Annotated in this window: 51 protein-coding genes; 17 read left to right on the plus strand and 34 right to left on the minus strand. The window is 68.7% G+C overall.

Features of this window, described 5'->3' with window-relative positions; all coding sequences use genetic code 11:
* Positions 1 to 35: 35 nt before the first annotated feature.
* Positions 36 to 2,165, minus strand: coding sequence for a 3-hydroxyacyl-CoA dehydrogenase NAD-binding domain-containing protein (locus DTS01S_RS00045; RefSeq protein ID WP_026062616.1), 2,130 nt, complete (start codon positions 2,163 to 2,165; stop codon positions 36 to 38).
* A gap of 278 nt (positions 2,166 to 2,443) precedes the next feature.
* Between DTS01S_RS00045 and DTS01S_RS00050 the strand changes: the two genes are divergently transcribed.
* Positions 2,444 to 3,355, plus strand: coding sequence for a LysR family transcriptional regulator (locus DTS01S_RS00050; RefSeq protein ID WP_017405809.1), 912 nt, complete (start codon positions 2,444 to 2,446; stop codon positions 3,353 to 3,355).
* 1 nt (position 3,356) lies between these two features.
* On the opposite strand, the gene DTS01S_RS00055 is transcribed toward DTS01S_RS00050, so the two are convergent.
* The 8 genes from DTS01S_RS00055 to DTS01S_RS00090 form a co-directional block, all read right to left on the minus strand.
* Positions 3,357 to 3,716, minus strand: a complete 360-nt coding sequence (locus DTS01S_RS00055) for a YXWGXW repeat-containing protein (protein ID WP_061287121.1) — start codon at positions 3,714 to 3,716, stop codon at positions 3,357 to 3,359.
* Between the two features lie 128 nt (positions 3,717 to 3,844).
* Positions 3,845 to 4,270: a type II toxin-antitoxin system VapC family toxin gene (locus DTS01S_RS00060; protein ID WP_017405811.1), complete on the minus strand. Its 426-nt coding sequence runs from the start codon at positions 4,268 to 4,270 to the stop codon at positions 3,845 to 3,847.
* The gene (locus DTS01S_RS00065) at positions 4,270 to 4,527 is read right to left on the minus strand and encodes a type II toxin-antitoxin system Phd/YefM family antitoxin (RefSeq protein WP_016450294.1); all 258 of its coding nucleotides are present in this window, start codon (positions 4,525 to 4,527) and stop codon (positions 4,270 to 4,272) included. Before DTS01S_RS00065 ends, DTS01S_RS00060 begins: the two co-directional genes overlap by 1 nt.
* 153 nt (positions 4,528 to 4,680) lie before the next feature.
* Positions 4,681 to 5,559 (minus strand): protease HtpX, encoded by an 879-nt coding sequence (htpX, locus tag DTS01S_RS00070; RefSeq protein WP_013804154.1) that lies wholly within the window; start codon positions 5,557 to 5,559, stop codon positions 4,681 to 4,683.
* Between the two features lie 82 nt (positions 5,560 to 5,641).
* Positions 5,642 to 6,451 (minus strand): DUF3025 domain-containing protein, encoded by an 810-nt coding sequence (locus DTS01S_RS00075; protein WP_016451780.1) that lies wholly within the window; start codon positions 6,449 to 6,451, stop codon positions 5,642 to 5,644.
* Positions 6,448 to 7,302, minus strand: coding sequence for an NYN domain-containing protein (locus DTS01S_RS00080; RefSeq protein WP_017405813.1), 855 nt, complete (start codon positions 7,300 to 7,302; stop codon positions 6,448 to 6,450). Before DTS01S_RS00080 ends, DTS01S_RS00075 begins: the two co-directional genes overlap by 4 nt.
* A gap of 33 nt (positions 7,303 to 7,335) precedes the next feature.
* Complete coding sequence (gene pyrC / locus DTS01S_RS00085; protein WP_016450291.1) at positions 7,336 to 8,376, minus strand: dihydroorotase; 1,041 nt, start codon at positions 8,374 to 8,376, stop codon at positions 7,336 to 7,338.
* 6 nt (positions 8,377 to 8,382) lie between these two features.
* Complete coding sequence (locus DTS01S_RS00090; RefSeq protein ID WP_016451782.1) at positions 8,383 to 9,120, minus strand: Crp/Fnr family transcriptional regulator; 738 nt, start codon at positions 9,118 to 9,120, stop codon at positions 8,383 to 8,385.
* Positions 9,121 to 9,273: 153 nt separating this feature from the next.
* Between DTS01S_RS00090 and DTS01S_RS00095 the strand changes: the two genes are divergently transcribed.
* The 7 genes from DTS01S_RS00095 to DTS01S_RS00125 are packed head-to-tail and all read left to right on the plus strand — an operon-like array spanning position 9,274 to position 18,538.
* Entirely contained in the window at positions 9,274 to 10,338 is a 1,065-nt protein-coding gene (locus DTS01S_RS00095; RefSeq protein WP_017405814.1) for a porin, read from the plus strand.
* A 9-nt stretch (positions 10,339 to 10,347) separates the two neighbouring features.
* Complete coding sequence (locus DTS01S_RS00100; protein WP_017405815.1) at positions 10,348 to 12,465, plus strand: acetate--CoA ligase family protein; 2,118 nt, start codon at positions 10,348 to 10,350, stop codon at positions 12,463 to 12,465.
* Positions 12,462 to 13,484 carry a Bug family tripartite tricarboxylate transporter substrate binding protein gene (locus tag DTS01S_RS00105; protein ID WP_061287122.1) on the plus strand — a complete coding sequence of 341 codons (1,023 nt, stop codon included), beginning with the start codon at positions 12,462 to 12,464 and terminating at the stop codon, positions 13,482 to 13,484. The genes DTS01S_RS00100 and DTS01S_RS00105 overlap by 4 nt, the downstream gene beginning before the upstream one ends.
* 25 nt (positions 13,485 to 13,509) lie before the next feature.
* Entirely contained in the window at positions 13,510 to 14,895 is a 1,386-nt protein-coding gene (locus DTS01S_RS00110) for a DUF1254 domain-containing protein (RefSeq protein WP_017405817.1), read from the plus strand.
* Positions 14,896 to 14,903: 8 nt separating this feature from the next.
* Positions 14,904 to 16,247, plus strand: coding sequence for a DUF1254 domain-containing protein (locus DTS01S_RS00115; protein ID WP_017405818.1), 1,344 nt, complete (start codon positions 14,904 to 14,906; stop codon positions 16,245 to 16,247).
* Entirely contained in the window at positions 16,244 to 17,497 is a 1,254-nt protein-coding gene (locus tag DTS01S_RS00120) for an alkyl sulfatase dimerization domain-containing protein (RefSeq protein ID WP_017405819.1), read from the plus strand. The genes DTS01S_RS00115 and DTS01S_RS00120 overlap by 4 nt, the downstream gene beginning before the upstream one ends.
* 51 nt (positions 17,498 to 17,548) lie before the next feature.
* The gene (locus tag DTS01S_RS00125; protein ID WP_026062498.1) at positions 17,549 to 18,538 is read left to right on the plus strand and encodes a Bug family tripartite tricarboxylate transporter substrate binding protein; all 990 of its coding nucleotides are present in this window, start codon (positions 17,549 to 17,551) and stop codon (positions 18,536 to 18,538) included.
* 4 nt (positions 18,539 to 18,542) lie between these two features.
* Here the strand turns inward: DTS01S_RS00125 and DTS01S_RS00130 are convergent, their stop codons facing one another.
* The 3 genes from DTS01S_RS00130 to DTS01S_RS00140 all read right to left on the minus strand — a co-directional run bounded on the left by DTS01S_RS00130 (position 18,543) and on the right by DTS01S_RS00140 (position 21,848).
* On the minus strand, positions 18,543 to 19,571 hold the full coding sequence (locus DTS01S_RS00130) for a Bug family tripartite tricarboxylate transporter substrate binding protein (protein ID WP_017405821.1): 1,029 nt from the start codon (positions 19,569 to 19,571) through the stop codon (positions 18,543 to 18,545).
* A 76-nt stretch (positions 19,572 to 19,647) separates the two neighbouring features.
* Positions 19,648 to 20,664, minus strand: coding sequence for a Bug family tripartite tricarboxylate transporter substrate binding protein (locus tag DTS01S_RS00135; protein ID WP_016450281.1), 1,017 nt, complete (start codon positions 20,662 to 20,664; stop codon positions 19,648 to 19,650).
* 14 nt (positions 20,665 to 20,678) lie between these two features.
* Entirely contained in the window at positions 20,679 to 21,848 is a 1,170-nt protein-coding gene (locus DTS01S_RS00140; protein WP_016451791.1) for a M20 family metallopeptidase, read from the minus strand.
* A 77-nt stretch (positions 21,849 to 21,925) separates the two neighbouring features.
* On the opposite strand from DTS01S_RS00140, the gene DTS01S_RS00145 reads away from it, so the two are divergent.
* Positions 21,926 to 22,873 (plus strand): MurR/RpiR family transcriptional regulator, encoded by a 948-nt coding sequence (locus DTS01S_RS00145; protein WP_016450279.1) that lies wholly within the window; start codon positions 21,926 to 21,928, stop codon positions 22,871 to 22,873.
* Here the strand turns inward: DTS01S_RS00145 and DTS01S_RS00150 are convergent.
* The 8 genes from DTS01S_RS00150 to DTS01S_RS00185 all read right to left on the minus strand — a co-directional run bounded on the left by DTS01S_RS00150 (position 22,866) and on the right by DTS01S_RS00185 (position 32,188).
* Positions 22,866 to 25,280: a TonB-dependent siderophore receptor gene (locus DTS01S_RS00150; RefSeq protein ID WP_016450278.1), complete on the minus strand. Its 2,415-nt coding sequence runs from the start codon at positions 25,278 to 25,280 to the stop codon at positions 22,866 to 22,868. The genes DTS01S_RS00145 and DTS01S_RS00150 overlap by 8 nt on opposite strands.
* 360 nt (positions 25,281 to 25,640) lie before the next feature.
* Positions 25,641 to 26,687 (minus strand): FecR family protein, encoded by a 1,047-nt coding sequence (locus DTS01S_RS00155; protein ID WP_017405266.1) that lies wholly within the window; start codon positions 26,685 to 26,687, stop codon positions 25,641 to 25,643.
* Complete coding sequence (locus DTS01S_RS00160) at positions 26,684 to 27,295, minus strand: RNA polymerase sigma factor (protein WP_224986090.1); 612 nt, start codon at positions 27,293 to 27,295, stop codon at positions 26,684 to 26,686. The genes DTS01S_RS00155 and DTS01S_RS00160 overlap by 4 nt, the downstream gene beginning before the upstream one ends.
* A 189-nt stretch (positions 27,296 to 27,484) precedes the next feature.
* Positions 27,485 to 28,222 (minus strand): amino acid ABC transporter ATP-binding protein, encoded by a 738-nt coding sequence (locus DTS01S_RS00165; protein ID WP_016450275.1) that lies wholly within the window; start codon positions 28,220 to 28,222, stop codon positions 27,485 to 27,487.
* A gap of 150 nt (positions 28,223 to 28,372) precedes the next feature.
* Entirely contained in the window at positions 28,373 to 29,044 is a 672-nt protein-coding gene (locus tag DTS01S_RS00170; protein ID WP_016450274.1) for an amino acid ABC transporter permease, read from the minus strand.
* A 1-nt stretch (position 29,045) separates the two neighbouring features.
* Entirely contained in the window at positions 29,046 to 29,798 is a 753-nt protein-coding gene (locus DTS01S_RS00175) for an amino acid ABC transporter permease (RefSeq protein ID WP_016450273.1), read from the minus strand.
* A 113-nt stretch (positions 29,799 to 29,911) separates the two neighbouring features.
* Positions 29,912 to 30,811: a transporter substrate-binding domain-containing protein gene (locus DTS01S_RS00180; protein ID WP_016450272.1), complete on the minus strand. Its 900-nt coding sequence runs from the start codon at positions 30,809 to 30,811 to the stop codon at positions 29,912 to 29,914.
* 441 nt (positions 30,812 to 31,252) lie between these two features.
* A complete protein-coding gene (locus tag DTS01S_RS00185; protein ID WP_016450271.1) occupies positions 31,253 to 32,188 on the minus strand; it encodes a LysR substrate-binding domain-containing protein in 936 nt (311 codons plus the stop codon).
* A gap of 326 nt (positions 32,189 to 32,514) precedes the next feature.
* Between DTS01S_RS00185 and DTS01S_RS00190 the strand changes: the two genes are divergently transcribed.
* Genes DTS01S_RS00190 through DTS01S_RS00200 form a run of 3 tightly spaced genes read left to right on the plus strand, consistent with a single transcriptional unit; the run spans position 32,515 to position 35,425 of the window.
* Positions 32,515 to 33,054: a TRAP transporter small permease gene (locus DTS01S_RS00190; RefSeq protein ID WP_016450270.1), complete on the plus strand. Its 540-nt coding sequence runs from the start codon at positions 32,515 to 32,517 to the stop codon at positions 33,052 to 33,054.
* Positions 33,051 to 34,349 (plus strand): TRAP transporter large permease, encoded by a 1,299-nt coding sequence (locus DTS01S_RS00195; RefSeq protein WP_016451794.1) that lies wholly within the window; start codon positions 33,051 to 33,053, stop codon positions 34,347 to 34,349. Before DTS01S_RS00190 ends, DTS01S_RS00195 begins: the two co-directional genes overlap by 4 nt.
* 32 nt (positions 34,350 to 34,381) lie before the next feature.
* Positions 34,382 to 35,425: a DctP family TRAP transporter solute-binding subunit gene (locus DTS01S_RS00200; RefSeq protein ID WP_016451795.1), complete on the plus strand. Its 1,044-nt coding sequence runs from the start codon at positions 34,382 to 34,384 to the stop codon at positions 35,423 to 35,425.
* 170 nt (positions 35,426 to 35,595) lie between these two features.
* Here DTS01S_RS00200 and DTS01S_RS00205 read toward each other — a convergent pair whose 3' ends face one another.
* Positions 35,596 to 36,264 carry a TetR/AcrR family transcriptional regulator gene (locus tag DTS01S_RS00205; RefSeq protein ID WP_026062164.1) on the minus strand — a complete coding sequence of 223 codons (669 nt, stop codon included), beginning with the start codon at positions 36,262 to 36,264 and terminating at the stop codon, positions 35,596 to 35,598.
* Between the two features lie 116 nt (positions 36,265 to 36,380).
* Between DTS01S_RS00205 and DTS01S_RS00210 the strand changes: the two genes are divergently transcribed.
* Positions 36,381 to 36,821, plus strand: coding sequence for a hypothetical protein (locus DTS01S_RS00210; protein WP_227469585.1), 441 nt, complete (start codon positions 36,381 to 36,383; stop codon positions 36,819 to 36,821).
* An 8-nt stretch (positions 36,822 to 36,829) separates the two neighbouring features.
* On the opposite strand, the gene DTS01S_RS00215 is transcribed toward DTS01S_RS00210, so the two are convergent.
* The 7 genes from DTS01S_RS00215 to DTS01S_RS00245 form a co-directional block, all read right to left on the minus strand.
* On the minus strand, positions 36,830 to 37,777 hold the full coding sequence (locus tag DTS01S_RS00215; RefSeq protein WP_017404541.1) for a 2-hydroxyacid dehydrogenase: 948 nt from the start codon (positions 37,775 to 37,777) through the stop codon (positions 36,830 to 36,832).
* 79 nt (positions 37,778 to 37,856) lie between these two features.
* On the minus strand, positions 37,857 to 38,819 hold the full coding sequence (locus DTS01S_RS00220) for a PDR/VanB family oxidoreductase (protein ID WP_016451799.1): 963 nt from the start codon (positions 38,817 to 38,819) through the stop codon (positions 37,857 to 37,859).
* Between the two features lie 34 nt (positions 38,820 to 38,853).
* Positions 38,854 to 39,930 carry an aromatic ring-hydroxylating dioxygenase subunit alpha gene (locus DTS01S_RS00225; RefSeq protein ID WP_034365056.1) on the minus strand — a complete coding sequence of 359 codons (1,077 nt, stop codon included), beginning with the start codon at positions 39,928 to 39,930 and terminating at the stop codon, positions 38,854 to 38,856.
* A 26-nt stretch (positions 39,931 to 39,956) separates the two neighbouring features.
* Positions 39,957 to 41,309, minus strand: coding sequence for an MFS transporter (locus tag DTS01S_RS00230; protein WP_016451801.1), 1,353 nt, complete (start codon positions 41,307 to 41,309; stop codon positions 39,957 to 39,959).
* Positions 41,310 to 41,563: 254 nt separating this feature from the next.
* Positions 41,564 to 42,037 carry a MarR family winged helix-turn-helix transcriptional regulator gene (locus tag DTS01S_RS00235; RefSeq protein ID WP_016446419.1) on the minus strand — a complete coding sequence of 158 codons (474 nt, stop codon included), beginning with the start codon at positions 42,035 to 42,037 and terminating at the stop codon, positions 41,564 to 41,566.
* Positions 42,038 to 42,133: 96 nt separating this feature from the next.
* Complete coding sequence (locus tag DTS01S_RS00240) at positions 42,134 to 43,225, minus strand: aromatic ring-hydroxylating oxygenase subunit alpha (protein WP_017405906.1); 1,092 nt, start codon at positions 43,223 to 43,225, stop codon at positions 42,134 to 42,136.
* Between the two features lie 127 nt (positions 43,226 to 43,352).
* Positions 43,353 to 44,111 carry a GntR family transcriptional regulator gene (locus tag DTS01S_RS00245; RefSeq protein ID WP_017405907.1) on the minus strand — a complete coding sequence of 253 codons (759 nt, stop codon included), beginning with the start codon at positions 44,109 to 44,111 and terminating at the stop codon, positions 43,353 to 43,355.
* 231 nt (positions 44,112 to 44,342) lie between these two features.
* Here DTS01S_RS00245 and DTS01S_RS00250 point away from each other — a divergent pair, with 231 nt between their 5' ends.
* Positions 44,343 to 46,235 carry a S9 family peptidase gene (locus tag DTS01S_RS00250; protein ID WP_017405908.1) on the plus strand — a complete coding sequence of 631 codons (1,893 nt, stop codon included), beginning with the start codon at positions 44,343 to 44,345 and terminating at the stop codon, positions 46,233 to 46,235.
* 44 nt (positions 46,236 to 46,279) lie between these two features.
* Here DTS01S_RS00250 and DTS01S_RS00255 read toward each other — a convergent pair whose 3' ends face one another.
* Positions 46,280 to 48,106 carry an ABCB family ABC transporter ATP-binding protein/permease gene (locus DTS01S_RS00255; RefSeq protein WP_016446422.1) on the minus strand — a complete coding sequence of 609 codons (1,827 nt, stop codon included), beginning with the start codon at positions 48,104 to 48,106 and terminating at the stop codon, positions 46,280 to 46,282.
* 41 nt (positions 48,107 to 48,147) lie between these two features.
* Between DTS01S_RS00255 and DTS01S_RS00260 the strand changes: the two genes are divergently transcribed.
* Positions 48,148 to 48,624, plus strand: coding sequence for an acyl-CoA thioesterase (locus tag DTS01S_RS00260; protein ID WP_012203278.1), 477 nt, complete (start codon positions 48,148 to 48,150; stop codon positions 48,622 to 48,624).
* A 71-nt stretch (positions 48,625 to 48,695) separates the two neighbouring features.
* Here the strand turns inward: DTS01S_RS00260 and DTS01S_RS00265 are convergent, their stop codons facing one another.
* On the minus strand, positions 48,696 to 49,361 hold the full coding sequence (locus DTS01S_RS00265; RefSeq protein WP_016446423.1) for a bactofilin family protein: 666 nt from the start codon (positions 49,359 to 49,361) through the stop codon (positions 48,696 to 48,698).
* A gap of 218 nt (positions 49,362 to 49,579) precedes the next feature.
* Here DTS01S_RS00265 and DTS01S_RS00270 point away from each other — a divergent pair, with 218 nt between their 5' ends.
* Positions 49,580 to 50,047: a MarR family winged helix-turn-helix transcriptional regulator gene (locus DTS01S_RS00270; protein ID WP_013804191.1), complete on the plus strand. Its 468-nt coding sequence runs from the start codon at positions 49,580 to 49,582 to the stop codon at positions 50,045 to 50,047.
* Positions 50,044 to 51,423 (plus strand): MATE family efflux transporter, encoded by a 1,380-nt coding sequence (locus DTS01S_RS00275; protein WP_061287123.1) that lies wholly within the window; start codon positions 50,044 to 50,046, stop codon positions 51,421 to 51,423. Before DTS01S_RS00270 ends, DTS01S_RS00275 begins: the two co-directional genes overlap by 4 nt.
* Positions 51,424 to 51,464: 41 nt before the next feature.
* On the opposite strand, the gene DTS01S_RS00280 is transcribed toward DTS01S_RS00275, so the two are convergent.
* Genes DTS01S_RS00280 through DTS01S_RS00295 form a run of 4 tightly spaced genes read right to left on the minus strand, consistent with a single transcriptional unit; the run spans position 51,465 to position 54,540 of the window.
* Complete coding sequence (locus DTS01S_RS00280) at positions 51,465 to 51,965, minus strand: thioesterase family protein (RefSeq protein WP_016446425.1); 501 nt, start codon at positions 51,963 to 51,965, stop codon at positions 51,465 to 51,467.
* Positions 51,959 to 52,753: an enoyl-CoA hydratase gene (locus DTS01S_RS00285; RefSeq protein WP_016446426.1), complete on the minus strand. Its 795-nt coding sequence runs from the start codon at positions 52,751 to 52,753 to the stop codon at positions 51,959 to 51,961. The genes DTS01S_RS00280 and DTS01S_RS00285 overlap by 7 nt, the downstream gene beginning before the upstream one ends.
* 16 nt (positions 52,754 to 52,769) lie before the next feature.
* Positions 52,770 to 53,600 carry an acyl-CoA thioesterase gene (locus DTS01S_RS00290; RefSeq protein ID WP_016446427.1) on the minus strand — a complete coding sequence of 277 codons (831 nt, stop codon included), beginning with the start codon at positions 53,598 to 53,600 and terminating at the stop codon, positions 52,770 to 52,772.
* 37 nt (positions 53,601 to 53,637) lie between these two features.
* Positions 53,638 to 54,540 carry an alpha/beta hydrolase family protein gene (locus DTS01S_RS00295; RefSeq protein ID WP_061287124.1) on the minus strand — a complete coding sequence of 301 codons (903 nt, stop codon included), beginning with the start codon at positions 54,538 to 54,540 and terminating at the stop codon, positions 53,638 to 53,640.
* Positions 54,541 to 54,646: the final 106 nt, after the last annotated feature.

The following is a 54,646-nucleotide window of genomic DNA, read 5'->3' on the forward strand; positions in this document are numbered from 1 at the left end:
GGGGGAAGCCGCGCAGCGGCTCAGGGGGTGATCAGTTACGCTGCCTTGTTCAGGCTTTCGAAATCGCGGCCTTCTGCCACGAGCTTTTCGAGCAGGGGAGCGGGCTTCCAGAACAGCGCGTCTTCCTTGGCGAATTCGCGGATGTCGGCCAGCACCTTGTCCAGACCTTGCATGTCGGCCCACTTCATGGGGCCGCCACGAAAGCGCGGGAAGCCGTAGCCGGACAGGAAGGTCACGTCCACATCCAGCGGGCGCAGGGCAATGCCCTCCTCCACCACCTTGGCGCCTTCGTTGACCATGGCGGCCATGTAGCGGCGCATGATTTCCTCAGGGGTGAATTGGCGCGGCGTCACGCCCTTCTTGGCGCGCTCGGCATCGACGATGGCCAGCACTTCGGGGTCGGGCTGGCCGACGCGTGCGCCCTGCGGGTAGAGGTAGAAGCCACGGCCCGTCTTCTGGCCGAACCAGCCGCGCTCGCAGACGCGGTCGGCCACTTCGACGTAGCGGGCCTTGGGATCGCCCGATTCCAGTGCCGCCGCGCGCCGCCGCTTGCGCGTGGCCCAGCCGATGTCGCCGCCGGCCAGGTCGGTGACCTGGAACGGGCCCATCGGGTAGCCGAAGCCGCGCACGGCCTCGTCGATCTCGTAGGGGCTGGCGCCGTCTTCCATGATGTAGTCGGCAGCCTGCTTGTAGACGGCCAGGATGCGGTTGCCGATGAAGCCGTCGCAGACGCCGGCGCGCACGGGCACCTTCTTCATGCGCTTGGCCAGCTCGAAGGCCGTGGTCACCACGTCGGGCGCCACCTTGGCGGGCACCACGATCTCCAGCAGCTTCATGATGTTGGCGGGGCTGAAGAAGTGCAGGCCGATCACGTCCTGCGGGCGCGAGGTGGCGGCGGCAATGGCGTCGATGTCCAGGTATGAGGTGTTGGTGGCCAGCACGGCGCCGGGCTTGCAGACGCGGTCCAGTTCCTTGAACACGGCCTTCTTGACTTCGAGGTCCTCGAACACGGCCTCGATCACCAGGTCCACATCCTTGATGTCGTCATAGGAGGTGCTGGGCGTGTAGCGCGCCATGACGGCGGCCTTGGCCTCCTCGGTCATGCGGCCCTTGGCGATCAGGCCGTTGTAGACCTTCTCCACATTGGCCTGGCCGCGCGCGATGGACTCGGCGTCGCGCTCGATCATGGTCACCGTGAGGCCCGCGTCCAGCGCGGACACCGTGATGCCGGCGCCCATGGTGCCGCCGCCGATGACGGCGATCTTGGCAAAGTGGCGCGGCGCAGCGGCCTTGGCTTCGGGAATCTTGGCGGTTTCGCGCTCGGCGAAGAAGGCGTGGATCAGGCCGGCGCGCTGCGGGCTGTTCAGGCATTCCACGAACAGGGCACGCTCCTTGGCGATGCCTTCGTCGAAGGGCAGCTCCACGGCGGCGCGCACGCATTCCACGATCTTCAGCGGCGAGAACAGGCCGCGGCTCTTCTTGGCGGTGTCGGCGGCCAGTGCGTCGAGTTCGGCCAGGGCAGCAGCCTTGTCGGCGATTTCAATGTCACGCGTGCGGCGCGGCGCGGTATTGGTTGCCAGCAGTTCGTTGGTGTATGCCAGGCCTGCGGCCGTGGCATCCGTGCCGTCCACCAGCTTGTCCACCAGGCCGGCGGCCAGCGCGGCCTTGGCCGACAGGTGCTTGCCGCTGAGCATGAGGTCGGCGGCCGCCTTCACGCCCATCAGGCGCGGTGCGCGCTGCGTGCCGCCAGCGCCGGGCAGCAGGCCCAGGTTGACTTCGGGCAGGCCGAGCTTGGCAGCCGGCAAAGCCAGGCGGTAGTGGGCCGACATGGCCACTTCCAGGCCGCCGCCCAGGGCCGGGCCATGGATGGCGGCGACCACGATCTTGTCGGAGGCTTCGAGACGATTGAGCACCTCGGGCAGCGAGGGCGGCATGGCGGGCTTGCCGAATTCGCGGATGTCTGCTCCGGCGATAAAGGCCTTGCCCTCACCCACGATGAGCACGGCCTTGACGGCGGCATCCGATTCGGCCTTCTCCACGGCGGCCAGCAGGCCGGCGCGCACGGCCTGGCCCAGGGCATTCACGGGGGGGTTGTTGATGCTGACCACCAGCACGGCGCCGTCAAGGCGGGTCTGGACCACGGAAGCCTGGGCTTGTTCGCTCATCTGCATGTCTCCGAACTTGGGTTTTCCACTCAAAACATCCATTCTTGCCACGACAATGGTTCTTTACAATCCCATGAATGATTGACAGACTGTAAAAACGTATTTGACAACCCCCTGAGCGGCTTACGCCGCTTCCCCCTCTCTACCCGCTTCGCGGGGGAGGGGGACGACACCCTCGGTGCGGGGCGGCCCTTCCTCGGTGTCCCTCGCTTTGGGTTGCGCCAGTTTTATGCCCTCTGCTCTTGCGCTCGATCTCGCTGTTTTGCTTGGTGAACTGAATGGATCTGAACTCGCTGACCCTGCTGGTGGAAATCATCGATAGCGGCAATCTGAGCCAGGCGGCGCGCAAGCTGAAGATGACGCGGGCCAATGTGAGCTATCACCTGACGCAGCTCGAAAAATCGGTGGGGGTGCAGCTGGTGCGGCGCACCACGCGGCGCGTGGAGCCGACCGAGGTGGGGATGCGGATGTACGAGCATGGCCGCGCGATCCAGAACGAGATGATGTCGGCGCGCGAGACGATCACGTCGCTGGGCCAGGGGATGGCAGGGCGCGTGGGGCTGAGCGTGCCCAGCGGCTATGGACAGATCGTGATGAGCGACTGGCTGATCGAGTTCAAGCGGCTGTATCCGGCCATCGTGCTGGATGTGCTGTTCGAGAACCGGGCCGACCATTTGCGCGACGAGGTGGACATCGCCATCCGCGTGATCCAGGAGCCGCCGCTGTCGGTGATTGCGCGCAGCCTGGGCAATGTGCACTACGTGGCCTGCGCCTCACGCGAGTATGCGCAGCAGCACGGCCTGCCCAGCACGCTGTACGAGCTGCGCAACAGCCCGCTGATCACGGCCGGCGTGATGGGCCGCCAGCTGCGCCTGTCGGCCTACCAGGGAACGGACCGCCAGGAGGTGCTGCTGGCGCCGACCATGATCTCCGAGCACTTCCCCTTCCTGCGCCAGGGCATTCTGGCGGGCCTGGGCGTGGGCCTGGTGCCCGACTACGTGGTGCAGGACAAGGTGGCCAGCGGCGAGGTGGTACTGACCCTGCAGGAGTACCGCCTGAGCATCTTCGGCACCCACATGTACCTGCTGTACCTGCCCGACCGCCACCAGACGCGGGCCGTGCGCACCTGCATCGACTTCCTGCTGGCCAAGGCCGGCCAGGGTGGCAGCGCCGACGCCGCCGCCACCTGACTCAGCGGCGATACCAGCCGCCGGGACGCTGGTACCAGCCGCGCGCCCCATGGTCCCAGCGGTGCGGGCGCCAGGCATAGCCGGGATGCGGCGGCGCCGCCCAATAACCAGGACGCCAGGCATAACGGCCGCCACCCCAGCCCCAGGAGCCGCCGATCCAGACATGGACCGGCGAGGGAGCGACCGGAATGACCTCGGTCTGCACCGGCGGCGGCGCCATGGGCGCATAGACCACCTCGCCCGAAGGACCTACGGGATAGGCAGGCGCCACCACGCAGCCGGTCAACGCCACCGCGGCGGCAGCCAGGACCAGGGCCGGAACCAGGCGACGGCCCGGCGTTTGAATGAATACAGGCTTCACGATGCACTCCTGGCCGCGCTTAGTACGGCCATGCAGATACAACGAAAAAGCCCCTGTCGGTTGTTGACAGGGGCTTGTGAAGCCTGGGTAAAGATCAAGTCTGGCTGTACGTGGGGTTGAGACGGGCCCTACATCCAAGGGTTCAAGACGCGCACTCCATGAACTTGGAACGGCTCGAAGTCCTTGATGTTGCGGGTGACCACGCACAAGCCATGCACCTTCGCCGTGGCCGCGATCAGGCTGTCGGCCAGCGGCCGCGGCGCAGGCACGTGGTAGGCCGCGTTTTCCATGGCCACCATCGCATCCACTGGCAGTACACGCCCCTGAAAGGCCGTGAACACGCGCTCCACCAGCCAGCGGCGCAGCACCTGCCCGGCAATCGGGTCTTGCCGGGCTTTCAACTGCAAGCCTTTCTCCAGCTCCATCAGCGTGATCGCGCTGATGAAAAGGGACTCGGCCGCGACCGATTGCGCCCAGGCCACAACGCCATCGTTCGCGCGGCCCGACGATGCCTTGCGCAGTTCGGAAACGACGTTGGAGTCCACCAGATACATCAGGACAGGTCCACGGCGCGCGGCAAATCCTTCGCGCGCTCAATGTCGAAATCGATATCGGCGGCCTCGGGCATGGCCAGCAATTGAAGAATGTTCCGGGTCTGCCCCGACAGTTCACGGAATTTCTCAATGCTCATCAGCACGTGGGCAGGTTGCCCCCGGTCCAGGATGTAGACCACGTCATCACCACTGGCCGCTTTCTTGGCAGCGGAAACATGCTGGTTGAATTCACGGCTGCTGAAGGTCGAAATCTGCATGACGCACCTCCGTCAAAGAAAATGCTTGTACGTTACTACATTCGCAAAAATGGAGTACCGGACAAGCATTTCTGATGGGGCTTCGGGAAGCGGAGCCCAGTCAATGACCGGGCCCCACTGGACAGGCTCCAGCGTGTCGAACCTGATCCTGAATCAGAGGTTCTGCGCGTTTTGCAGCGCGGCAATGCGCTCTTCGATCGGCGGGTGGGTCGAGAACAGCTTGCCGATGCCACCGGCAATGCCCATGGCGGCCACGCTCTTGGGCAGCTCGCCGGGGTGCATGCCGCCCAGGCGGGCCAGGGCGTTCATCATGGGCTGCTTGCGGCCCATGAGCTGGGCGGCACCCGCGTCGGCGCGGAATTCGCGCTGGCGCGAGAACCAGGCCACGATGATGGCGGCCAGGAAGCCCAGCACGATGTCCAGCACGATGGTGGTCACGTAGTAGCCGATGCCGGGGCCCGAGCTGCTTTCGTCGTTCTTGCGCAGGAAGCTGTCCACGGCATAGCCGATGACGCGCGACAGGAAGACCACGAAGGTGTTCATCACGCCCTGGATCAGGGTCATGGTCACCATGTCGCCATTGGCGATGTGGGCGACCTCGTGGCCGATCACGGCCTCCACCTCTTCGCGCGTCATGCCTTCCAGCAGGCCCGTGGACACGGCCACCAGGGCCGAGTTCTTGAAGGCGCCGGTGGCGAAGGCATTGGGCTCGCCCTCGTAGATGCCGACTTCGGGCATGCCGATGCCAGCACGGTCGGCGAAGCCGCGCACGGTGTTGACGATCCAGGCCTCATCGGCGTTGCGCGGCTCGTTGATCACGTGCACGCCCGAGCTCCACTTGGCCAGCGGCTTGGAGATCAGCAGCGAGATGATGGCGCCGCCAAAGCCCATGATGAAGGCGAAGCCCAGCAGGGCCCCGAGGTTCAGGCCATTGGAGGTAAGGAAGCGGTTGACGCCCAGCAGGCTGGCGACGATGCCCAGCACCACCACGACGGCGACGTTGGTCAATAGAAAAAGTGCGATGCGTTTCATCAGTGGGTTCTCCACAAAGTGGGGAAAGGGGGAAGGATCTGGGCCCTGCAGCGTTGAAAAGTGAGGGCCGCACCGGCTGTTTTCAAGCCGGGTCCTGCGCCGTTGTCATTCCTTGTTGTGATGCTTGTACGGAACGGGGCGCCCGGAACACGAGAGAGTCATCATAGAAGGAAAAGTTCTCGTTTTCGCGCCACCAGCCGGGCACGCCCAGCACCGGCAAGGGCGCAAAAGGCTTGGCCGCCAGCGTGTCCGGCTCCAGCCAGGCGCTGGCGGCCAGCCAGGCGTCGATATCCGCTGCGCCAGAAGCCGGCGTGACGCCTGCACCATCCGTGTGCACGCACAGCACATGGGCCGTGATGGGCTTGCGCGGCTGCACCAGCTTTTCCAGCAGCGCATGGCCTATGGGCAGCAGCCTGGCCTGGCGCCATAGTGCGCGCTGCTCCACGAAGAGCTGGTGCCAGCGCCGGTGGCGCAGCGCCTCGCACAGCGCGGCCGGCGCCAGCAGCAGGGCGCCGTTCTCGTCCAGCACGGTGACGGCATCGCGCAGCGGCCCGCGCTGCGCGCCCACGCCCGCCTGGGCAATGGCGCCGGCCTGCAGGGCATTGCAGCGCTGCTTGAGCGCGGGCCAGCGCAGCCAGATCAGGCCGTTGAAGAAGTCATGCAGGTTGTCGCGCGTGGGAATGCAGCGCGTCTCGAAGATGAATTGCTCGTAGGCCATGCCTTCGGGCAGGTCGTGCTGGGGCACAAAGCGCCAGGGCAGCGCCTGTGCGTCGGCCAGTGACTGCAGGGCCTGCCAGACCGGCCGGCCCTGCGCCACCCGCTGGCAGGCCGCCCTGCCCTGCGTTTGCAGCCCCTGCAGCCAGGGCGCATTCCAGTCGATGGGAAACGTCAATTGCCGGACGGCCTGGACTGCGCCTTGGCCAGGCGCTTGTCACGCACGGCCACGCGCGAGGTGCCCTCGTCGCGCATCTCGAAGGCCTGCGTGGCCGCCAGCAGCTTGGTGAGCGTGGCATAGCCGTAGTTGCGCGCATCGAACGAGGCCTTGTTGCCGATCTGCGCGCCCACGGCGCCCACATGGGCCCAGCCGCTTTCGTCCTGCGTGGCGTTGACGGCGCTGCGCAGCATGTTCAGCAGGCGCGTGTCCTGGCGCAGCTCCTGCGAAGGAACGCGCAGGCAGGGGCGCTGCGGCTCGGGAACGGACAAGGAGGCAGGTGCCTGCTCGGCCTGGGCCGGCGCGCGTTCCTTGCCGGCACCGTTGGGCGGCTGGGGCGCGGCGTCCTGGCCATTGCCGTTGGCGGGCGCCGCCTCGCCCAGCGCTTCCAGGTACAGGAAGCGCGAGCAGGCATTGACGAAGGGTTGGGGTGTCTGCGCCATGCCGAAGCCGTAGACGGCCGCGCCCTTGGAGCGCAGGTGCATCACCAGCGGGGTGAAGTCGGCGTCGGAGGAGACGATGCCGAAGGCGTCGGGCCGCTCGGTGTAGAGCAGCTCCATGGCGTCCACGGTCATCGCCATGTCGGTGGCGTTCTTGTGCTTGGAGTAGTCGAACTGCTGCATGGGCCGCAGTGCGAAATCGAGCAGCTTGCGCTGCCAGCCGCTGAGCGAATGCTTGGTCCAGTTGCCGTAGGCGCGGCGGATGTCGATGACGCCGAAGGTCGACAGCTCGGTCAGGATCTCGTCGATCATCTCGGCCGGCGCGTTGTCGGCGTCGATCAGCAGGGCGATGCGCGGTTGCGGCTCAGGCATGGCAATCCTCTGGCGGGTGGCAGTCCCGCCAGCTTAAACCAGCTTCCAGGGCAGGGCTTCGCCGGAGCGCAGCGGCTTCAGTTGCGCCTCGCCGAAGGCGAAGCTGTCCGGCGGCGTCCAGCTTTCGCGCACCAGGGTGATCTTGCCGGTGTTGCGCGGCAGGCTGTAGAAGTCCGGGCCGTTGAAGCTGGCGAAGGCTTCGAGCTTGTCCAGCGCGCCGGCATTGTCGAAGGCCTCGGCATACATCTCGATGGCGGCATGGGCGCTGTAGCAGCCCGCGCAGCCCGTGGCGTGTTCCTTGAGATGGGCCGCGTGCGGCGCGCTGTCCGTGCCCAGGAAGAACTTGGGCAGGCCGCTGGTGGCCGCCTCCACCAGGGCCAGGCGGTGCGTCTCGCGCTTGAGCACGGGCAGGCAGTAGTAGTGCGGACGGATGCCGCCCGTGAAGATGGCGTTGCGGTTGAACAGCAGATGCTGGGGCGTGATGGTGGCGCCCACGAAGCGGTCGGCCTCGGTCACGTACTGGGCGGCTTCGCGCGTGGTGATGTGCTCGAAGACGATCTTGAGTTCGGGGAAGTCGCGGCGCAGCGGGATCAGGTGCTGGTCGATGAAGGCGGCCTCGCGGTCGAACAGGTCGATGTCGCTGCTGGTGACTTCGCCGTGCACCAGCAGCAGCAGGCCTTCGCGCTGCATGGCTTCCAAAGTGGGGTAGATCTTGCGCAGGTCGGTGACGCCGTGGTCGCTGTTGGTGGTGGCGCCAGCCGGGTAGAGCTTGCAGGCCACGACGCCGGCCGCCTTGGCGCGCACGATTTCCTCGGGCGGCAGGTTGTCGGTGAGGTACAGCGTCATCAGCGGCTCGAAGGCCATGCCCTCGGGCACGGCCGAGAGGATGCGCTGCTTGTACTCCAGCGCCTGCTCGGCGGTGGTCACCGGCGGCTTGAGGTTGGGCATGATGATGGCGCGCGCAAACTGCGCGGCCGTATGCGGCACCACGCTGCGCATGGCTTCGCCATCGCGCACGTGCAGGTGCCAGTCATCGGGACGGGTGATCGTGAGGGTGTCGGTGGAGGCGGTCATGGTGCGCTATTGTCCCATTGCCGGGCCGGCTGCGGCCGCGCGCCCCAGGCCGGCAAGATCGACCAGCGTCAGCCGCCCATAGGCGGCCTGCAGCAGGCCGCGCTGCTCCAGCAGGCGCAGCTCCTTGTTGATGGTCTGGCGCGAGACCGACAGCATGGCGGCCAGGTCGCTCTGCGAGATGCGCAGCACCACGCCCTGCCCGTCGGGCGCGGGCTGGCCATGCGTGGGGGCCAGCCGCGCCAGCAGCTCGGCCACGCGGTTGTCGATGTTGCTGAAGGCGTGGCGCTGCTGGACGACGATCAGCTCGTGCATGCGTGCCAGCACCAGCAGGCAGATGTCCTTCCACAGCAGCGGATGGGCATCGAGCAGGGCCAGGAAGGACTCGCCGGGGATCTCCACCAGCACGGTGGGCTGGTGCGCGTGGTAGTCGTAGACGAATTGCGTGTGCTCCAGCAGCCGCGCCAGGCCCACGATGTCGCCCGCGCTGTGCATGGACAGCACGAAGCGCGAGCCCGTGGCGTCCACGCCGCCCACTTCCACGCAGCCCGAAGCCACCACCAGCACCTCGCGCCGCTTGGGGTCGGCGGCGCGCACCTGCTGGTGGCGCTCGTAGCGGCCCAGGCGGGACAGCGCCGTCAGCTCATCGAGCACCTCGGGCGGCCAGTTGCGCAGCATGCGGCACAGGCCCAGGGCGCGGCGGATCAGCGCCGAAGGGTCGGCCACGGGAGCAGGCTTGGAGCGCATGGTTCTCTCACGATGTCGAAGGCCCCGGGTTAGTCCGGTGCCCATGTACCGCCATTTGTCAATGGCTTGACAGAGTGCATCCCCTGTCGCTCGGGATAGTAGCAAGCAAGCCACCGGGCAAAGCATCCGGGGCGCTACCAAGGAGACAAGTTCGTGAAGCACAAGCATTGGCTGGCCGCCGGCGGCATGGCGGCCCTGGGCACGTCCGCGTGCGCCCAGGGCAGCGTGGAGATGTTCGGCATCGTCGACGTCCACATCAACAGCGCAAGGTCGGGCGCCACGCGCCTGAGCCGGCTGGAGGACGGGGGCAGCGCGGCATCGCGCATCGGCTTTCGCGGCAGCGAAGACCTGGGCGGCGGCCTGCGCGCCCAGTTCATGCTGGAGGCCGGCGTGGCGCCGGACACGGGCCAGGGCACCATTCCCGGCCCGGGCCTGGCCTTCACGCGCCAGGCCTGGGTGGGGCTGAACAGCGGCTGGGGCGCGGTGGAGATGGGCCGCATGTACACGCCCATGTTCGGCGCGCTGTTCCGCGCCGATCCGCTGGGCATGAACGCGCTGTTTTCCTCGCTGAACCTGGTGTCGGCCACCGATGCCCAGGCAGGCCTGCGGCCGTTTGCGGCACGGGCCAACAACCTGGTGCGCTACCGCACGCCGGCAGGCCAGCCCTGGCTGGCGGACCTGGCCTATTCCTTCGGCGAAGCGGCTTCACCGAACAGCAGCAACGGCCGCCTCTACGGCGCCACGCTGGGCTGGAACCAGAAGCCCTGGTTCCTGGCCTACAGCTTCCAGAAGTCCGTGGAAGGCAGCGCCGCCGCACCCGTGGCCGCGCCCGCCACCAGCCAGTACCAGGCGTTGTCGGCCAGCTGGGAAGCCCTGGACGGGCTGCGCCTGACGGGCAACTACGTCATCAACCGCGTGGACCGCGCCGGCACACCCAAGGCGAGGCTGGCCCAGCTGGGCGCCGATTGGAGCGTGGATGCGCGCTCCAAGCTGCTGGTCTCGGTGGCGCGGCGCGAGGTGGGCGGCACGGACCGCGCCCAGAACACCTGGACGCTGGGCTACGACTACGCGCTGAGCAAGCGCACCGTGCTCTACGCGCGCTGGCTGCAACTGGGCAACGCGGCCAATGCCTCGGCCGCCATCGCCAACGTGCCGGTGGCCGCCAACAGCGGCGACGGCGTGCGGTCCCTGGCGCTGGGCGTGCGCCACAACTTCTGAGGGACACACATGACCGACAGCCATTGCTTCGACACTTCCCGGCTCGACGCGCTGTTCGCGCCGCGCTCCATCGCCGTGGTCGGCGCCTCGGACCAGGCCAGCAAGATCGGCGGCATTCCGCTGGACTACCTGCTGCGCTTCGGCTACGGCGGCGCGCTGTATGCGGTGAACCCGCGCGCCAGCCGCGTGCAGGGCCTGCCCGCGCACGAGCGGCTGGCCGCCATCGGCGCGCCGGTGGACCTGGCCATCGTCGCGGTGCCGCAGTCGCAGGTGGCCGGCGTGCTGGAGGATGCGGCCGCTGCGCGCGTGCAGTCCATGGTGCTGTTTTCCTCGGGCTATGCCGAGACCGGCTCCGACGGCACGGCCGCCCAGCAGGCGCTGGCGCGGCGCGCGCAGGAGGCGGGCATACGCCTCATCGGCCCGAACTGCCTGGGCTTCATGCGCCCCGGCCACCAGGTCTACGCCACGTTCTCGCCCGCGCCGGGCGGCGGGCTGGTGCGGCCCGGGCGCATCGGCATGGTCAGCCAGTCGGGCGCCTTCGGTGCCTATGCCTACAGCCTGGCGCGCGAGCGCGGGCTGGGCCTGTCGCTGTGGGCCACCACGGGCAACGAGGCCGATGTGCAGCTGGCCGATGGCCTGGCCTGGCTGGCCCAGGACCCCGAGACCGACGTGATCATGGCCTACATGGAGGGCTGCCGCGACGGCCCCCGGCTGCGCGCGGCCCTGGCCCTGGCGCAGGAGCGCGGCAAGCCCGTGGTCATGTGCAAGGTGGGCACCAGCGCCCTGGGCGCGGCCGCCGCCGCATCGCACACGGCCTCGCTGGCGGGCAACGATGCCGTCTATGACGCGGTGTTCCGCCGCTACGGCGTGCTGCGCGCGCATTCCATCACGGACTTCTTCGCGCTGGCGGCCAGTGCCTCCATCGCGCGGGCCCCCAAGGGGCGGTCCATCGGACTGTTCACGGTCTCGGGCGGCGTGGGCGCCATGATGGCCGACGACGCCAGCGCAGCCGGCCTGGACGTGGCACCGCTGTCCGACGCGGCCCAGCGCCAGTTGCGCGAATGGGTGCCGTTTGCCGCGCCGCGCAACCCCGTGGACATCACGGGCCAGGTCACCAACGACATGACGCTGCTGGAGCGCAGCGCCCGCCTGATGCTGGCCGACCGGCAGTTCGACAGCTGGCTGGGCTTCTTCGCGGCAGGCGGCCTGTCCGACGCCTTCTGGCCCGTGCTGCAAAGCCTGGTGCAGACGCTGCGCACCCACCATCCCGATACCCTGCTGGCCGTCAGCACGCTGTGCCCGCCCGAGCGCCGCGATGCGCTGGAGGCGCTGGGCTGCCTGGTGTTCGCCGACCCGGGCGCGGCCATACGCTGCATTGGCGCGCTGGCCCGCCTGCATGAAACACCGCAGGCGCTGCCCGCGATGGCAGATGCAGGCAGCGCGCTGCACCTGGCGGCGGGCACGCTGTCGGAGCAGCGCAGCATGGCCCTGCTGGCCGAGGCCGGCGTGCCCGTGGTGCCGCACCGGCTGGTGCGCACGGCGGCAGAGGCAGCGCAGGCCATGCAGGAGATGGGCGGACGCATTGCCCTCAAGGTCTGCAGCGATGCCATCGCCCACAAGTCCGACGTGGGCGGCGTGGCACTGAACCTGGCGGATGCGGCCGGGGCCCAGGCCGCCTTCGACCGCATCCTGGCCAATGCGCGCCAGGCCCGGCCCGATGCGCACATCGACGGCGCGCTGGCCGCCCCCATGGTGCAGGGCGGCGTGGAGTGCATCGCCGGCGTGCACCGCGACCCGGTGTTCGGCCCGGTGCTGATGTTCGGGCTGGGCGGCATCCATGCCGAGATCCTGCGCGATGTCTCGCTGCGCCTGCTGCCCATCGCGCGCGACGACGCGCTGGCCATGGTGCGCGAGCTGCGGGCCTTTGCCGTGCTGGACGGCGCGCGCGGCCGCCCCCGCGTGGACCTGGACAGCATTGCCGACACGCTGTGCGCCCTGGCCGGCTTTGCGCAGCGCGCAGGCGCCACGCTGGAAAGCGCCGAGATCAACCCCCTGATCGCCCGCCCGCGCGAGGACGGCGGCTGCGTGGCCGTCGATGCGCTGGTCATCGGCAGGGAGGCTGCATGAAAGCCAATGCCCATTCCATCTCCCGCCCGGAGGCCACCATGAACACACCCCTGCTGCGCACCGCCGCGCTGACCTGCCTTGCCCTGGCCTGCAGCGCCGCGCCGGCCCAGGACGGCTATCCTGCCCGGCCCGTGCGCATCGTCGTGCAATACCAGGCCGGCGGCTCCACCGACACCGTGGCGCGCATCCTGGCCGAGGGCCTGGCCAAGCGCCTGGGCCAGCCCGTGGTGGTGGACAACCGCAGCGGCGCGGGCGGCATCATCGGCACCGAGCATGTGGCCAAGAGCGCGCCCGACGGCCACACCCTGCTGCTGACCGTGCCCGGGCCCATCACGGCCAACCTGGTGCTCTACAAGAAGCTGCCCTACGACCCGCGCACCGAGCTGCGCATGGTCTCGGACGTGGTCTCGCCCTCCATGGTGATGGCCGTCAACCCGGCCGTGCCGGCCAAGGACTTCAAGGGACTGGTCGAGGCCGTGCGCCAGTCGCCGGGCAAGTACGCCATGGGTTCCTGGGGGGCGGGCACGCAGCCGCACCAGGTCCAGGTCTTCATGGACAAGGCCTACGGCCTGCAGTCGCTGCACGTGGCCTACAAGGGCGAGGGGCCCATGTCCCTCGACCTGATCAGCGGCGTGATCCAGATGACGCTGGGCTCGGCCGCCACGCTCAAGCCCTTCATCGACGCCGGCAAGCTGCGCGCCCTGGCCGTGGCCGGACCGCGCCGCAGCAAGGCCCTGCCCGATGTGCCCACCTTTGCCGAGCAGGGCTACCGCGAGCCCGTGTATGCCATCACGGGATCGATCTCGCTGATGGCGCCCGCGCGCACGCCCGACGCCATCGTCGAACGCCTGGGCCGCGAGGTCGCCGCCGTGATGCGCGAGCCCCAGGTGCGCCAGCGTGTCGAGGCGCTGGGCCTGGAGGCCCAGGGCAACAGCCCGGCCGAGGCCAGCGCCGCCTACGCCGCCTTCTTGCCCGTGGCGCTGGACCTGGCGCGCTCCACGGGCGTGACCCTCGACTGACCCCCCTCCTGCCCTGAAGAAAACAATGGACATGAACCCGACCCCTCCCTCCCTGCCCGAAGTCCGCCGCGCCCTGGCGCGCTCCATCGGCCTGGCCGCCTTTGTCTACGGCTATCCGCTGATAGAGACCTACCGCACCTGCCGCCTGCAGACCGATGCCGGCGCCGCACGTGCCACCGGCCTGGGCCTGGACATGCGCGGCGACTTCGACACGCTGCACCACAGCCAGCGCCCCTCCACCCATGAGGACCGCGACGTGGTCACGCCCGCCAACGACCTGCTGTACTCGCTGGCCTGGATCCACCTGGCCGACGGCCCGCGCCTGCTGACCGTGCCCTCCAGCGCTGCGCATCCGGGCCGCTATTTCGTGCTGGCCCTGTACGACGCCTATACCGAGAATTTCGAGAACCTGGGACCGCGCAACTGCGCGCCCGAAGGCGAGACCGTGGTCCTGGTCGGGCCGGGCGGCCAGGTGCCGGAACACCTGGCCGGCCACCGTCTGGTGCACTGCCCCAGCAACCTGGTCTGGCTCATCGGCCGCACCGTGGTGGGCGATGCGCCCGACTGGCCTGCAGCCCGCGCACTGCAGGCCGACATCCGGCTGGATCCCGCGCCGGGCGTGCCGAAAGGAGGCCGCCCGGCCGCCGTCGCGAACTGGGTCGGCCCGCCCGTGGACGCCATGGCGGCCGCCTTCGAGAACCAGGAGCCTGCGGCCGAGGTTGCGCCGCGCTTTTTCACCAACCTCTGCCATGCGCTGGCCGAGGCGCCCGGACGCAAGGAGGACCAGGGGCTGCTGGCCTGGTTCGGCCAGGCCGGCCTGGTGGCCAGCGCCCACATGGCGTGGGAGCAGCTGGAGGAGCCCGTGCGCGAAGGCCTGACCGAGGGCTTTGCCGACGGCGTGCGCACCGTGGCCGCCATGGGGCGCAACCGCCGTCCCCGGCCCTGGACCATGACGCCGTCCACCGGCCGCTACGGCAGCGAGTACCTGGGCCGCGCACGCACCGCCTACCTGGGCCTGGGCGCGCTGGCCACCAGCGAGGCCATCTACGCGGCCGCCCACCACGACGCAGGCCTGCAGCCGCTGGACGGCAGCCAGCGCTATGTGCTGCGCTTCAATGCCGCCGACATGCCGCCGGCCGACGCCTTCTGGTCCGTCACGCTGTACGACGCCGACCGCTTTCTCTACGGCAACGAGATCGGCCGCCACTCCATCGGCGACCGCACGCCGGGATTGCTGCGCGAGGCCGACGGCAGCCTGCAGATCGACCTGGGCCATGCCCGGCCGGCACAGGGCGCCGCCAACTGGCTGCCCACGCCGCACGGGCGCTTCTACCTCATCCTGCGCATGTACCACCCGCAGGCAGGCGCGCACCAATGGCCTGTTCCGCCCCTGCAGCCCGTGGCCGCATGAGACACGCCATGGACCTGAGCACCCTGGCCGAGGAGGCCGTCATCCACACCTGCCCGCTGTACGAGATGCGCCGCATGCGCGCGGCCACCTCGCCCCGGCGCAATGCGGCCGGCGAGGCTGCGCCCGCACCGCTGCGCTGGTGCAACCAGTTCGTGCATGCGCGCCAGCTGCTGCGCGCCGGCACCAGCCGCGTGGTCACGCCCAACAACGACACGCTCTACACCAACGCCTGGCTGGACCTGGGCGCCGGGCCGCTGGTGATCGAGGTGCCCGACACGGCGGGCCGCTACTACGTGCTGGGCCTGCTGGACTTCTTCACCAACCCCTTCGCCCACCTGGGCCAGCGCCTGACGGGCACGGCTGCGCGCTCCTTCCTGGTCACGCCGCCGGGCTGGCAGGGGGCGCTGCCGCCACCGTTCGATGCGCCCGGCGCACACATTGCCGCGCCCACGCCCTGGCTGTGGGTGATAGGCCGCATCCTGGTCGATGGCGAGCACGACCTGCCCGCCGTGCACGCGCTGCAGGACGGCTTTGCGGTGCGCCCGCTGGCCGACTGGCAGGCGGGCACTCCCTCGCAGGCCCGCGCCTTCGACCCGGACTGCGATCCCCAGGCCCCGCCAAATGCCGAGCACTATGCAGCCCAGGTGAATGCCGCCTTGCGCGACAACCCGCCGCTGGCGGGGCATGCCGCACGGGTCGCGCGCTTTGCGGCCGTGGGCCTGGGCGCCGGGCTGGGCGCACCCGATGCGCAACAGCAAGCCGCACTGCAGCGCGCACTGGACAGCGTGCTGCCCCGGCTGCGCGCGGCCAGCACGGGCCGGCGCCTGGACTCGGGCTGGGAACTCCCCGCCCTGGTCGAAGGCGGTTTTGGCGACGACTTCCAGGCCCGCGCCGAAATTGCACTCAAGTACATCGGCATGCTGGAAAGCCGCGAGGCCATCTACCCGCTGGCCTGGCATGACGCCCGGGGCCAGCCCCTGCACGGCAGCCGCCGCTACCGGCTGCGCTTTGCCCCAGGCGCGCTGCCGCCCGTGCAGGCCTTCTGGTCCCTGACCCTCTACGGCGCCCACGACTGCATGCTGGTGGACAACCCCATCGACCGCCATGCCATCGGCGACCGCACGCCGGGCCTGCGCCCCGACGCTGATGGCGATGGCGATGGCGATGGCGATGGCGGGTTGACTATCCACATCAGCCACGCGCCGCCGGCCAGCGAAGACCACCGCGCCAACTGGCTGCCCGCGCCGCGCGAAGGCTTTTACCTGTGCCTGCGCGCCTACATGCCACGGCCCGAACTGCTGGACGGCCGCTACGCCCTGCCCCCCATCGAACCAGACCCGGAGACCCCATGAACGCCAGAGACGACGACAAGCCCTTCTTGCTGGTGGGCACCGGCAGCGAAACCGTGGCGCAGGGCCTGCACATACTGCGCGGCCAGGGCCAGTCCTTCGTGGCCGAGACCGACGCGGGCCTGGTGGTGATCGACGCCGGCCCCGGCGGCAAGGTCAGCCAGGACATGATCGCCAGCCTGCGCCAGCTCAGCGACGCGCCCGTGCATGCGCTGTGCTACAGCCACGGCCACATCGGCTACAACGCGGGCGTGCCCGCCTGGCTGGAGCATGCGGCCGCGCGCGGAGAGCCTGTGCCGCGCCTCATCGCGCACCGCAACCTGCCGCGCCGCCAGGCACGCTACCGCGAGACCCGGGCGCTGCAGCACCGCATGGCCGAGATCCAGTTCAACCGCAGCGCGGGCTTTTTCGAGCACCGGCTGGACATGCACGAGCCCACCGAAACCTTCGACACGCGGCTGGAGATAGGCAGCGGGGACAGCCGCATCGAGCTGTTCTGGGCGCCGTCCGAGACCGACGACGCCATCGCGCTGTGGAGCCCCGGCCAGCGCGTGCTGTACGGCGGCGCGGCGCTGCTGGACTCCATCCCCAACATCGGCACGCCCTTTCGCACGCTGCGCGACACCGTGCGCTGGGCCGACACGCTGCAGGCCATGGCCGCGCTGCGCCCGCTCAAGGCCGTGCGCGAGTTCGGTCCCGTGATCGAGGGCGAGCAGGCCGTGCAGCAGGTGCTGCTGCACACCGCACAGGCGCTGCGCTGGCTGCGCGCCGAAGTCGTGCGCCTGATGAACGAGGGCCTGAACGAGCAGCAGGTGCTCGCGGCCATGGACTATCCGCAGGAGCTGTTCGGCGTGGAGTGGATGAAGCCCACCTATGGCGACCCCAGCTACATCGTGCGCGACATCTACCGTTCGGAAAACGGCTGGTGGGACCGCAACCCGACCACGCTGCACCCGGCCCCGCCCGAGGCCGCAGGCGCCGCCATCGCCGATGCCATCACCGACAAGCCCGGCCTGGTGGCCAGCGCCCAGGCGCTGGCGGACGCGGGCCAGTGGCAGCTGGCCCTGCATGTGATCGACGTGCTGGCCACCGCGGCCGGCGACGCGCCCGAGATCGGCCAGGCCCGCAGCCTCAAGGCCGCCTGGCTGCGCGAGCGTGCGCGCGAGGTGGACAGCTATGTCTCGCGCAACCTCTACCGCGTGGGGGCCGACATGATCGAGCAGGGCCGGCAGGCGCGCCTGGGGCTGCGCTGACGGGGCCGCGCACAGGCAAGGCGACTCAAGGCGACACAAGGAGACAAGTGCATGAAGACGATGAAGAAGCACGGCATGGCCCTGGCACTGCTGCTGGCCATGGCCTGCACGGGCCACGCCCAGCCGGCGCAGGATGCCGGCAACTACCCCGCCCGCCCCGTCACGCTGATCGTGCCTACGGCCGCCGCCGGCGGCACGGACACCATCGCGCGGGTGTTTGCCGAAGGCCTGACCAGGCTGCTCAGGCAGCCCTTCGTGGTGGACAACCGGCCCGGCGCCAACGGCCTGGTCGGCGTGGAGCAGGCCGCGCGCGGCGCGCCGGACGGCTACCGGCTGCTGTTCACCTACACGGCGTCCATGGCCGTGAACCCCAGCCTCTACCGCAAGGTGCCCTATGACCCGGTGAAGGACTTCACGCCCATTGCGCAGATAGGGCGCGCCGGCAATCTGCTGCTGGTCTCGCGCGATCTGCCCGTGCATTCGCTCAAGGAGTTCGTGGCCTATGCAAGCGCACGGCCCGGCCAGCTCAGCTACTGTTCCTGGGGCCAGGGCTCGGGCGGGCACCTGACCATGGAATTCCTGCTCAAGCAGGCCGGCCTGCAGATGCAGCATGTGCCCTACAAGGGCAGCAGCCCCTGTGTGCAGGGCCTGCTGGGCGGGCAGGTGCAAGCGGCGTTTGCGGACACCTCGTCCACCGTGGAGCTGGTGCGTGCGGGCCGCGTGCGCGCCATCGCGCACAGCGGCGACAAGCGCATTCCCAGCCAGCCGGACCTGCCCAGCCTGACCGAGGCGGGCTACCCGTTCCACAACTATTCCTGGTACGGCGTCTTCGCGCCCGCCAAAACGCCGCAGCCCATCGTGGACAAGCTCAACGCCGCCATCAACCAGTTGCTGCAGGACCCGGCCACGGCCAAAAAGCTGGGCGAGCTCAACCTGACCGACCTGCCCCGGACCACGCCCGCGCAATTCGCCGACACGCTGCGCCAGGACCTGGCGGACTGGGGGCGGCTGGTGCGCGAGGTGGGTGTGCAGTTGGACTAGCAGCTCACTCGGCGACGATGCCCGTCCTGCGCACCACCTCGCCAAAGCGCTTGAGGCGGTCGGACATCATGGCCTCGAAGGCGGCGGGGCTCATTTCCTCGGGCGGGGTCACGCCCCGGTCCTGCAGGCTGGACACCATGGCCGGCGCCGTGGCGGCCTGGCGCACGGCCTTGAAGAGGGCATGCACCACGGGCGCGGGCGTGCCGGCCGGCGCGGCCAGGCCGGTCCATGAGCTCATGTTCAGCTGCGGATAGCCCACCTCGGCCAGCGTGGGCACATCGGGCAGCTGCGCCACGCGCTGCTCGGAGGCCACGGCCAGGGCGCGCACCTTGCCTGCCTGGATGTGGGGCAGCATGGAGATGAGGTTGTCCAGGAACACCTGCACCTCGCCCGCCAGCACCGAGGTGACCAGCAGCGTGCCGCCCCGGTAGGGAACATGGGTGATGTCCAGGCCCGCATCGGCCTTGAACATCTCCATGTTGAGCTGGCCCATGCTGCCCGTGCCGCCGCTGCCGTAGTTGAGCTGGCCAGGGTGCTTTTTGGCATAGGCGATGAACTCCGCAAAGCTGCGGATGGGCAGGCTCGCGGGCACGACCAGCACATTGGGCAGGCGGCCCAGGATGGCGATGTTCTCGAAATCCTTGATGGGGTCGTAGCCCACCTTGGGCTGGGTCAGAGGATTGGCCAGGTGGCTGCTCTGCGAGGACACGACCAGGGTGTAGCCGTCCGGCTTGGCGCGCGCCACGGCCAGCGCGGCCACCGAGCCGCCCGCGCCGGGCCGGTTCTCCACGACGATGGGCACGCCCAGGATGCGTGCCATGGGCTCGGCGTACTGGCGTGCCATGGCATCCACCGAACCGCCCGGAGGGAACGGCACGATGAAGCTGATCTGGCGCGAGGGGTAGCCAGCGGCCTTGCCTTCGGCGGCCAGCGCCGCAAGCGGCGCCAGCATCCCCAGGCCCAGCCCCGCGCCAAGCACACGGCGGCGGGAAGGGTGGCTGGCAGCCTGGCGGGCGATAGGGGTCATGCTCATGTCTCCTCCTTATGGAAATACGTCGGCTGCGTCCGGCCATCCGGGGCGCCCTGGGGGCGCCCTGGGCGTGCCCTGCTTACTCGGCCACGATATGGGCCTTGCGCACCACCTCGCCGAAGAGCTTCAGGCGCTCGGCCATCATCTTCTCGAACGCGGCAGGGCTCATCTCCTCGGGCGCGACCACGCCGCGCTCCTTGAGGCTGGCCACCATGGCAGGCGCGGTGGCGGCCTGGCGCACGGCCTTGTGCAGCGTCTGCACGATGGCGTCGGGCGTGCCCGCAGGCGCCGCGATGCCGGTCCAGGAGCTCATGTTGAGCTGGGGATAGCCGACCTCGGCCATGGTGGGCACGTCGGGCAGCATGGGCAGGCGCTGCTCCGAGGCCACGACCAGGGCGCGCACCTTGCCCGACTGCACATGGGGCAGCATGAAGACCAGGTTGTCGAGGATGAACTGCACCTCGTTGCCGATGGCCGCCGTGACCAGCGGCGAGCCGCCGCGGTAGGGAATGTGGGTGGCGAAGATGCCCGTGGCGGCCTTGAGCATTTCCACGTTGAGCTGGCCCATGCTGCCGATGCCGGCGCTGCCGTAGTTGACCTGGCCGGGGCGCTTTTTCACGTACTCGATGAACTCCTGGAAGTTCTTCACGGGCAGGCTGGAATGCACCATCAGCGCATTGGGCTGGCGGCCCAGGATGGCGATGTTCTCGAAGTCCTTGATGGGGTCGTAGCCGATCTTGGGCTGGGTCAGCGGATTGGCCAGGTGGCTGCTTTGCGAGGACACGACCAGGGTGTAGCCGTCCGGCTTGGCGCGCGACACGTACTGCGTGGCGACCGAGCCGCCCGCGCCGGGACGGTTCTCCACCACGATGGGCACGCCCAGGATGCGCGACAGGGGCTCGGCGTACTGGCGGCCCATGATGTCCACCGAGCCGCCGGGCGGAAACGGCACGACCAGCGTGATCGGGCGCGAGGGGTACTTGTCATCGGCGCGTGCGGCCAGCGGCGCCAGCGCGGACAGGCCCGCCAGGCCAAGGCCTGCGCCCAGCAGCTTGCGGCGGGTGGGGAAGGATGCATTCACGGACAGGTTTTTCATGGGTATCAGCGGAGTCAAGGATGGTCGAAGATGGCGAGGGCCACGGCCTGGGCGCGCGGCACGAAGGTGGCCAGCTCGCAGTACTCGCGCTCGGTATGGGGATGGCCGCCCACGGGGCCGGTGGCGCACAGCGTGGGCACGCCCACCGAGGCCGTGAGGCCGCTGTCGGCCGCGCCGCCCGTGAACTCGCCCTGCACGTCGAAGCCCAGCGACTGCGCGCCGCGACGGTACAGCTGCAGCAGCGCATCGGGCGTGGGCGCCATGGGCAGGGTGCGGCGCACGGCGGTGACGCGGCCCTGGGTGCGGGGCACGGATTCTTCCTCCACGATGGCGCGGATGCGCTCCATCAGCGCATCGGGATCGGTCTGGGCCGTGTAGCGCACATCGAGCTCGGCCTTGGCATGGGGCGCCACCATGTTCGGCACGATGCCGCCCTGCAGCACGCCCACATTGGTGGTCGTGCCCGTGGCGGGATCGGTCAGCGCATGCAGGGCCAGCAGCTTGCGCGCCATGGCTTCCAGCGCGCTGGCGCCGGCCGCGTGGTTGATGCCGGCGTGGGCGGCCACGCCCTGCACCTCGAACTCCACGGCCATCGATCCCTTGCGGCTGGTCACCAGGTTGCCGCTGACGCGGCCCGGCTCGGCGTTGAAGACGGCGCGCGCACCGCGCACCGTATCCATGATGGTCTGGCGCGTGGCGGGCGAGCCGATCTCCTCGTCGCACGAGAAGAACAGCTTGAGCGGCGCGCCCAGGCCGCCGCAGCGCGCAAAGGCCTCGGCCACGAAGACGTTGAGCACCAGGCCCGACTTCATGTCGGCCACGCCGGGACCGTAGGCCCGGCCTTCTTCCACGCGGAAGGGGCGGCGCGCCACGGTGCCGGCCGGAAAGACCGTGTCCATGTGGCCCATCAGATAGATGGGCGCGCCCTCGCCGGGCCCGGGCACGTCGGCATGCAGCAGCACGCCGTAGCCGGGAACGTCCTCGAAGCGCACGGCCACGCCGGCCGCCTCCAGCCGCTCGCGCAGGGCCTGGGCCACGGCCAGGATGCCGGCTTCATCGCGGCTGCCGCTGTCGATATCGACAATCCTGTGCAACAGATCTTGCATGGCCTGCTGCTGGCCGCCCAGCCAGTCCAGCAGTCTCGCGCGCTGCTGCACGCGGCTTTGTTCGAGGGTATCGTGCATGGTGGAATCTCCAGAGTGCATGCAGTGTTGCACGCGACCCCCTATTTTGCAACACACGTTGCATATACAAGAAAAACATGAAATCACCATTGCAAAAAGCCGCGCTGCTGCTGCCGCAGCGCCTGGCGCAGCAGGGCGCGGAACTGACGGCCAGCGAGCAGACGCTGGCCCAGACCCTGGGCAGCGACTATCCGCATGCGCTGCTGGAATCGGCCACCGCCCTGGCAGCGCGCACAGGCACCAGCGCCTCGACCGTGGTGCGCCTGTTCGCCAAGCTCGGCTATGCCAGCTATGCCGAGGCCCAGCGCGAGGCGCGCGGCGAGGTGACGGCGCTGCTGCAGACGGCTGCCCAGCGCGCGCCCGTGCTGCTGGGCGCGCAGCGCAGCCTGAGCGAGTGCGTGGACGATGCACTGCTGCACGACCAGCACAACATCCAATCCACGCGCGAAGGGCTGGACATGGCGGCCTTCGAGGCCATGGCCCGGCAGCTCGCGCAGGACGAGGGCCGGGTGTTCGTGCTGGCCCAGCTCAACAGCTCGCCGGTCTCCGCCTGGCTGGCCCTGCACCTGAACATGTGCCGCCCCGGCGTGCAGCAGCTGGATGCAGGCGCCATCGCCCCGGCCGACCAGCTGCTGTGGGTAGGCCCCACCGACACGCTGCTGGCCTTCAGCGTCAGCCAGTATTCACGCGGCACCTACGAGGTGGCGCAGCGATTTTCGGAAGCCGGCGCCCGGGTGCTGGCCATCACCGACAGCCCCACGGCCCCCCTGGCCACCGTGGCCCACCACTGGCTGCAGGTGCGCACGGCCAATGCCTCGCCCTTTCACTCCTACACGGCCGCCTTCTACCTGTGCAATGCCCTGGTCTCGGCCGTGGCCCAGTTGCGCCATGCCGATGTGTCCGAGGCGCTGGCCCGGCGCGACGCGCTGTGGAGGGAGTTCAACCACCAGCTGATCAGGACGCCCGAGCCGCGCGGGCCGGCTCGCGCCGCGCGCAAGCCACCCGCGCGCAGGTCTTCTACATAGACCAGTAGTACTTGAAGCTCAGCGTGGCCTCGCGATCCACGCCGCGGAAGATGCCTGCGAAGTACTTGCGGTTGAACAGGTTGTTGATGTTTAGCGCGATGCGGTACTGCGGCGTCTCGTAGGCCAGCGCCAGGTCGGCCAGCGTGGCGGAGTCGTTGATGTTCAGCGTGCCGTCCGCCGCCACGTTGTAGGGAGAGCGACCCTTGTAGCGCAGGCCGCCGGCCACCATCAGGCCCGGCACCGCGCGCGGGCGGTAGTCCAGCCACAGGCTGGCCATGTGGCGTGTGGTCTGTATGGTCTGGCGGCCGATTTCGGCGGGCCGGTTGCTCTGCGTGGTGCGCGGGTCCAGGTAGGTGTAGCTGGCCAGCGCGTTCAGCTCGCGCGTGAGCGCGAAGCGGCCTTCCAGCTCCAGCCCCGTGGAGCGCACCTCGCCCGTCTGGATGCTGAAGCGCGGGTGGTCGGGGTCCAGCGTGGTGACGTTGGTCTGGCGCAGGTCGAAGACCGAGGCCGTGATCAGCGAGGTGCTTCCCGGAGGCTGGTACTTCACGCCCGCCTCGTACTGCTTGCCGCGCCGGGGCTCGAACGGATTGCCGTCGTACTGCAGGCCCGTGACCGGATCGAAGGAGGTCGCATAGCTCGCATAGGGCGCCCAGCCGCTGTCGAACAGGTAGAGCAGGCCCGCGCTGCCGGTGGTGGCGCTGTCGCTCATGCGCGGCTGGGTGCTGCTGTTCTGCGTGGTGCGCGCCTGGTCATGGCGCAGGCTGAGATTGGCCACCCAGCGGTCCCACTTGAACTGGTTGAGGGTGTAGATGCCGGTCTGGCGCAGGTCCGTGCGGCTGTCCTCCAGCTCTGGATAGGCGATGGACTGGCCATAGGCAGGGTCGAGCATGTCCAGGTCGGGCACATCCCAGCCAAAGCCCAGGCCGCCGCGCTCCCTGTACTTCACATGGTCCATGCCAAAGGCCAGCCGGTGCTGCAGCCCGCCCCATCGCAGGTCCTTGTGCAGGCGGGTGTCCAGCGCCAGCGTGCGGCCCTTGGTGCGCTGGGCCAGGCTGGCGCGCGAGACGCTTCGGCCGTCGGCCAGCACGTCCATGGCGTAGATATGGCGGTAATCGATGTCGATGGTGGAGTAGCGCAGGTTCTGCGTGAGCTGCCAGCCGCTGTCGGTCTGGTGCGAGAACTCGTAGCCCAGCGATCGCGTGTCTCGGTCGAAGCGGTCGAAGGACGGGTCGCCGGCGGTCAGGTGCGCAGGCAGGTCCTTGATCTGCGGGTAGGTGAACAGGCTGGGCCACCAGGACTTGGGCGTGCCGCGCTCGCGCGAGTAGCTGCCCAGCACGGTCAGGTGGGTGCGGCCGGAGAGGTTCCAGCGCAGCGAGGGCGCGATGGAGATGCGGTCATCGCGCGAGCCCACGGTGCGTCCGTCGCTGTCACGCGCCTTGAGGTTGAGCCGGTACAGCAGGTCGCCCGAGGCATCCAGCGCGCCGCCCAGATCGGCCGTGGCCTGGGCGCGCTGGTAGCGGCCATAGGACAGGCCCACGCTGTTCACATGGTCGGCCTCGGGTTTCTTGGAGACCACGTTGATCACGCCGCCCGGCCGCCCCTGGCCAAAGAGCACGGAGGCCGGGCCCTTGATGACCTCGATGCTGTCCAGCTCGTCGATCTCGTCGTTCCACGAACCATAGGTGCCGGCCGAGAACTGCCGCAGCCCGTCCTTGTAGTAGGAGCTGCCATCGCTGAACCCCCGGATGATGGCGCCCGTCATGCGCAGGTCCGCGCCCGTGACTTCGGTGGACACGCCGGCCGTGTACGACAGGGCCTGCTCGATGCTCTTGGGCGCCTGGTTCTGCAGCTGCTCCTGGGTGACGATGGAGATGGAGCGCGGCGTCTCGATCAGCGGCGTGTCCAGCTTGGTGCTGGCGCTCCTGCCGCTGCCCACGTAGCTGCCCGGCGCGGCCATGCGCTGCGAGGTCACGTTGACCGTGGACAGCGTGGTGCCCGCCGACGCCTGCGGCGCAGGCTCAGGCGCAGGCGCCTTTCGCAGCGTGAACGTGCCCTGCTCGGTGCTGTGCGCGGTCACGCCGGTGCCGGCCAACAGCCGGTCCATGGCCTCCTGCGGCGTGAAGCTGCCCCGGAGGGCCGGCGCCTGGCGGCCGCCCAGCACGGCTTCGTCGTACAGCACCTGGAACTGGGTCTGGCGGCCAAAGGCGCGCAGCGCGTTGATCAGCGGCTGGGCCGGCTGGTCAAAGGCCAGCCGCTGTCCGGATGACGGCATCGGTGAAGAGGCGGCCGGCTGCTGAAGCTGTTGCGCACGGGCGGACGGCGCGGCGCCCATGCCGGCCACGGCACCGGCCACCAGCCACGCCAGCAGGCGCGGACTGGCCTGCGGGCCGGCGCCCTGCTCCTTCATGTTCCTGCGTCGGGCATGTGTGCCCCTGCCTGCGAATTCCCTGCCTGCTGCTTCTTGCGCTCTCATTGCCACTCCGTTGCTGTGCCGTTGCACGGGCACGCGACGGGCAGGCCGCAGGCAGCCGTCGCGGGCGATCAGGAACCGCGCCGGACAAGCCATGCCAGCCCACCCGCGCATGCGCGTCAGGTGTTGCGGCCGTTGGCTGGGGCGTGAGGGACGAGCGCCCTCGGTGGTCCTTGGCTGGCAGCCGTGCGGGCCTGGAAAATCCACGCCCCTGCCCCTATAGAAGCCAAAACCGGTGCAAAGCTGGAACCTGGGGTTGGCCGTCAGTTTGAAACAAATTGTTTCCCGTCCTTCGATTCATCCCCGCACGATCAGCCAACCTCCGCCGCTGCGCGGCTGCACGCGCACCGCAATCAAGGCCGGCAGCGCGCGCACAAAGCGCTCGGGCGCGGCCGTGGCCAGCAGGCCCGAGACACGCAGGCGGCCCAGCGACTCGTCGCCCAGCTCCACGGGCGCACCCAGATAGCGCGACAGCTCCTGCGCCACCTCCGCCAGCGGCGTGCCGCTGAAGCGCACCTGGCCCGTGCGCCAGTCGCCCACGCTGTCCGCATCGGCCACCACGGTGCTGTGCCGGCCGGCGCCGTCCACAGCCACGCCCGCGCCTGCCGCCAGCAGCAGGACATCGCCCCCGGCCCGGTCTCGCTCGGGCCGCAGTTGCACCTTGCCCTCCAGCACCTTCACCACCAGCCGCGGCGGCCCGGCGCGCACATTGAACGCGGTGCCCACCACCCGGACGCGGCTGGCGCCGGAGTCCACGGTGAAGGGCCTGTCCGGGCCGGGCGTGACCTCGAAGAAGGCCTCGCCCCGATCCAGCACCACCTCGCGGCGGCGCGGGTAGTAGCGCACCTGGAGTTCGCTGTCCACGTTGAGGGCCACGCGCGAGCCATCGGGCAGCTCGATGCTCTGCGTCTGCCCGGGCGCCGTGCGGGCCTGCAGCGTATAGCCTGGCGTGTGGTCCCAGCGGTACCAGCCACCCCAGGCCAGCAGCGAGACCACCGCCAGCACGGACAGGGCCGCCGCAGGGCGGCCGGGCCAGCGGGCAAGAACGCGCTGGCGCGGCGGCACGGCCGCTGGTGCCGCGCAGACGGCAGGCGCGGCGGGCGGCACCGCTGCGCCGAACTCATCGGGAAACAATTCCCTGAGCTGTGGCGCGCCATGCCAGTGGCGCGACATGCCTTCGAAGATGCTGCGGTGCAGCGGGTGGGCGCCCAGCCACGCATCCAGCGCACGCTCATCGGCGCCCGTCCAGTCCGGCTGCTGGCGGCGCACGAACCAGTCGGCCGCCCTGTCATGCAGCCCCACCAGCTCCTGCGGCGAAACGCCCGGGGGAAGTTCGTTGCTCATCGTGTGTTCTCTGCGGCGCCCGGCCGCTGCTCGTCTGCGCGCAGCAGGGCACGCATTTGCTCGGCGCTGGCGTAGCGTACGCGGATCTCGCAATAGGACAGTGCCCGGCTCAGGTGGCGAGAGACCATGCGCACGGTGATGTCCATGCGCTCGGCCGTCTGCTCCAGCGTCAGTTCCTGCACGCGGTGCAGCACGAAGGCCTGGCGCTGGCGCTCGGGCAGCTCGTTCAGGGCATCGCGCAGCCGGGCCAGGCGCTGGCGGCGCTCATCGTCCAGCGCATGGTCGGCTCCGTCGCGGGCCGGCAGGGCCTCGACCTCGTCGCGGCAATCCTCCACGGACACCAGCCGCACACCGGCCTGCTGCGGCGCCGTGCGGTGCGCGAAGGCCGCCACGCTGCGCACGACCTGATGCAGATAGGGCCGCTCTTCGTCCACAGGCAGGCGCTTGTCGGCCGACAGCATGCGCACGAAGACTTCCTGGGAGGCATCCTCGATATCGGCCGGGCTCTTGAAGTACCGCGCCAGCATGCGCTGCAGCGGCTTGCGCCAGCGGGTGTAGAGACTGCGGGAATGGCCACCGGGCTCTCCCGGGGCGTCGTCGCGCTTCATGGCAGGCATGGCACGGCGGACGTGGAAATTGTCCGGTGGCGGGGAAATGGGGGCAGGATCTGGAGCACGGTGCAAACAGCTGAGCCGGCGATTGTATCGAGAACGATTCTCATCATCGTCTCTCCGCGGCCACAAAAAAGGGGCGCCGAAGCGCCCCTTGATTGCCGTGCCCGCAAGGGCCGCACCGGTTCAGTGCTGCAGGATCTTGTTGAGGAATTCCTTGGTCCGGGGCTGGCGCGCTTCCGGGTTGCCGAAGAATTCGTCCTTGGAGCAGTCCTCCAGGATCTTGCCGCCCACGTCCATGAAGATCACGCGGCTGGCCACCTTGCGCGCAAAGCCCATTTCGTGGGTCACGCACATCATGGTCATGCCTTCGTTGGCCAGGCCGATCATCACGTCCAGCACTTCGCCGACCATTTCGGGGTCCAGCGCGGAGGTGGGTTCGTCGAACAGCATCACGATGGGGTCCATGGACAGCGCGCGCGCAATGGCCACGCGCTGCTGCTGGCCGCCCGACAGCTGGCCCGGGAACTTGTCCTTGTGCGCCGTCAGGCCCACGCGGTCCAGCATCTTGAGGCCGCGCTTCCTGGCGTCGTCCGCGCTGCGGCCCAGCACCTTGACCTGGGCAATGGTCAGGTTCTCGGTCACCGACAGGTGCGGGAACAGCTCGAAGTGCTGGAACACCATGCCCACGCGGCTGCGCAGCTTGGGCAGGTTGGTCTTGGGATCGTGCACGGCCACGCCGTCCACGAAGATCTCGCCCTTCTGGAAGGGCTCCAGCGCGTTGATGGTCTTGATCAGCGTGGACTTGCCCGAGCCCGACGGGCCGCAGACCACCACGACCTCACCCTTCTGGATGTTGGTGGAGCAGTCGGTCAGCACTTGAAAGCTGCCGTACCACTTGGAAACGTTCTTGAGTTCAATCATTGGTTCACTCCGACTCGTGTCAGTTGTCCATCGCCGCGCCGACAAGGGGCGCGGTCATGGGGGCGGGACGGCCAGCAAGGGCCGCCCCGCAGCCAAGGCCGTCGTCCCCCTTCAAGGGGGAAGGCGCGAAGCGACTCAGGGGGTGGTGTGTCATCGAATGATGGCAATCTTTTTGTGCAGGCGCTTCACTGCCCAGGACAGCGAATAGCACAGCACGAAGTAGGTCACGCCAGCGGCCAGATAGGATTCGATGGGACGGCCGTAGTTCTTGCCGGCCACTTCGAAGCCCTTGAGCATGTCGTAGGCACCGATGGCATAGACCAGCGAGGTGTCCTGGAACAGGATGATGGTCTGCGTCAGCAGCACGGGCAGCATGTTGCGGAAGGCCTGGGGCAGCACCACGAGGCGCATGTTCTGCCCATAGGTCATGCCCATGGCCTGGCCCGCGAAGACCTGGCCGCGCGGGATGGACTGGATGCCCGCGCGCATGATCTCGCTGAAGTAGGCCGCCTCGAAGGCGATGAAGGTGATGATGGCCGAGACCTCGGCGCCGATGGGCCGCCCGATGATCAGCGGCATCAGCAGGAAGAACCACAGGATCACCATCACCAGCGGCACGGAGCGCATGCCGTTGACGTAGAGCGTGGCGGGCACATCGAGCCATTTCTTGCCCGACAGGCGCATCAGCGCCAGCAGCGTGCCGAAGAGCACACCGCCGATGGTGGCGATGACGGTCAGCGTCAGGCTGAAGTACAGGCCCTTCAGCACGAAGTTGCTGAACAGGTCCCAGGTGAAGAACGACCAGTCGATTTGCAGGTTCATGTCAGTGTCCTCCGCCGCTGGCAGCGATCAGGCCCGGGACGCGCGAGCGCTTCTCGATGAAGGCCATGATGCGGTTGATGGCAAAGGCGGAGACCACGTACAGGCCGGTGACGGCCAGGTAGATCTCGATGCCGCGCGAAGTCTCTTCCTGCGCCTGCATGGCGAACATGGTCAGTTCGGCCACGGACACGGCAAACGCCACGGACGAGTTCTTGAACACGTTCATGGTCTCGCTGGTCAGCGGCGGAATGATGATGCGAAACGCCATGGGCAGCAGCACGTAGCGGTAGTACTGGAACGTGGTGAAACCCAGCGCCATGCCCGCGTACCGCTGGCCGCGCGGCAGCGCCTGGATGCCGGAACGCACCTGCTCGGCGATACGCGCCGAGGTGAAGAAGCCCAGCGCCAGCACCACGAGCACGAAGCCCGGCAGGGACTTCAGCGCAGGGAAGATGGACGGCACCACGTGGTACCACATGAAGATGTGGACCAGCAGCGGAATATTGCGGAACAGTTCGACCCAGGCATTGCCCAGCCGCACGATCCACGGCCGGTCGGGCAGCGTGCGCAGCGTGCCGATCAGCGAGCCGACGATCAATGCGATCAACAGCGACAGCAGCGACACGGAAATGGTCCAGCCCCAGGCCGACAGCATCCAGTCGAGGTAGGTGATGTCGCCGTTCTTGCCGAAGCAGCTTTGACCGACCTCTTGGGTAATGGTGTCCTGGCAGAACACCTGCCAATCCCAACTCATAGGAGCACCTCTTTATTCAGATTCTTGAAAAATGCACTACCGGCAAAAACGGCGCCGCAACAAAAAACGCCCCTTCCAACCGCATGGCAGAAGGGGCGGCATTCAGCTGGTGCTTACTTGACTTCGTACGACTCCATGGGCTTGTCGTTGGGGTTGGCCCATGCGTCCTTGGTGGCGTCGGACAGCGGCAGGCCGACCTTCACGTTGGCCGGGGGAATCGGCTGCATGAACCACTTGTCATAGAGCTTGGCCAGCGAGCCGTCGGCGATCTGGCGCTTGATGGAGTCGTCCACGGCCTTCTTGAAGGCGGGGTCGTCCTTGCGCAGCATGCAGGCGATGGGCTCGACCGACAGGGTTTCGCCGACGATCTTGTAGTCGGCAGGTGCCTTGGACTTGGAGATGTTGGCGGCCAGGATGGAGCCGTCCATGATGAAGGCGTCGGCACGGCCGGTTTCCAGCATCAGGAAGCTGTCGGCGTGGTCCTTGCCCATGACTTCCTTGAAGGTCAGGCCGTCGGCGCGCTTGTTCTTGCGCAGGGTCTGCACCGAGGTGGTGCCCGTCGTCGTGACGATGGTCTTGCCGTTCAGGTCCTTGATGCCGGTGATGCCGGAGTTGCCCTTGACGGCGATGCGCACTTCTTCCACATAGGTGGTCACGGCGAAGGCCACATCCTTTTGACGGGCCTGGCTGTTGGTGGTGGAGCCGCACTCGATGTCCACGGTGCCATTGGTCACCAGGGGGATGCGGTTCTGCGAGGTGACGGGCTGGTACTTGATGTCCAGCTTGGCCAGGCCCAGCTGCTTCTGGATGTCGGCCAGCACGCGCTCGCCCATCTCGGTGTGGAAGCCCACGTACTTGCCATTGCCCAGCGTGTAGCCCAGGCCGGAGGATTCACGCACGCCCAGCGTCACGGCGCCGGAGGACTTGATCTTGGCCAGGGTGTCGCCAGCCTGCGCAAAAGCGCTGCCTGCAGCCAGGGCGGTCACGGCGATGGCCAACAAATGCTTCTTCATACGGGTCTCCTGAGATGAGAACGAAAACGGTCTTGATGAGAACGGTCGAGTCGCCTTGTGGGCTGGCTCGAACTATCAACGATGTGACACATATTGTGCAATCACGCACGGTGCTGGAGCACCGACACGTGCTAGGGCTTTCCAGCACGTCAGCCAGATTCAGGTAAGCAACTGCCGTGCCATGGCACGCGTTTTTTGCCCGATCCAGCGCGCCTGGGGGCCTGCACACGGCGTGGCTGCTGTGCGCGCACTCTAATGCCAGGCGTGGCAGCACAGCCAATGCCGTTTGCAGAAACCCTTATGCATGCCATGCATAATAGGTGTTTACCCTAGGCATAACCCATGCACCAAGTCGGTCTCTTGACGGGCTTTGCCGTGCACCAGCGTGCAGCAAAAAGGGGCTCGAGAGCCCCTTTGTCTTCATGAGTGCCGCCTGGCGTGTCAGCCGATGGTCTCGCCCTGCTCCAGCAGGAAGTTCCACAGCGCGCCGGCCACGCCCTGGGGCGCATCCTTGCTGGTGGGTTTTTCGCGGTAGGCACGCACTTCCATGTCCATGCGGAAACCGTCGTCACCGGCAGGTGCGGCGCTGACCAGGCGGCCGGCCTCCAGCTCGTTGCGCACGGCGCTGAATGGCAAAAAGGCCACGCCATGGCCTTCCAGCGCCATGGCCTTGAGGCCTTCGGCCATGTCGGTCTCGTAGACGCGTTCCAGGTGCACGGCCTCGGCCGCTTCCTTGAGGATGAGTTCCGTCACGCGGCCCAGGTAGGCGCCCGGCGCATAGCCCAGGTAGGGCAGCGGCTGGCCCTGGCGGCCCGGCAGCTGGTGCAGCGGCAGGCCGTCGGCGTCGGGCCTGGCGTAGGGGGCGAGCACCTCATGGCCCAGGCTGACCATCTCGTAGCGCGCCGGGTCAAGCTGGAAGGGCTGGGACGGATGGAAGTAGGCGATCAGCAGGTCGCAGCCGCCCTCGACCAGGCGCATCACGGCGTCGTGCACGTTGAGCGCGAACAGCCGGCTGCGGAACGGCCCGAACTTGGCCTGCACGCTGGAGACCCAGTTCGGGAAGAAGGTGAAGGCCAGCGTGTGCGGCACGGCAAACCCCACCATGCCCTTGCCCGCGCTGACATGGGCCCGCAGCATGGTGCGCGTGCTCTGCAGCGACTGCAGCATCTCCAGCGCCTGGTCATACATGGTCTTGCCGGCCGGCGTGAGCCGGGTCGGGTAGGAGCTGCGGTCCACAAGGTCGGTGCCGGCCCAGGCCTCCAGTGCCTGGATGCGGCGCGAGAACGCAGGTTGCGTCACATGCCGCAGTTGGGCGGAGCGGCTGAAACTGCGTGTTTCAGCCAGGCTGACGAAATCTTCTAGCCATTTGGTTTCCATGCCCGCCATTATCCGCTGTGATGGAAGGCACCCCCTGAGCGGCTACGCTGCTTCCCCCTCTCTCTCCGGGAGGGGGACGGCACCCTCGGTGCGGGGCGGCCCTTCCTCGGTGCCTCCACGCCGGGCATGCCCGTATCAACGTCCCGCATGGGCCGCCACACTGAGGAAACCGCCATCTGATGCGGCGCTCGTATGCGCACATAATGGCGCTGCGCCGCATTTACCCAATGTGACATTTTTTCCTCACGGCCCCCGGCACACGACGCCGAGGAAGCTCAGTGACTGCATCTGCCCCGCCATGTGTAATTTTCTGACTCCCCGCGTCCATGTCATCCCCACCCACCGAAAACGGCGCCGCTGAGACGCCTTCCCAGCCGGACGAGCCGCGTTCGCTGCGCATCGAGGACTGGCTCACCGTGGTCATCATGGCCCTGCTGGCCCTGATCACCTTCGCCAATGTGCTGGTGCGCTACTTCACCTCCTCGTCCTTCGCGTGGACCGAGGAAATCTCGGTCTTCCTGATGATCCTGCTGGCCATGGTCGCGGGCTCGGCGGCCGTGGCGCGCAACGCCCACATCCGCATCGAATACTTCGCCGAAGGCGGCAGCGCCCTGCGCAGGAAGCGCCTGGCGCGCTTCGGCACGCTGATGGTGGCCCTGCTGTTCGCGGTGATCGCCGCACTGAGCGTGCGCGTGGTCTGGGACGACTACCGTTTCGAGGAAACCTCGCCCGGCATCGGCGTGCCGCAGTGGTGGTATTCGATGTGGCTGCCCATCTGCTCGGCGCTGATCACGCTGCGCGCGCTGCAACTGTTCCTGCGCCAGGGGCGCCCCGGCGCCTTCGTGGACGAGGAGAAGGCGCCATGATCGCGACCCTGCTCTTCATCGCCTTCCTGGGCCTGATGCTCCTGGGCGTGCCCATCGGCGCGGCCCTGGGCCTGGCAGGGGCGGCCGCCATCGCGCTGGCCAGCCCCGACACGCAGTGGTTCGGCCTGCTGGCCGTGCCGCAGAACTTCTATGCCGGCCTGGGCAAGTACCCGCTGCTGGCGATTCCGATGTTCGTGCTCGTGGGCTCGATCTTCGACCGCTCTGGCGTGGCGCTGCGCCTGGTGAACTTCGCCGTGGCCATCGTGGGCCGTGGCCCCGGCATGCTGCCCCTGGTGGCGATTGCCGTGGCCATGTTCCTGGGCGGCATCTCGGGCTCGGGCCCGGCCAATGCCGCTGCCGTGGGCGGCGTGATGATCGCGGCCATGAGCCGCGCCGGCTATCCCGGCAGCTTCTCGGCCAGCGTGGTGGGCGCGGCCGCGGCCACCGACATCCTGATCCCGCCGTCCGTGGCCTTCATCATCTACTCGGTGCTGGTGCCCGGCGCCTCGGTGCCGGCGCTGTTTGCGGCCGGCATGATCCCCGGCATCCTGGCCGGCGTGGCGCTGATCGTTCCGGCCGTGTGGATGTCGCGCAGGCACAGGATGGGTGCGCTGGAATCGTCCATGCCGCGCCCGCCGTTCTGGCGTAGCCTGCGCGAGGCCTCCTGGGGCCTGGCCGCCCCGGTGCTGATCCTGGGCGGCATGCGCGCCGGCTGGTTCACCCCTACCGAGGCCGCCGTGGTGGCCGTGTTCTACGGCCTGTTCGTGGGCATGGTGATCCACCGCACCATCACGCTGCGCGACCTGTATCCCATCCTGCGCGAGGCCGGCGAGCTGTCGGCCGTGATCCTGCTGGTGGTGTCGCTGGCCGGCATCTTCGCGTTCTCGCTGTCCACGCTGGGCGTGATCGATCCGGTGGCCAAGGCCATCGTGGAATCGGGCCTGGGCGAGTACGGCGTGATGGCGCTGCTGATCCTGCTGCTGATCACCGTGGGCATGTTCCTGGACGGCATCTCCATCTTCCTGATCTTCGTGCCGCTGCTGCTGCCGATCATGCAGCACTACCACTGGGACCCGGTGTGGTTCGGCGTCATCCTCACGCTCAAGGTGGCGCTGGGCCAGTTCACGCCGCCGCTGGCCGTGAACCTGATGGTGTCCTGCCGCATCGCCGGCGTGCGCATGGAGTCCACCGTGCGCTGGGTCGGCCCCATGCTGCTGGCCATGTTCCTGGTGATGATCGCCGTGATCGCCTTCCCGCAGCTGGCTCTCTGGCTCCCAGCACGCCTGGGCTACTGATTTCCCAAAAATTCAACAAGGAGACCTTCGCAATGAAACTTCGCACTTTCCTCGCCAGCGGCCTGGCCGCAGCGGCGGCCCTGGCCCTTTCGTCCGCTCCCGCAGTGGCGCAGACTCCGGCCAAGTACAAGAGCGAGTACCGCATGTCGCTGGTGCTGGGCACGGCCTTTCCCTGGGGCAAGGGCGGCGAGATCTGGGCCAACAAGGTGCGCGAGCGCACCAACGGCCGCATCAACATCAAGCTCTACCCGGGCGTGTCCCTGATCCAGGGCGACCAGACGCGCGAATTCAGCGCGCTGCGCCAGGGCGTGATCGACATGGCCGTGGGCTCCACGCTGAACTGGTCGCCCCAGATCAAGGAGCTGAACCTGTTCGCCCTGCCCTTCCTGATGCCCGACTACGCGGCCGCCGACGCGCTCACGCATGGCGAGCCCGGCAAGCGCCTGTTCCAGCGCCTGGACAAGGCCGGCGTGGTGCCGCTGGCCTGGGGCGAGAACGGCTACCGCGAGATCAGCAACTCCAAGCACGCCATCAAGACCCCTGCCGACCTCAAGGGCCTGAAGATCCGCGTCGTGGGCTCGCCGCTGTTCCTGGACACCTTCACCGCGCTGGGCGCCAACCCCACGCAGATGAGCTGGGCCGATGCCCAGCCCGCCATGGCCAGCGGCGCCGTGGACGGCCAGGAAAACCCCGTCTCGGTCTACATGGCCGCCAAGCTGCAGTCCGTGGGCCAGAAGCATCTGACGCTGTGGGGCTACATCAACGATCCGCTGATCTTCGTGGTCAACAAGGACATCTGGGCCACCTGGACCAAGGAAGACCAGGACATCGTGCGCCAGGCCGCCGTGGACGCCGCCAAGGAGCAGGTCGTGATCGCGCGCAAGGGCATGATCGAGGCCGACAAGCCCCTGCTCAAGGACCTGGCCGCCAACGGCGTGACCGTGACCCAGCTCACGCCGGCCGAGCGCGAAGCCTTCGTCAAGGCCACGCGCCCCGTCTACGACAAGTGGAAGCAGCAGGTCGGCGCCGACCTGGTGGATGTGGCGGAGAAAGCCATTGCCGCGCGAACTCGTTAGAATGCTATCGGTTGATCGCACACTCCGGTAGAAGCAAAAGGCCCCGCTCTGCGGGGCCTTTTTTTCGCCATCCTGCTTCGCAAGGGCGACCAGGACTTCAGCCCGCCCATCAAGGCATGCCTTGCTGCGAAGCCGGTCCAGCGAAATGGCACAGGCACAGCCCCTGCTGCCTATGGGGCAGGGGCACGGGCAGCGGCTCCCGCGTCCGTCGCGCCACCCAGCAACATATCTGCCCCCATCTCGCACAGCAGCTCCTCCAGTGCGCCCGAGGCGATCAGCGGCGAAGCCTCCAGCGAGGCAAAGCGCACCGTGCCCAGCACGGCCCGCGTGGCCACGTAAAGGCGCGCATAGGACAGCGAGGGGCCGCCCCAGCGCTGCAGGTGGGCGGCCATGCGCTCTGCGGTCTCGCGCATGGACAGGGCAATGCGCTCGTCACCATCCTGGCGCCAGGCAAAGCGCGCCAGCTTGCGCCGCGCAGGCGTGCGGCCCGCAAAGCCCTCGACGATGCAGGCGACCACGCCGCGCGCCACGGCCTCGCGCGGCAGGCCCTGCTCCGACGCCTGCTCCAGCCAGGCCTCGATGGCCGCGACGGCCGCACGGCGCTGGCCATCGACCATGGCGCGCAAGACGGCCTGCTTGTCGGGGAAGTACTGGTAGAGCGTGCCGATGGAGACGCCTGCGCGCTCGGCAATGCGATTGGTGGTGAGCGCGGCTTCGCCCTCCTTGACCAGAATCTGAGCTGCTGCCTGAAGAATGGCCTCCAGCGTGCGCTGCGCACGGGCCTGCACGGGCTGTCTTCTTCTCTGGGATTCAGTGGTAGCGGAGGTATGGGAGGGCATGCGGCAAAACCTGAGCACAAGGCGAGTTTTCTGCCCGGAGTTTAAGCACTACAGTGGCCGGCCATTGCAGCAAATCCCAAGGAATACACCATGAAGAACCATCAGCACACCGGCGCGTGGGAAGCCCTGCCGTGAAGGGCGTGCAACTGCTGGCCCTGGCCGCCGCCCTGTTCGACACGGCGGCCGCGCTGGCCCACTTCGCCTGCATCGTCTGGGGGGGACGTGGGCTGCGGCTCATGGGTGCCGGCGAGCGCATGGCGCGCATGGCCGAGGCCGGGCACTGGTACCCGCCGCTGGTGTCGGCGGCCATCGGCGTGGTGCTGTCGCTGCTGGCAGGGTATGCGCTGGCAGGCGCGGGCCTGCTGGGTCCCCTGCCCTTCATGCGCCTGGTGCTGGCCGGGGCCGGCCTGGTGCTGGTGGCGCGGGCCGTGGCCTATCCGTGGTTGAAACCACGCTTTCCGGACAACAGCGACCGCTTCTGGCATGTGTCCTCGGCCCTCTGCCTGGTCATGGGGCTGCTGCACCTGGCAGCAGCTGCCGGGATGGCACAGGGCTGAATCCAGCCTCAGGCCGTGACCGGCGAGACCAGCGGGCGGCCTTCCAGGTGGCAGCGCATGTTGGCGATGAAACGGTCCACCGAGGCCTGCACGGCTTCGGGCGACCAGCCGCCCACATGGGGCGTGAGCACCACGGCGTCCAGGTCCAGCAGTTCGGCCGGTGGCGCAGGTTCGCTTTCGTAGACATCCAGGCCCGCGCCGGCAAGGCGGCCTTCGCGCACAGCGGCGGCCAGGGCGGCGGTATCGACCACGCTGCCGCGCGCGATATTGACCAGGTGGCCCTGCGGGCCCAGTGCGTCCAGCACCTGGGCGTTGACGAGATGGCGCGTACCCGGGCCGCCCGGCGTGGCGACCAGCAGCACATCGGCCCATTGCGCCAGGGACAGCAGGTCGCCGAAGTAGCGGTGGGGCAGCCCGCTGCGCGGGCTGCGGTTGTGGTAGCCGATCTCCATCTCGAAGCCCAGCGCGCGCTGGGCGATCTTGGCGCCGATGGCGCCCATGCCCAGGATGCCCAGGCGCTTGTGCGAGACATTGGGCGGCAGCGGCATGGCGGTGCGCCAGACGCCGTCGCGCGTGGCGCGGTCCAGGCGCACCAGGCCGCGCACGGAGGCGATCAGCAGGCCCATGGCATGGTCGGCCACGCAGTCGTCATTGGTGCCTGCGCCGTTGCCCACGGCAATGCCGTGGGCCTGCGCATGGGCGACATCGATGTTCTCGTAGCCCGCGCCCAGCGCGCAGACCAGCCTGAGGGCGGGCATGCGCTGCATCTGCGCGGCCGACAGGCCGATGGAGCCTATGGTCAGCACGGCCTGTATGCGCGTGCCGTGCTCGGCGATGGCGGCCTCGCACTGGGCGGCGTCGGGCGCGTAGAGCAGTTCGAAGGAGGGAAAGGCCTGGGCCATCTGGCGCAGATGGGCCTCGGTATTGAAGTTGAGGACGAGCAGGGCAGGTTGCATGGCAGGAAGGCGGCGCCCGCCGCCACAGGGCGGGCCTTGGGGGAAAACCTCATTGTGCGCCGGCCGGCCGGGTCCAGCGCTACAGGTCCAGCACCAGCCGGGCGGATTTCGCGCGCGAGCAGCAGGGCAGGAACTGGTCGCAGGCGGCCTGCTCGTCCTCGGTCAGGTACATGTCGCGGTGCTCGGGCTCGCCCGAGAGCACACGCGTGAGGCAGGTGCCGCACACGCCCTGCTCGCACGAGGTCTGCACCTCCACGCCGATGCCGGCCAGCGCCTGGACCACGGTCTGCTCGGGCGCCACGCGCACCACCTGGCCGGTGCTGGCGATCTCGATCTCGAACCCGGCATCGCCCTCGCGCTGCACGGCCTCGCCTGCAAAGAATTCGTAGTGCAGGCGGTCCTCGCTCCAGCCCGATGCGCGAGCCATGCCCAGGGCCGCGTCCATGAAGCCGCGTGGGCCACAGACATACAGGTGCAGGCCCGCCTGCGGGGCGCCGAGGAGCTGCGCCATGTCGAGCGCGCCCTCGCCATCCACATGCAGGTGCACGCGGTCGGCCCAGGGCATGGACTGCAGCAGGGCCGTGAAGGCCATGCGCTCGCGCGAACGCGCGCAGTAGTGCAGTTCGAAGTCGGCACCCTCGCGCGCCAGCTGGCGCGCCATGGCCAGCACGGGCGTGATGCCTATGCCGCCGGCCAGCAGCAGGTGCCGCGCAGGGCCACCCGCATGCAGCGCGAAGTGGTTGCGCGGTGCGCCGATGGCGATCTGCTGGCCTTCCTGCACCTGTTCGTGCACGGCGGCCGAGCCGCCGCGCGAGGCGGCCTCGCGCAGCACGCCGACCACGTAGCGGCCCGTGTCCTGCGGGTCGTTGCACAGCGAGTACTGGCGCACCAGGCCGCCGGGCAGGTGCAGGTCGATGTGCGAGCCGGCCGTGAAGGCGGGCAGGCTTTCGCCGTCCAGCGGCACGAGTTCAAGGCTGCAGATGTCCTGCGCCTCGGCGCATTTGCGCGCGACGCGCACCTGGAGGATGGGGTTGGCTTGCATGGGGAAAAAAGCGGAAAGGGATGGGTTCGGAAAATCAGGCCGCCGCCAGCGCACGGGCGCTGGCCTCGCGCAGCCGGCTGATCACGCGGCGCGCGCGGTTGGGGCCGGCGTCCACGTGGATGTCGATGACGGGGCGCGCGCCAAAGCGCTGCTGGTTGCGGAACTGGGCCTCGATGACGACCTTGTCCTCCTCGAAGGTGGCAGCCGTCTGGTCGATCACCAGGCGCGTGGTGTCCTGCATGTCGGGATGCGGGTTGGTGGCAATGGTCCAGAAGTAGTGGGCCGAATGCTCGGTCTCCGGCGTCACGCCGTGAAATCCCCGCATGTGAAAGCCCTCGCGCTGCGGATCGTCGAGCCGGCCGCTGCCTGCGTCCATGGCGCCGGTCCAGATGCACACGTGCGAGGGATGGAACTCCACCTCCTGCCAGCGGTCGATGCGGCCCGCGAACGGCCAGGCCGCCGCATAGGTGGGCGGCGGGTCGGAGTCGGGCATCCAGCGCAGCACGGTGACGCTGTCCCCGTCCTGGCGGACCTGCAGCTCCGCATTCATGTGGATGCCGGCATTGCCGCCAATGGTCTTGAGGTGCACATAGCCCAGGTGGCTGAGGTCCAGCAGGTTGTCGTGGATGAGCTGGTAGGGCGCGTCGTAGTGGTAGACATCGCCGCCGAAGCGGTAGCGCGCATCGCCGTGCACGGGATAGGCGGGCGGCTCCTGCGCGGGCACGGAATCGGGCGTGGCACCCATCCAGATCCAGAGGATCTGGTCACGCTCGCGCAGGTCGAAGGACTTGACGCAGGCCTTGGGCGGTATGCGCTGCTGGCCCGGAATCTCCAGGCACTGGCCGGCGCGGTCGAACAGCAGGCCGTGGTAGCCGCAGCGCAGGCCGCGCGCCTCCACCGTGCCGCAGGACAGCGGCAGTTCGCGGTGGCAGCAGCGGTCCTCCAGCGCGGCGACGCTGCCATCGGGCGTGCGAAACAGCACGACGGGCCGGCCCAGCAGGGTGCGTGCCAGTGGCGCGTCCTGCAGCTCCCAGGCAAAGCCGGCGACATACCACTGGTCCAGCGGGAAGGCAGGCGTGGAGGCAGGTGCAATGGTGGTGCATTCGGTCATGGGTTCTCCTTCTTGTCTGCAAGCGCTCAATGCGCCGACAGCGTGCGGCCCGTGGCTGCGGGCCTGCCGGCTTCGGGCCCCTGCAGCCGGTGCAGCGACACGATGCAGGCCGCGAACACGAAGGCCAGGCCATAGCCCACATAGAGCTGGCTGGGCGACCACGCGGCGTCCAGCAGCGAGCCCGCGACCATGGGCGAGACGATGGCGCCGATGCGCCCTATGCCTATGCCCCAGCCCACGCCGGTCACGCGCACCTCGCCGCCATAGACCATGGGCGCGATGGCATAGAGCCCGGCCACGCAGCCGTTGACGAAGACGCCGATCAGAAAAGCCAGCGCATACGACAGCAGCAGCGAGCCCGGATTGCTCACGATGAAGCACAGCAGCACGGCCGTGGCCAGCATGAAGCCGGCCAGCGCGCGGTGCACGGGATAGCGCGCCGCCAGCAGGCCCAGCAAGGTGGCGCCCAGGATGCCGCCCAGGCTCAGCAGCACACCGCCGGTCACGCCCTGCTCGGGCGTGAGGCCCGAGGCGGCCAGCAGCTTGGGCGTCCAGCTCATGACGAAGTAAAAGCCGAACATCACCGCGAAGAACGACAGCCAGACCAGCAGCGTGGGCCGGCGCAGGCCCGGCGCGAACAGCTGCAGCGGGCCCCGCCGCGCCGGCCCCGCCGATGCGGGCGCGGCAGGCGGCAGCGCAGCCAATGCGGGCAGGCCCAGCCGCCCGACCAGGGCGTTGAGCCGCTGCAGCGCGCCGGCCGGGCGCCGCGCCAGCAGGAAGTCCATGGATTCGGGCAGTCGCCACCAGGCCAGGACCAGCACGCCCAGCGTCACGCAGCCGCCGAACAGGAAGACCGCGCGCCAGTCATGGCGCCCCAGCAGCCACACCGCGATGGAGCCGCCAATGCTGGCGCCCAGCGCGTAGCCCGTGGACTGCAGGGTGACGGCCAGGCTGCGCCAGCGCTGCGAGGCGTATTCGCTGGCGATCACGTTGCTGCAGGCCAGGATGCCGCCCACGCCCAGGCCCGTGAGCACGCGCAGCGCCGCCAGCTGCGTGGCGCTCTGGCTGAAGGCCGAGCCCAGCATGCCCACGCCCGAGAGGGCCAGGCAGGCCAGGATCAGCGGCCGGCGGCCCAGCCGGTCGGCCCAGGGCGCGATCAACAGCGATCCGCCCGCCATGCCGAACAGGCCCGCACTGAGCAGAAAGCCCAGCTGGGCGCCGCTGAGCTGCCAGTGCGCCGACACGGCAGAGGCCGTGAACGCCATGACCAGGACGTCGAAGCCGTCGATCATGTTGAGCACCATGCACAGGGCTATGACCGACCACTGGAAGCGCGTCATGGGCCGCTGGTCGACGCTTGCACGCAGGTCGGCGCTCATGGCCGCAGCTCCCGCAACGGGCAGTTGGACGATGCGGCGGCGCAAGGCCGCTGCAGCCATGGAACAGGGGTAGAGGCAGTCATCGTGGGTCTCCTTGGGTTGAAGCTCTGTGGGAGCTTTCTTGTGTTCTCAACACATCATTACGTATGCTGAATGTGATTCAGTTTACTGAATGAAAATCGGCGCCAGATACCGGGATTTCCCCGATCAGGCGGGGCCGCGCAGTCTCGGACGCGGAGGCGGCCGGGCCGCTGTCAGTCGGATGAGGAAGCGTCGAGGGCGTCGCGTGCGTCGTGCAACTGCACGAACTTGCGCAGCAGGCGCTTGAACTCGGCCTGCTCCTCGGGCTCCAGCGCGGCCAGCATGCGGTTGTGCAGTTCGTGCACATTCGGCACGAAGCCGCCCAGCATGGCCTCGCCCTCGGCCGTGAGCGTCAGGCGCCGCTGGCGCCGGGGCAGGATCTCGCGCAGCACCCAGCCCTTGGCCTCCAGTCGCGCCGCGATGTCGGCCGTGGTGGAGTTGTCCAGCGCCACCAGCCGCGCCAGCGTTACCTGGTCGATGCCCGGTTTTTCCTGCAGCATGCGCAGGATGGCGTACTGCACGGGCGTCACGTCCGGCCCCAGCACGTCGCGGAACAGCTGCGCCGCGATCTGCTGCGCGCGCCGGATCAGGTGGCCCGGCTGGTCGTAGAGGTCGATGGAAAGCGGATCGGAGGCGGAGTGGACCATCGGTGGCGGCAGGCCTTGCGGCCCTGGGGTTGAAGCCCGCCGAGATTACCCCATCCCCGGCGCCGGTCCTGGATGCGCGCCGGGCCATGGCCGGCCTCAGGCCACCACGGCGGCAGGCTGGGCCGCTGCTGCGGCCACCGCCGCCGCCTGCTGTTCCTGCGCAATCCATTTGTCGATGACCTTGCGCGACTGCACGCCGCCCGCATCGATGTTGAGCTTGAGCAGCTTGCGGTCGGGGTGGGCACTGAGGTTGCGCTGCTGCAGCTCCAGCATCTGCAGGTCTTCGCTGAAGATCTTGTGCTGGCCCTCGCGTATGCGGTCGGTGACTTCGGCATCGCCCGGATTGAAGCGGCGCGCCATGCCCCAGAAGTACCACATGGACTCCTCGGTCTCCGGCGTGATGAAGTCCACCACCATGCTGTAGACCTTGTGCTCGTCGGGCGCGTCGTAGCCGCCGTGGCCTGCGTGGGCCACGCCGACCTCGATCAGCACATGGCTGGGCGGGGTGAAGCGGCAGACCTGCCAGCGGTCCACGGGCACATCGTCGGCCAGGCCGTTGCTGCGCAGCGCCATCTTCCAGAACGGGGGGGCGGGAATGTCGTTCATGAAGCGGCTGGTGACCACCTCGACATCGGCGCCCTCGCCGCGCGTCTCGGTCTTGCAGGGCGTCTCGTCGATCTCGGCCTGGCCGATGGAGCTGGCGTGCACATAGGTCTCGTGCGTCAGGTCCATGAGGTTGTCGATCATCAGCCGGTAGTCGGCCTGGATGTGGAACATGCCGCCGCCATAGGCCCATTCGGGGTTGTCGTGCCAGGGCAGCTTCGGGATGAGCGCGGCATCGGCCAGCGCCTTGTCGCCGGGCCAGACCCAGATGAAGCCGTGGCGTTCCTCGACGGGATAGCTGCGGATCTCGGGGAAGCCGCGCACGCGCTGGCCCGGCATGGCAATGGTCTTGCCGTCGCAGCCCATCTCCAGCCCGTGGTAGCCGCAGACCAGCTTGCCTTCGCAGACAAAGCCCAGCGACAGGGGCGCGCCGCGGTGCGGGCAGAAATCCTCCACGGCGGCAACGCCGTGCTGCGCGCGGTAGAAGGCGATGCGCTCGCCGCAGATGCGACGGCCCAGCGGCTTGTCCTGGATCTCGTCGGACGTGGCGGCCACGTACCAGGTGTTCTTGGGGAATGTGCTCATGGGGGGTCTCCTTTATGGGTGGGGTCCGCAGTCCTTGGCGCTGCGGTGGCTGGGGCGCAGGCGGCCGAGGCCGCCGGCGCACATCAAGGGCAGATCAAGCGCAGATCAAGCGCGGGTCAGACTCGAATCAGGCTCGGATCAACTGCACGCCAGGAACCGCATGGCTGCCGGGCTCGCTCACGGCTTCGCGCAGGTTGCGGCGCGCGATGCGCGAGTGCTCCTTCATCAGCGCCTCGGCCCGGGCGCCCTCGCGCGCGGCAATGGCGTCCAGCACCTGGCGGTGCTGGTCCTGGGCCACCAACAGGCTGTGGCGCGCACGCGGGGATTCGGCCCGCGCCAGCACAAAGCCCGAAGGCGAGGCGAAGGGCATGCGCACCACGCGCTCCAGCTCGCGCTGCATGACGCTGCTGCCGGCCATGGAATGCAGCAGGTCGTGGAATTCGGAGTTCAGCGCCACATAGCGCGAGAAGGCCTCATCGCCCCAGTCGGGCGTCTCAAGCACACGGTCGATGGCGTCCAGGCAGCGGCCGGCCTGCGCCAGCAGCGGCTCGGCCACGCCGCGCTCGGCCGCCCAGCGCGCGGCCAGGCCTTCCAGCGTGCCGCGCAGCTCGATGGCATCGGCCACATCGGCCTCGGAGAACAGCCGCACGCGGTAGCCGCGCCCGCCGGCCATGGCTTCGAGCAGGCCTTCCTGCTCCAGCCGCATCAGCGCGGCGCGCACCGGCGTGCGCGAGATGCCCAGGCGCTGCACCACGGTCAGCTCGGCGATGCGCTCGCCTGCGGGCAACTCGCCCGCAAGAATCATCTCGCGCAGTTGCAGCTGGGCCTTGATGACCTGGGAATGGCTTTCCGCTTCGGAGGCGGCGGGGGCAAGCTGGGGGCTCATGGGGCTTTGTCTGGATGGAATGGCGTGAATGTATACATCCAAGGCGATCCATGGGTGCATTTTTCCGCAAAAACACGGGAAAACACCAATCAAATGTATACAACCAATCCCATCAAAGACAGTGGCCCGCCTGTTTGTATACATCGCCATGGCATCATGGCCGGCTCCCTTTTTCCCCTGCCGCTGCAACCCAGGAGGTCACCCTTGCCGACGTTTTCCCGACACCCCGCCATGGCCGCCCACATCCTCAACCTGGCACGGGATGCCAGCGCCGATGCGCAGGCTCCGCAGGCCTATCCGATCAAGGACTTCTTCCGCAATCCGGAGCGCGGCTTCTTCCGCCTGGCCGATGACGGAAGCATGCTGGGCTTCATGCAGCCCGTCAGCGTGGACGGCCATCCGGCGCGCATGAACATCCATGTGCAGGCGCTGGACGGCAGCGCACCCGTGGGCGAGGTGCGCCGGCTCACCGGCGAGACCGAGCGCGACATCAGCAACTTCTTCTGGAAGGGCCCGGATGTAGTGCTCTACCAGAAGGACTTCGGCGGCGACGAGAACTTCCATGTGCTGGCAGTCAACGCGCGCAGCGGCGAAGCCACCGACCTGACGCCCTGGGAAGGCGTGCGCGCCAGCATCGAGGACGACCTGGAAGACGACCCCGACCATGTGCTGATCAGCCACAACCGGCGCGATGCCGAGGTCTTCGACGTATACCGCGTGAACGTGCATACGGGCGCGGCGCAACTGGTGGCGCAGAACCCCGGCAACATCGTCGGCTGGCAGACCGACCACGCAGGCCGCGTGCGGGCCGCCGTGGCCAGCGACGGCCTGAACAGCGCCCTGCTCTACCGCGACGACGAGGCCGGCGAGTTCCAGCCCCTGATCACCACCGACTACCGCACCAGCGTCAGCCCGGCCTTCTTCACCTTCGACGACCAAAAGCTCTACGCCCTGTCCAACCGGGGCCGCGACAAGCTGGCCCTGGTGGTCATCGACCCGGCCCGGCCCGACGAGGAAGAAGAAATCTTCGTGCCCGAGGAAGTCGATCTGGGCGCGGCGGCCTATTCGCGCAAGCGCCGCGTGCTCACCCTGGCCGCCTACCAGACCGACAAGCCGCAGTACCGCTTCTTCGATGCCGAGACCGAAGCCCTCTACGGCCGGCTGGCTGCGCAGTTGCCGGGCTACGACTTCGCCATCCAGGGCGCCAACCGCGCCGAGGACAAGTTCATCGTCGCCGCCTTCAACGACCGCACGCCGGGCGCGCGCTACATCTACGACGCGGCCGCCGACGCGCTGACCAAGCTGGCCGACATCAACCCGGCCATCCCCGAGTCCGCCATGTCGCGCGTGCAGCCCGTCAGCTACACCAGCCGCGACGGCCTGACCATCCACGGCTACCTGACCCTGCCGGCCGGCCGCGAGCCCAGGAACCTGGCCTGCATCATCAACCCGCACGGCGGCCCCTGGGCCCGCGACGGCTGGGGCTACAACCCCGAGGTGCAGTTCCTCGCCAACCGGGGGTTCTGCGTGCTGCAGGTGAACTTCCGGGGCTCCACGGGCTATGGCCGCGCGTTCTGGGAAGCGGGATTCGGCCAATGGGGCCTGAAGATGCAGGACGACATCACCGACGGCGTGCACTGGCTGATCGACCAGGGCATTGCCGACCCTGCGCGCATCGGCATCTACGGCGGCAGCTATGGCGGCTATGCCACGCTGGCCGGCGTGGCCTTCACGCCCGACCTGTATGCGGCGGCCGTGGACTATGTGGGCGTGTCCAACCTGTTCACCTTCATGAAGACCATTCCACCCTACTGGAAGCCGCTGCTGGACCAGATGCACGCCATGGTGGGCGATCCCGAGCGCGACAGGGAGCGCCTGGCCGCCACCTCGCCGGCCCTGCATGTGGACCGCATCAAGGCGCCGCTGTTCATCGCCCAGGGCGCGCGCGATCCGCGCGTGAACAAGGACGAGAGCGACCAGGTGGTGAAGGCGCTGCGCGAGCGCGGCGTCGAGGTGCAGTACATGGTCAAGGACAACGAGGGCCACGGCTTTCACAACGACGAGAACAAGTTCGAGTTCTACGAGGCCATGGAGCAGTTCCTGGTCACGCACCTCAAGCCCTGAAGCCGTCCAGGCACCCGGCCGCCCGGTCCCTCGGCCGCCCCGCGCTACAGCACGGCGGGCTCCCCGCTTTGCTGCAGCGCCCACATGTCCGCATAGCGCCCGCCCGCCGCGACCAGCTGGGCGTGGGTGCCGCGCTCGACGATGCGGCCCGCCTCCATGACCAGGATCTCGTGCGCATCGACCACGGTGGACAGGCGGTGGGCAATCACCAGCGCCGTCTTGTTGCGCGCGGCGCTTTGCAGCTCGGCCTGGATGGCGCGCTCGTTGGCCGAGTCCAGCGCCGACGTCGCCTCGTCGAAGATCAGGATGGGCGGGTCCTTGAGCAGGGTGCGCGCAATCGCCACCCGCTGCTTTTCGCCGCCCGACAGCTTCAGGCCGCGCTCGCCCACGCGCGTGGCATAGCCCTGGGGCGTGGCCTCGATGAAGTCGTGGATGCGCGCGGCGCGCGCGGCCGCCACCACCTGCTCGCGGCTGGCGCCAGGGCGGCCGTAGGCGATGTTGTATTCCACCGTGTCGTTGAACAGCACCGTGTCCTGCGGCACGATGCCCACGGCGCCGCGCACGCTGTCCTGGGTCAGCTCGCGCAGGTCGTGCCCGGCGATGCGCACATGGCCGGACTGCACGTCGTAGAAGCGGAAGATCAGCCGCGCCAGCGTGCTCTTGCCCGAGCCCGAAGGGCCGACCACGGCCACGGTCTTGCCGGCGGGAATGGTGAAGCTCACGTCCTTGAGGATGGGCCGCTCGGGGTCATAGGCAAAGTCCACATGCTCGAAGCGCAGCTCGGGCGGTGCGCCATGGGTCTGCAGCGGCTGGGCGCCGGGCGCGTCGGCCACCTCGCGTTCCTTGTCCATGAGGGTGAACATGCGCTCCAGGTCGGTCAGGCTCTGCTTGATCTCGCGGTAGATCACGCCCAGAAAGCCCAGCGGGATGTAGAGCTGGATCATGAAGGCGTTGACCATGACCAGGTCGCCCAGCGACAGGCGGCCATCCACCACGCCCTGCGTGGCCCGCCAGAGGATGGCGACCAGGGCCGTGGCGATGATCAGCTGCTGCCCGCAGTTGAGCAGGCTCAGCGTGCTCTGGCTCTTGAGGCGAACGCGGCGCAGCGCCTCCAGGTTCTCGTCGTAGCGCCGCGCCTCGAAGCCCTCGTTGCCGAAGTACTTGACGGTCTCGTAGTTCAGCAGCGAGTCGATGGCCTTGGTGTGGGCCGCCGACTCCTGGGCATTGGCCTCGCGCCGAAAGCGCGTGCGCCACTCGGTCACCGTGACCGTGAACGTGATGTAGAACACCAGCGCCGCCAGCGTGATGGCCGCGAACCAGATGTCGAAGCGCAGCGCCAGGATGCCCAGCACCAGCGCCATCTCGATGAAGGTGGGCAGGATGCTGTAGAGCGAATACGAGATCAGCGACTCGGTGCTGCGCACGCCGCGCTCGATGTCGCGCGTCATGCCGCCGGTCTGGCGCTCCAGGTGAAAGCGCAGGCTCAGCGCATGCAGGTGCTCGAAGGTGGACAGCGCAATCGCCCGCGAGGCGCCCTGCGTGGCCTTGGCAAAGACCAGGTCGCGCAGCTCGGTGAACAGCGAGCTGGAAAAGCGCAGCAGCCCGTAGGCCAGCAGCAGGGCCACGGGCACGACGAGCACCGCGCGGGCATCGCCGGCCTTCAGATCCAGCGCATCGACCAGGTGCTTGAGCAGCACCGGCACGCCCACGTTGGCGAGCTTGGCCCCGATCATGAAGCCCAGCGCCGCCAGCACGCGCCACTTGTATTGCCACAGGTAGGGCAGCAGGCGCCGCAGCGCGTTCCAGTCCCGCGACGGTGCCGGGGTTGGGACTAAGGGTAAATCCGTAGGGGAAGCGCTCTCGCGTCGCATGAAAGACAATTCTCGGTTGCTATATTGACCCGATTGTGCCCATGCCACCCCGCCCAGACCTCCCGCCCCATCCCTTGCCCGCAGACAAGGAGCTGGTTCTCAAGGTCATTCCCATGCCTGCCGATGTCAACGCCAATGGCGACATCTTCGGCGGCTGGGTGATGGCGCAGGTTGACTTGGCAGGTTCGGTGCTGCCCTCGCGCCTGGGCCAGAGCCGCATGGTCACCGTGGCCGTGAACGAGTTCATCTTCAAGCAGCCCGTGCGCGTGGGCGACATCCTGTCGTTCTACTCCAGCGTGCAGCGCGTGGGCCGCACCTCGGTCACGGTCGATGTCGAGGTCTATGCCGAGCGCTTTGCCGACCAGGGCCGCTTCGTCAAGGTGACCGAGGCCCTGCTGACCTACGTGGCCATCGACGGCCAGGGCAAGCCCCAATCGCTGCCGGACAACGACCAGGTGCGTTCCTGGCGCGCAGCGGCCGAGCGCAATGCAGAACGCAAGCAGCAGCAGGCCGGCTGAACCCGCCCATCTGCAGCCATGAAAAAAGCGACCTTTGCAGGTCGCTTTTTCATTTCCGGCGCAGGGGTGGCTCAGGCCAGCGAGGGCGTGACGCGCGGCTGCAGCGAGGCGGCCGCGCTGGCCGCGGCCAGCGCAGCGGAGCTGCTGGCGGCGCTGTCGCTGGAGGCGGCCGACGAGGAAGACAGGCTGGAGGCGCTGGATGCCACAGCCGAACCCGACGAGGACGAGCGCGGCGAGGAGCCGGCCTCGATCTGGCCCGTGAGCTCGCCGCCCTCTTCGATCACCACCTTGCCGTAGCGGATCTTGCCGCTGACCTTGCCCGTGCCGTAGATGACCAGCTTCTCGCGCACGGTCAGCGTGCCGTCGAACACGCCATGGATCTCGGCGATGTCGATTTCGGCCGTGCCGTGGAAGGCACCCTGCTCGGCGATCTGGATCACGCGCGAGTCCATGGTGGCTTCCACCGTGCCTTCGACGACCAGCGTGTCGCAGTCGGTGATCTCCACGCCCTTGAGCTTGATATTGGGGCCTACGGTGAGCTTGCTGCCCTGGGAGTCCTGCGCCACGGCCGATGCCTGGCGCTGGGCGGTCGACGGACTTGTCACGCTGGAGCTGGGCGTGACGGCACCGGAGGGGCTGCCGCCCGTACCGGTGGCGCCTATGCCGCTGCCCAGGGTGTTGCGGGAGGTGAAAGCATCGTTGTCGCGCTTGCCAAAGAACGGGTTCTGAACAGCCATGGGTGGGTCTCCTTCGGAAAAATCCGATGCTACGCACACGAACTGGCAACAAATGCCGGCATCTCGCAAGAAAAGTAACCAGATGGTTCTCCCGTTTCATGTGCTTGCAAGCCTTTCTCGATCACACACCGCGCATGTGCAGGTCGCGCAGCGGACATGCGCAAATCAATAGGTGCATCTACACTTATTTCCATTCCAGGCCACCTGCCCCACGCCCCATGACCTCCTCCACCTCAAGCGCCGCCAGTCCGGTCTGCACCTGCTTCATGGTGCGCAGCCTGTCGCGCAAGATCTCCCAGCTCTATGACGACACGCTCGCGCCCAGCGGCCTGCGCGGCACGCAGTTCAGCCTGCTGGTGCAGGCGCGCAATGCGCCCGACGGCCCGCCCACCGTCTCGGCCCTGGCCGAGCAGCTGCACACCGACCGCACGACGATGACGCGCAATCTGCGCACGCTGCAGCAGGCCGGCTTCATCGACCTGGTTCCCGGCGCGGATGCGCGCAGCCGCTGCGTGGTGGTCACGCCCGAAGGCCGCGCCCGCATCCGCGAGGCTGCCGCCCTGTGGCGCCAGGCCCAGCAGCGCGTGCGCGAGCTGTGCGGCAGCGAGCAGATCGGCGCGCTGGAAAGCCTGGTGCTGGGCATGCTGCCCGTGCTGGAAACCGCCACGCAGGAGAGCGCGGAATGAGCGCCGCCCTGTCCTCCGCAGCCCCTGGCGCTGCGGCCAGCGGGTCCGCGCATCCGTTGGTCAGCGGCCCCATCGCCTCCACCCTGATGCGCCTGGCCGTGCCCAACATGGTGGCGCTGAGCATGTCGGTGCTGGTCGCCGTGGCCGAGACCTACTACGTGGGGCAGCTGGGAACCGTATCGCTGGCGGCCATGGCCCTGGTGTTTCCGCTGGCCATGCTCACGCAGATGATGAGCAACGGTGCCATGGGCAGCGGCGTGTCCTCGGCCATCAGCCGCGCGCTGGGCGCGGGCGACGGCGCGCGTGCCTCGGCACTGGCCCTGCACTCCATCGTCATCGGCACCATCGCAGGCCTGCTGTACTCGCTCATCTTCGTGCTCTGCGGCGCCACCTTCTACAGCTGGCTGGGCGGGCGCGGCGAGGTGCTGGCAGCGGCCACAGGCTTTGGCGCCGTGCTGTTCAGCGGCGCCATCCTGGTGTGGCTGTGCAATACGCTGGCATCGGTGGTGCGGGGCACGGGCAATATGCGCATGCCGTCGGCCGTGATCTTTGCGGCCTCGCTGGTGCAGATCGCTGTCGGCGGCACGCTGGGGCTGGGCCTGGGACCCATGCCGCGCTGGGGCATGCCGGGCGTGGCCGTGGGCAACATCGTGGCCATGGCACTGGCCGTCGCAGTCTTCCTGGCCTATCTGCAATGGGGCCAGCAGCGCCTGCAACTGGACTGGCGCAGGCCCCGCCTGGCCTGGCCCATGTTCCGCGACATCCTGCGCGTGGGGGCCCTCGCCTGCCTGTCCCCCGTGCAAACGGCGCTGGCCGCGCTGCTGCTGACAGGCATGGTCGCCCGCCTGGGCCCGCTGGCACTGGCCGGCTACGGCATTGGCCAGCGGCTGGAGTTCCTGCTGATCCCCATGGCCTTCGGCGTGGGCATGGCCGCCGTGCCCATGGTGGGCATGGCCATGGGCGCCGGCCAGGTGGCCCGCGCGCGCCGCGTGGCCTGGTCGGGCGGCGCCATGGCTGCGGCCCTGCTGGGCGTGCTGGGGCTGGTGGTCATGGTCTGGCCGCAGCTGTGGTCGGGCATTTTCACCGGCGACCCGGCCGTGCGCGCCTACGCCGACCTCTACCTGCGCACCGTGGGCCCGGCCTTCGGGCTGTTCGGCCTGGGACTGGTGCTGTACTTCGCCTCCCTGGGCGCAGGCCGCGTCTGGGCACCCGTGCTGGCCGGCACGGTGCGCCTGCTGATCGTGGTGGTGGGCGGCGGCTGGCTCATGTCCAGCGGCCTGGGCAGTGCCCAGTCGCTGTTCATCCTGGTCGCCGTGGCCATGGCCGCCTATGGCGCAGGCACGGCCTGGGCCGTGTGGCGCGCGCGCTGGGGGTGAAGAGACGCAAAAAAGAAGGCCCGCAGTCAGCGGGCCATGCATCAAGAAACGATGTACGCCGCCGTCCCCGTGGACAGCAAGCTGCCATCGGCCCCCAGGAATTCCATGCGCGTGTTGGCCACGCGCGAACCCAGCCGCAGCACCTCGGCGCGCAGGATGAATTCGCTGCCTATGCCGGGGCGCAGGTAGTCCACGCGCAGGTCGATGGTGCCCAGGCGCGAGAAGCGGTGCAGGCGCTGCAGCGGCGCATCGTCCATGTGCTTGGCGCCGATGGCCGCCATGACGGCCAGGCCGCCCATGGAGTCCAGACCGGCGCTGATCACGCCGCCGTGGATGCGCTGGTAGGCGGCGTGGCCTATGAGCTCGGGCCGCATGGTGATGCGGCCTTCAACCCGCTCGGGCAGCACTTCGGTGATGCGCAGCCCCAGCACCTGGTTGAAGGCGATCTGGCGCTCGAACACTTCGCGCAGCCCGGCGATGAACTCGGGCTCGAACTGCACGGGCGCCTCGGAGGCCCCGGAGGCCTTCGTGGATTTCAGCACTGGCTGAAGTCCGGCTTGCGCTTCTCCATGAACGCGGTGAACGCCTCCTTGGCAGCGGGGCCGCCCATCAGCTTGCCGAAGCTCGTTCCCTCCTCGGCCATGCGCTCGCGCACCAGGCCGGACTGGCCGGCCTTCATGAGGCGCTTGGTCTCGATCAGGGCCGACAGCGGCTTGGCGGCCAGCTTCCTGGCCTGGGCCTGGGCCAGCGCATTGCATTCGCTGGGCGGCACGACGCGGTTGACCAGGCCCACCTCCAGTGCGGCTTCGGCCAGGAAGGGCTCGCCCAGCAGCAGGGCCTCGGCCGCGCGGTGGTAGCCGAGCATCTGGGGCAGCAGCAGGCTGGAGGCCGCTTCGGGGCACAGGCCCAGGTTCACGAAGGGCAGCGAGAAGGCCGCGTTGTCGCCCGCATAGACCAGGTCGCAGTGCAGCAGCAAGGTGGTGCCGATGCCCACGGCCGGGCCGCAGACGGCGGCGATCACGGGCTTGGGAAAGGCGGCGATGTTGTGCAGGAAGCGCCAGACGGGGCGCTGCTCGCCCTCCGGCCTGGCGGCGCCGCCGGCCGACTGCTTGAGGAAGTCGGCAATGTCGTTGCCCGCGCTGAAGATGGCCATGTCGCCCTGGAAGACCACGCAGCGCACGGCGGCGTCTTCGCCGGCCTGGGCCAGCGCATCGGCCATGCTGGCGTACATGGCCTCGGTGATGGAGTTCTTCTTGTCGGCGCGGTTGAAGGTGATGGTGCAGACACCGGCTTCGGTGTGCACGAGGATGTCCTGGGTGGTTTCGCTCATGATGGTCTTGCCTTGCTTATTCCTTGAAATACACGATCTGGTGGCTGCTCGCCAGCATCACGCCGGCCTCGCTCCACAGCTGGGCGCTCTGGTCGAAGAAGCCGTTGCGAAATTCCTGGCCGCGCGCCTGGGCCAGCAGGTGGCCCGTGCCTGCGGCGGCCAGTTCCTCGCGCCCCGCATGGAAGTAGACGGTGATGGACACCGTGCCCGCCGGGGTGCGCTGTGCGCGGCGCAGCCACACGCGCGGGAAGAATACGTCAGCCAGGCCGGCCAGCGCGCAAAAATCCAGTGCGCGCGGCGGCTCGTCGCGCACCCACAGGCGCGTGAGGCTGTCGGTCTCGCGGCCATCCCAGGTCTGGGGAATGATGCCGTCGAGAAAGCGCATGTCGTAGCGGTTGAGCCATTCCACGCCGCCCAGCGGCGGCACGCGCGGCACGGCGGCAGGCGACGGCACCTCGGGCATGGCCAGGTCGGTGCCGCCCCAGGTGCTGCGCCGCACGGCCGTGACGGCCGTGGCCGTGGTGACGACCTGGGCATCGCCATCCTGGTCGGGCTGGGTGATGGTCAGCAGCCAGTGCTGGGTGGAGCGGTTGGTGCGAACGGGGCGGGCCTCGATGTCGAAGCGCCCCGCGCCCAGCGCGGCCGCGTAGTTGACGGTGATGGACAGCGGATCGCCCAGGCACAGCGGATGCTGCTGGATGGCCCGCACCAGCGCGGCGGCGGTGATGCCGCCGTACGGGCCCACCATGTTCCAGTAGTCCTGCGTGGTCTGGCCCTGGTAGTGGCCCACGGCGCCGGTGGGCGTGAGCGCCACGGCCTGGTCGAGAGGATGGATGTCTGTGCTCATGGCAAACGAGTGTGATGGCAAGCGGGGCCCGCGTCCGTCAAGCCGGCGACTCTGCGGGTGAGGGAAAGCGCGGGTGGGCCGCGGCGGCCGGCGCCTTGGTCCAGCCCGAGAACACGTCCACGGCCCGGCCCCAGAGCGCGTCGCGCATATCGGCGCGGAAGAAGCCGAAATGCCCTATGCGCCGCAACTGCAGGGCCTTGGGTTCGATGCGCTCGATGCGGCTGGGGGCATTGGCGTAGAGCGCGAACAGGTGCTCGGTGCCGCGCCAGGTCATGAGTTCGTCGTCGCTCATGGACAGCGCCATCACCGGAAAGCGCACGGCGGCGTAGCTGCGCGCGGCGGCCTCGCCCTCGGCACCCACGCTGTAGCGCGGATTCAGGCACCAGCGGCGCCACTGCAGCATGACGCCGGCCGGCAGGTCGCCCACCTTGCGCAGGCGCCGGCCCGGAAAGTAGCCGCACAGGCGCGTGGCCACGGGCACCAGCACATGCCAGAAATAGGGAACCATGCGCTTGAGGCGGGGCGCATTGTCGCGCCAGTAGCCGCTGCCGGCCGCAATGCTCAAAAGGCCGTCCACCAGCTGCGGGGAGCGCAGCAGGCCCGGCAGCTGGGCGCCCAGGCTGTGGCCGATCAGGAACAGCGGCTGGTCCGGCAGCTGCGCCTTGGCATGGGCGATCACCGCCTCGTAGTCGCGCGCCCAGTCGCACAGGTCGGCACGCACCTGGCGCAAAGAGCCTTGCAGGGAATCGCCATGGCCCCGGTAGTCAAAGCTGGTCACCCGATAGCCCTGGCCCGCAAGCCAGGTGGCAAAGGCCTCGTAGAAGGCCTGGCGCACCCCCATGGCCCCGCCGATGACCACGCTGGCGCGCGGCGGGGCAGCGGGCGTGTAGACGCGCAGCGCCAGCGTGGCGCCATCGCTGCTGAGTTGGTGTTGTTCCATGGCTGTCTCCTGGTCGGTGCCGCAATGTGCTGACACCAAGTCAAAAACCGGCGCGGCCCCACGCCAGGGACACCAAGGAAGGGCCGCCCCGCACCGAGGGTGTCGT

This window comes from Delftia tsuruhatensis NBRC 16741, from assembly GCF_001571325.1.
Lineage (GTDB): Bacteria > Pseudomonadota > Gammaproteobacteria > Burkholderiales > Burkholderiaceae_C > Comamonas > Comamonas tsuruhatensis.

Excerpts from the sequence above, each read along its gene's own strand:
- htpX (WP_013804154.1), bottom strand. The coding sequence starts at position 5,559 with ATGAAACGCATCGCACTTTTTCTATTGACCAACGTCGCCGTCGTGGTG.
- DTS01S_RS00220 (WP_016451799.1), bottom strand. The coding sequence starts at position 38,819 with ATGCAAGCCAACCCCATCCTCCAGGTGCGCGTCGCGCGCAAATGCGCC.
- DTS01S_RS00290 (WP_016446427.1), bottom strand. The coding sequence starts at position 53,600 with ATGAGCACAGACATCCATCCTCTCGACCAGGCCGTGGCGCTCACGCCC.
- DTS01S_RS00245 (WP_017405907.1), bottom strand. The coding sequence starts at position 44,111 with ATGAGCCCCCAGCTTGCCCCCGCCGCCTCCGAAGCGGAAAGCCATTCC.
- DTS01S_RS00175 (WP_016450273.1), bottom strand. The coding sequence starts at position 29,798 with ATGAGTTGGGATTGGCAGGTGTTCTGCCAGGACACCATTACCCAAGAG.
- DTS01S_RS00190 (WP_016450270.1), top strand. The coding sequence starts at position 32,515 with ATGTCATCCCCACCCACCGAAAACGGCGCCGCTGAGACGCCTTCCCAG.
- DTS01S_RS00225 (WP_034365056.1), bottom strand. The coding sequence starts at position 39,930 with ATGACCGAATGCACCACCATTGCACCTGCCTCCACGCCTGCCTTCCCG.
- DTS01S_RS00200 (WP_016451795.1), top strand. The coding sequence starts at position 34,382 with ATGAAACTTCGCACTTTCCTCGCCAGCGGCCTGGCCGCAGCGGCGGCC.
- DTS01S_RS00045 (WP_026062616.1), bottom strand. The coding sequence starts at position 2,165 with ATGAGCGAACAAGCCCAGGCTTCCGTGGTCCAGACCCGCCTTGACGGC.
- DTS01S_RS00180 (WP_016450272.1), bottom strand. The coding sequence starts at position 30,811 with ATGAAGAAGCATTTGTTGGCCATCGCCGTGACCGCCCTGGCTGCAGGC.
- DTS01S_RS00140 (WP_016451791.1), bottom strand. The coding sequence starts at position 21,848 with ATGCACGATACCCTCGAACAAAGCCGCGTGCAGCAGCGCGCGAGACTG.
- DTS01S_RS00115 (WP_017405818.1), top strand. The coding sequence starts at position 14,904 with ATGGACCTGAGCACCCTGGCCGAGGAGGCCGTCATCCACACCTGCCCG.
- DTS01S_RS00065 (WP_016450294.1), bottom strand. The coding sequence starts at position 4,527 with ATGCAGATTTCGACCTTCAGCAGCCGTGAATTCAACCAGCATGTTTCC.
- DTS01S_RS00145 (WP_016450279.1), top strand. The coding sequence starts at position 21,926 with ATGAAATCACCATTGCAAAAAGCCGCGCTGCTGCTGCCGCAGCGCCTG.
- DTS01S_RS00050 (WP_017405809.1), top strand. The coding sequence starts at position 2,444 with ATGGATCTGAACTCGCTGACCCTGCTGGTGGAAATCATCGATAGCGGC.
- DTS01S_RS00105 (WP_061287122.1), top strand. The coding sequence starts at position 12,462 with ATGAAAGCCAATGCCCATTCCATCTCCCGCCCGGAGGCCACCATGAAC.
- DTS01S_RS00150 (WP_016450278.1), bottom strand. The coding sequence starts at position 25,280 with ATGAAGGAGCAGGGCGCCGGCCCGCAGGCCAGTCCGCGCCTGCTGGCG.
- DTS01S_RS00205 (WP_026062164.1), bottom strand. The coding sequence starts at position 36,264 with ATGCCCTCCCATACCTCCGCTACCACTGAATCCCAGAGAAGAAGACAG.
- DTS01S_RS00170 (WP_016450274.1), bottom strand. The coding sequence starts at position 29,044 with ATGAACCTGCAAATCGACTGGTCGTTCTTCACCTGGGACCTGTTCAGC.
- DTS01S_RS00135 (WP_016450281.1), bottom strand. The coding sequence starts at position 20,664 with ATGAAAAACCTGTCCGTGAATGCATCCTTCCCCACCCGCCGCAAGCTG.
- DTS01S_RS00240 (WP_017405906.1), bottom strand. The coding sequence starts at position 43,225 with ATGAGCACATTCCCCAAGAACACCTGGTACGTGGCCGCCACGTCCGAC.
- DTS01S_RS00250 (WP_017405908.1), top strand. The coding sequence starts at position 44,343 with ATGGCCGCCCACATCCTCAACCTGGCACGGGATGCCAGCGCCGATGCG.
- DTS01S_RS00160 (WP_224986090.1), bottom strand. The coding sequence starts at position 27,295 with ATGAAGCGCGACGACGCCCCGGGAGAGCCCGGTGGCCATTCCCGCAGT.
- DTS01S_RS00295 (WP_061287124.1), bottom strand. The coding sequence starts at position 54,540 with ATGGAACAACACCAACTCAGCAGCGATGGCGCCACGCTGGCGCTGCGC.
- DTS01S_RS00185 (WP_016450271.1), bottom strand. The coding sequence starts at position 32,188 with ATGGAAACCAAATGGCTAGAAGATTTCGTCAGCCTGGCTGAAACACGC.
- DTS01S_RS00120 (WP_017405819.1), top strand. The coding sequence starts at position 16,244 with ATGAACGCCAGAGACGACGACAAGCCCTTCTTGCTGGTGGGCACCGGC.
- DTS01S_RS00100 (WP_017405815.1), top strand. The coding sequence starts at position 10,348 with ATGACCGACAGCCATTGCTTCGACACTTCCCGGCTCGACGCGCTGTTC.
- DTS01S_RS00110 (WP_017405817.1), top strand. The coding sequence starts at position 13,510 with ATGGACATGAACCCGACCCCTCCCTCCCTGCCCGAAGTCCGCCGCGCC.
- DTS01S_RS00130 (WP_017405821.1), bottom strand. The coding sequence starts at position 19,571 with ATGAGCATGACCCCTATCGCCCGCCAGGCTGCCAGCCACCCTTCCCGC.
- DTS01S_RS00275 (WP_061287123.1), top strand. The coding sequence starts at position 50,044 with ATGAGCGCCGCCCTGTCCTCCGCAGCCCCTGGCGCTGCGGCCAGCGGG.
- DTS01S_RS00080 (WP_017405813.1), bottom strand. The coding sequence starts at position 7,302 with ATGCCTGAGCCGCAACCGCGCATCGCCCTGCTGATCGACGCCGACAAC.
- DTS01S_RS00265 (WP_016446423.1), bottom strand. The coding sequence starts at position 49,361 with ATGGCTGTTCAGAACCCGTTCTTTGGCAAGCGCGACAACGATGCTTTC.
- DTS01S_RS00270 (WP_013804191.1), top strand. The coding sequence starts at position 49,580 with ATGACCTCCTCCACCTCAAGCGCCGCCAGTCCGGTCTGCACCTGCTTC.
- DTS01S_RS00060 (WP_017405811.1), bottom strand. The coding sequence starts at position 4,270 with ATGTATCTGGTGGACTCCAACGTCGTTTCCGAACTGCGCAAGGCATCG.
- DTS01S_RS00230 (WP_016451801.1), bottom strand. The coding sequence starts at position 41,309 with ATGAGCGCCGACCTGCGTGCAAGCGTCGACCAGCGGCCCATGACGCGC.
- DTS01S_RS00155 (WP_017405266.1), bottom strand. The coding sequence starts at position 26,687 with ATGAGCAACGAACTTCCCCCGGGCGTTTCGCCGCAGGAGCTGGTGGGG.
- DTS01S_RS00285 (WP_016446426.1), bottom strand. The coding sequence starts at position 52,753 with ATGAGCGAAACCACCCAGGACATCCTCGTGCACACCGAAGCCGGTGTC.
- DTS01S_RS00125 (WP_026062498.1), top strand. The coding sequence starts at position 17,549 with ATGAAGACGATGAAGAAGCACGGCATGGCCCTGGCACTGCTGCTGGCC.
- DTS01S_RS00090 (WP_016451782.1), bottom strand. The coding sequence starts at position 9,120 with ATGCGCTCCAAGCCTGCTCCCGTGGCCGACCCTTCGGCGCTGATCCGC.
- DTS01S_RS00215 (WP_017404541.1), bottom strand. The coding sequence starts at position 37,777 with ATGCAACCTGCCCTGCTCGTCCTCAACTTCAATACCGAGGCCCATCTG.
- DTS01S_RS00235 (WP_016446419.1), bottom strand. The coding sequence starts at position 42,037 with ATGGTCCACTCCGCCTCCGATCCGCTTTCCATCGACCTCTACGACCAG.
- DTS01S_RS00165 (WP_016450275.1), bottom strand. The coding sequence starts at position 28,222 with ATGATTGAACTCAAGAACGTTTCCAAGTGGTACGGCAGCTTTCAAGTG.
- DTS01S_RS00255 (WP_016446422.1), bottom strand. The coding sequence starts at position 48,106 with ATGCGACGCGAGAGCGCTTCCCCTACGGATTTACCCTTAGTCCCAACC.
- pyrC (WP_016450291.1), bottom strand. The coding sequence starts at position 8,376 with ATGACCGCCTCCACCGACACCCTCACGATCACCCGTCCCGATGACTGG.
- DTS01S_RS00195 (WP_016451794.1), top strand. The coding sequence starts at position 33,051 with ATGATCGCGACCCTGCTCTTCATCGCCTTCCTGGGCCTGATGCTCCTG.
- DTS01S_RS00260 (WP_012203278.1), top strand. The coding sequence starts at position 48,148 with ATGCCACCCCGCCCAGACCTCCCGCCCCATCCCTTGCCCGCAGACAAG.